The following is a 57,671-nucleotide window of genomic DNA, read 5'->3' on the forward strand; positions in this document are numbered from 1 at the left end:
AAGTTAATAACTTTATTAATAGGTAGTTACTGTTGAGTTGTTGAAAAATCGTATTGAATTGTATTTTTTTAATGGCAAGTAAAATCCGAGACAAACAAGTTGGAATGATTACTGATGTTCAGATTAAAACTTCAGCATTGTTCTAAATACAATAACAATCAATACTAAACTACTTTGACAATAGAAGTACAAATGCAGCTGCGGAATCTTTTAATGCAAAAATAAAAGCCTTTAGAAGTCAGTTTAGAGGGGTAAGAAAAATAGATTTCTTCTTATTCAGATTATCCAATATTTTTGCTTAATCCCCAACTTTTGAACTTGATCCAATAAAATGATATAAAAAGGTAGGCATAATAAAGTAGTATTGATTGGATTTCTACTACTAACTTTTGAATTTTTGAAAAACAGAGAAGAATGCTAAAATGAAAAAAGCACCTCGTTGAGGTGCTTTTCGCGGAGAAAGAGGGATTCGAACCCCCGGACCTGTTACAGTCAACAGTTTTCAAGACTGCCGCATTCGACCGCTCTGCCATTTCTCCAGTAAGTCGCTATCATTTCGTGATTGCGAGTGCAAATATAAGACTCTTTTTTGGTTGTGCAAATGAATTTTTATAAAAATTGCACCTTTTTTTTGAGCTTTTTTTTAATCATTTCATTTTCTATGTTTTAGGAGAAGAAAAAAAATAAAAAAAAATATATAAAAGCTTAATAGTTTACGTATTCTGTAATTTCAAGGCCGTAGCCTATCATTCCAACGCGTTTTTCGTGAGCAGAATTGGTTACTAGACGTATTTTTGAAATATCAAGGTCGTGAAGAATTTGTGCTCCAATACCAAAATCTTTGCTATCAATTTTTATTTTAGGCGCTTTGAGTTCACCGTTGGCTTGTAATTCTCTCAATTCAGCAATTCGGCTCAACAAGTTTATCGCTTGCATGTCTTGATTGATGAAAATTACCGCTCCTTTACCTTCTTTGTTGATGGTGGTAAACATGTCGTCCAACTGTTTGTCGGCGTTGTTGGTCAAGGTGCCTAGTAGATCATTATTTACTTGTGAAGAGTTGATTCTTGTTAAAATAGACTCTCCTAAATTCCATGTGCCTTTGGTCAAGGCAATATGGACTTGTTTGTTGGTGGTTTGTTGATACGCACGTAATCTAAAGGTGCCAAAACGGGTTTGAATGTCGAAATCTTCTTTCTTAACAATTAGACTGTCGTGTTGCATTCTATAAGCAACTAATGCTTCTATCGAAACCAATTTCAAATCGAATTTTTTAGCCACTTTGACTAATTGAGGCAAACGAGCCATGGTTCCGTCTTCGTTCATGATTTCTACAATGACTCCAGCAGATTTAAAGCCTGCTAAACGCGCAAAATCAATCGCAGCTTCTGTATGTCCTGTTCTTCTCAAAACACCGCCTTGTTTAGCGATAAGCGGGAAGATATGTCCTGGACGAGCTAGGTCGTGTGGTTTTGTATTAGCATCCACCAAAGAGAGAATGGTTTTTGCTCTATCAGCAGCAGAAATTCCTGTAGTAATTCCATTACCTCTCAAATCTACCGAAACAGTAAAAGCGGTTTCCATTGGATCAGTATTGTTACTTACCATTACATGCAATCCAAGTTCTTTGCAACGACTTTCGGTAAGTGGTGCGCATATTAGTCCTCTTCCGTGAGTTGCCATGAAGTTGATCATTTCGGGTGTTACTTTTTCGGCAGCAGCCAAAAAATCACCTTCATTTTCTCTGTCTTCATCGTCAACTACAATAATGACTTTGCCTTGACGAATGTCTTCAATTGCTTCCTCAATTGTATTGAGTTGTATTTTATCTGCTACCATGTGTAGTATTAATTTTTAGAAGGGAATAATTTTTTAACCAATTTTTGAAAGGGTTCTGTTAAACGATCCATATTGATGATACCAATGTCGTTGATGGCTCTATAGGTTAACAAAATAGCCAAAGGAGTTAGTATTATAGAAGCTATCCAAGCTCCCATGAAAGGGGTGAGGCCGTCTTCTTGCGAAACTCTTTTTCCGAAGGTGTTTATAAAATGGAAGGTGATAAATATCAAAACCGCAAATACTATAGGAAGTCCAATACCACCTTTTCGTATAATAGCTCCTAATGGAGCGCCAATGAAGAACATCAAGAAGCACGCATAGGCAATTACAAATTTCTCATGAATGACAAATTTATGGCTGTTGATGTTTTTTTGCTTTAAATTCAAATCAGAAAGAGTACCGTCAATACTTAGAATAGTACTTTGTGTATTGGCTAAAGCATTTTTGTAAACGGTTGCTTTTTCGTCATCTGTAAATATGGCTAGTGGATCATTGGGATTGATCTTTTTTGCTTTTTTTACCGTGTCATTCGTTGGGGTTGTGCTAGAGTTTAATGGGTTAGTGACTCTCTGATTGATGTTTTCAGAAAAAGATTTGACCTCTGTAGCTTTACTTTTTGACAAGGAATCGATGGTATAGCTTAGTTCCGATACGTCAAGCATTCCTTTGTTGTCATCATCGTCTTCTTCAACGGTTGTTGTGTTTAACTTTGACAAATCAATGTTGATGATATCTTTCTTAAATGAACTTTTTACAAAAGGCATTTTTTCTCGATCTTCATATTTGTTGGGTGTTACGTCTTCATAATAATAGCCATCTTTTAATACCAATTGCAATAAATTTGATTCTTCGTTGCTAATCAATTCGCCAGTTTTGGCTTTGATTACGGTTTTGTTACCGTCGCCCATTAATGATTTTTTATGAATGGTAACCCCGCTCAAAAAATTACCTTTCTCTCCGGTTTTCTTGTTCACTTTGATGTTGTAAATTCCAACCGTGTTGAATTGTCCTTCAGCTATAGCCAAAGCTGGCTTTACTTGAGCAATGTTTCTTCTGAAACTCATAAATTTATATTCGGCATAGGGAATTACGTTATTGGCAAACATAAACGCCACAACGCTCAAGAAACAGATAAAAATTACTAAAGAACGAAGGCAACGTTGTAATGATATTCCAGATGATTTCATGGCTGCCAATTCATAATTTTCGGAAAAACTTCCAAAAGTCATGATGGAGGCTAATAAAACGGAAAGTGGTAAAACCAAAGGAATAATCCTTGGCATGGCAAACAGTAAGAATTTGATTATCATTATAAAATCCAAATCTTTTCCAGCTAATTCTGTTATAAAAAGCCAAACCGTTTGGAGAATAAAGATGAAAAAAAGGATAACAAAAACCGTAGTAAATGTAATCAAAAAGGATTTTAATAAATATTTGTCAAGTATCTTCACCTATGTTTAATCTAATTTATTGATGTAGTAATTGGGGTATTTACTCGGCACAAAGGTAAATTGATTTTTTGATAATGGCTGATTAGTTTTAAAAGAATTAACGGTAAGTGTGGTTTTCGTTCCTTTTTTTCCAAATTCGATTAAGTTGTAAATATGCTTAGTTCGAATGTCAATTCCTAGTAGGATTTCCTTTCTTTGATCTTTTGCATTTGTTGGAACCAGTTTTACATATTGTATTTTTCGACCTCTAACATCTTGAACAATGTCCATGGTGTATTTGTAACCCGAGTTGAAAAAAGTCAACATTTTTGAAGGGGTAATAGCGTTATCGTCATTTTCATTCAATTTAGAAATCGTAATTTCTTCATCTTCAGGAACGATAGTATAGGTCTTTTTGCCATCAAAAAGTTTGGTAACGCCCATGAAATTGAGCACGTACATGTTTCCTTTTAAGGTAACATTTCCTTTGCTATCTTGATTGATGTTTTCTTTGGCATTTTGCAAACTATACTTAAAGTCAATGGTAATGTTGTTGTAGCTTTTTACTTTGCTAGTAACTTGTTCTAATAGGGCTTTTGCTTTTTTGTCTTGGGCTGATGATGAAAAAATAACAAAAAATAAGGCGATTGTAGTAAAGAACGACAAAATAGATTGAAACTTGTTATTTGAATGAACAAGGGAGTTTTGAATACTAGGGAACATGATTTAATTGTTTAGTTCGTTATTGAAAAATTGATCAAGAGAACTCATATCTTGTATATTAACGCTACGGGCTTTGCTTCCTTCAAACGCGCCTACAATTCCAGCAGCTTCTAATTGATCGATTAGTCGTCCGGCTCTATTGTATCCGAGTTTGAGTTTGCGTTGTAGTAAAGAAGCGGAACCTTGTTGTGCATTCACAATAATTTCGGCGGCTTCTCTAAATAAGGGGTCTCTTTCGGAAACATCTATATCAAGATTAATGCCACTTTCTTCCCCAATGAACTCTGGAAGTAAATAAGCAGTGGCATAGGCTTTTTGAGCACCTATAAATTCGGTTATTTTTTCTACTTCTGGAGTGTCGATAAAGGCGCATTGTACACGAACCACATCGTTACCATTGGTGTATAATAAATCCCCTCTACCAATCAATTGGTCAGCGCCTTGTGTATCTAAAATGGTTCTAGAGTCAATTTTTGAAGTTACTCTAAAAGCGATACGAGCTGGGAAGTTGGCTTTGATCAAACCCGTAATTACATTCACCGAAGGTCTTTGCGTAGCGATAATCAAATGGATTCCGATAGCACGAGCCAATTGAGCCAAACGCGCAATAGGAACTTCTACTTCTTTACCAGCCGTCATAATTAAGTCGGCAAACTCGTCGACTACCAATACGATGTAAGGTAAAAAACGGTGTCCCAATTCTGGATTTAACTTTCTAGACTTGAACTTTTCGTTGTATTCTTTGATGTTGCGCACCATAGCGTCTTTTAACAACGAATAACGATTGTCCATTTCAACGCAAAGTGAGTTTAAGGTAGCAACAACTTTCGCATTATCAGTAATAATGGCGTCTTCGGTATCGGGTAATTTGGCTAAATAATGTCTTTCTATTTTATTAAAAAGGGTAAGCTCTACTTTTTTAGGGTCTACCAAAACGAATTTCACTTCGGCTGGATGTTTTTTGTACAAAAGAGAGGTCAATACAGCATTTAATCCTACCGATTTTCCTTGTCCAGTAGCACCCGCCATCAATAAGTGAGGCATTTTTGCCAAATCGACTACAAAAGTTTCATTAGAAATGGTTTTTCCTAAAGCAATTGGTAATTCCATTTCGGCTTCTTGAAATTTAGCCGACCCAATAACACTTTTCATAGAAACCATAGTTGGATTCTTGTTCGGAACCTCGATACCAATAGTTCCTTTTCCAGGAATTGGCGCAATGATACGAATTCCAAGTGCGGATAAAGACAAGGCAATATCGTCCTCTAAACTTTTGATTTTTGAAATTCTGATCCCTGCTTCTGGAACAATCTCATATAAGGTAACCGATGGTCCAACCGTTGCTTTAATTTGAGCAATTTCAATTTTGTAATTGCGTAAAGTATCAACAATTCTATTTTTGTTTTCTTCTAATTCTTCCTGATTGATAGTGATTCCTCCAGTAGAATATTCTTTTAACAAATCAATCGTTGGGTATTTATAATGTGATAAATCCAACGTTGGGTCGAATAAACCAAAATCAGAAACCAAGCGTGAGGCAAGATTTTCTTCGATAATGTCTTCTTCGGCTGCTTTTTCAATTACAAAAGCGTCGTCGTTCGTCGTAATTACTTCATTTGGAATTGGACTAACTACGGGTTGCGGTTTCAATTGAGGTTCCAAATTAATCTCCGAAGCACTACTAATAGTAGGTTTTAAAGCTTCTTTGTTAATTTCGAATTGTGAACCTGATGTTTTAAGATGAATGGTGTCTTCTAAATCTTCTTCCTCTTCAATGGCAAATTCTTCTAAATTGTAAGCATTCGAAGTTTCTTTCGGAAAAGGATTATTGGCTATTTCATCTTTAATTTCTTCTTTGGTGGAATGAAATATGTTTTGAATTTTTTCTGGCGATATTTTTATTTTGAAAATTAAGTAAATCAAAATACCGAAAATCAACACCAATAAGGTACCTGTTTTTCCGATATAATCTTGAAAAAATAAATTAAGTTCATAGCCTACTGTTCCTGCTAATTCTGGTACAGAAGTCGCAAAGAAGCCAAATAAAACGGATAGAATTACAATCAAAAACAAGTCCCAAAACCAAATGTTTTTGAGTTTTTTTAATTTTAAATCTAAAAATAAAAATAGACCTGTCAAGAAAAACAAGCGAACCAATAAAAAGGAAGCGATTCCAAATCCTTTATAGATTAGGGCATCAGCAAGAAAAGCTCCAATTTTTCCTAACCAATTTTGCACCACTTCGTTCCTGTCGGCTATACTATTGATAGCACTTTGATCCTCTTGTCCATACAGGAAAAAGGAAACAAATGCAATTAGTAATCCAACAGAAAATAGCACTAGCAAACTACCTATGATGAGTTTGTTTTGCTTGGATAGCTCCCAAAATTTTACCTTGGGAGTTGCCGAATTAGAAGGGGTTTCTGGAGTATTTTTTTTACTTGTTTTTGCCATTCTTTTTTTGAAGTAAGCCTATGTAAATTTTGGAACGTAAATGATTAAACCTATAATTATAGCTGTAATTGCTGCAAAGAAAACAGACCCTGCAGCAATATCTTTGATAAATCCTATTCTTTGACTGTAATTTGGATGAATGAAGTCGGCTATTTTTTCTACAGCGGTGTTCAGTCCTTCTACGCTCATAACTAAGCCAATCGCAAAGGTTTGAAACAACCATTCTGTAGCAGAAATATTCATTATAAATCCTAAAATGCTAATGAGTATTCCGATAGAAAACTGAACCATTATGCTGTGTTCAGTACTGATTAATTTTATTGCTCCTTTAAGAGCATAGGTAACACTTTTTAATCTTCCGGTTACAAAAGAATTGTCTTTTTGAAATTCCATAAATGTATTATAGCGCTGCTAAAGCTGCTTCATAATTAGGTTCGTTAGCGATTTCAGCTACTTGTTCAGTATGCGTAATCACACCGTTTTCGTCTAAAACAATAATTACTCTAGAGTGCAATCCAGCTAAAGGACCGTCAGTGATTTCTAAACCATTGGTTTTACCAAAACTACCTTCTTGAAAATCGGATAAATTCACTACGTTTTCTAAACCTTCGGCACCACAAAAACGTTTTTGAGCAAATGGCAAATCTCTAGAGATACATAAAACTATTGTATTTTCTAATGTGCTAGCACTTTCGTTGAATTTTCTAACAGATGTAGCACAAGTTCCAGTATCGATACTTGGAAAAATATTTAAAACCAATTTTTTACCAGCAAAATCAGCCAATGTAGCTACTGATAAATCATTTTTGATTAGTTTGAAATCTACTAATTTGCTTCCTACTTGAGGAAGTTCGCCTGAAGTGTGAATTGGGTTTCCACCTAATGTTACTGTCGCCATATCGTTGTTTTTTTTGAGCTTCAAAAGTATGAATTTTTTTTAAGATTTGGTTTCCGTATTCAAGATTTTCCCCAAGATGAAATACCTTGTAGGTTCTTTTGTTTGCTAGCAAAATGAATTAGTAGGCTTTTTTTAGCACTAAAGTCACTCGTTTTGAAGCTGTTTTTAGATCCTTTTTTTAAAATAAAAATTAAAGAGTCTCGCCTTTCATTTTTTGGAGATATATGCTATATTGCATGAAAATCCAAAATTGGTTTATGGTTGAGCAAAATATTTATAATGAAGACAATATACGTTCTCTCGATTGGAAAGAACACATCCGGATGCGTCCCGGAATGTATATCGGAAAGCTTGGTGACGGTTCTTCGCCGGATGACGGTATTTATATTCTTTTAAAAGAAGTATTAGACAACTGTATTGATGAGTTCGTAATGGGCGCTGGAAAATCTATCGAAGTGACCATTAAAGACAAAACGGTTGCGGTTCGCGATTATGGTCGAGGGATTCCTTTAGGGAAGGTAATCGACGTAGTTTCCAAAATGAATACTGGTGGAAAGTACGATTCTTTGGCGTTTAAGAAATCTGTTGGATTGAATGGAGTAGGAACCAAGGCGGTGAATGCTTTATCGACTTATTTTAGAGTTGAATCGGTTCGTGATGAGAAGCAAAAAGCAGCTGAGTTTTCGGGAGGGAATTTGGTTTTAGAAGAAGATATCATCGAAACCACCAAGCGTAAAGGAACCAAGGTTACTTTTATTCCTGATGAAGCCATCTTCAAAAACTATAAATTCAGAAATGAGTATATAGTAAAAATGCTTAAAAACTATTGTTACCTAAATACGGGGTTAACAATTATCTATAACGGTGAAAAATATTTTTCTGAAAATGGATTGAAAGATTTATTAGATGAAAATATTGCAGAGGAAGATATGGTGTATCCAATTATTCATCTTAAAGGGGATGATATTGAGATTGCAATGACCCATAGTAAATCGCAATACAGCGAGGAATACCATTCTTTTGTAAACGGTCAAAATACGACGCAAGGTGGAACGCATCTTGTAGCTTTTAGAGAAGCCGTAGTCAAAACCATACGTGAATTTTACAATAAAACCTTCGACCCTTCGGATATTCGTAAATCCATTGTGAGTGCGGTTAGTATCAAGGTAATGGAACCTGTTTTTGAATCCCAAACCAAAACGAAATTAGGTTCTACGGATATGGGTTCTGAACCAGGAATGGCATCGGTGAGAACGTTTGTGAATGACTTTGTGAAAAATAAATTAGACAATTTTTTACACAAAAATCCAGAAACAGCCGATTTGTTGCTTCGAAAAATTCTACAAGCCGAGCGCGAGCGTAAAGAATTATCAGGCATTCGAAAATTAGCGAAAGACCGAGCTAAAAAAGCCAGTTTGCACAATAAGAAGTTGAGAGACTGTCGTGTGCATTTACCAGACATCAAAAATCCAAGATATTTAGAAAGTACGTTGTTTATCACCGAGGGAGATTCGGCTTCGGGGTCGATTACCAAATCGCGTGATGTGAATACACAAGCGGTTTTTAGTTTGCGAGGAAAGCCTTTGAATTCTTACGGAATGAGTAAGAAGATTGTGTATGAAAATGAAGAATTCAATTTGTTGCAAGCGGCTTTGAATATCGAAGAAGATATGGGTGACTTGCGCTACAACAATATTGTAATTGCAACCGATGCCGATGTCGATGGAATGCACATTCGCTTGTTGTTGATTACCTTTTTCTTGCAATTTTTCCCTGAATTAATTAAAGAAGGGCATTTGTATATTTTGCAAACGCCACTTTTTAGAGTTCGAAATAAAAAAGAAACGATTTATTGCTACTCTGATGAAGAGCGCAGGGATGCCATTGAAAAATTAAAACCCAAACCAGAAATTACGCGATTTAAAGGACTCGGGGAAATTTCGCCAGATGAGTTCAAAAATTTCATTGGAGAAACCATCCGATTGGATCCTATTATGATGGATAAAAACACATCAATTGAGCAATTATTGTCTTTTTATATGGGTAAAAATACCCCAGACCGTCAAGAGTTTATCATCAAAAACTTGAAGGTAGATTTGGATGTAATTGAGAAAGAGTAATATTTTAGAAATGAATAAAAAAACGTTAATACTCATTATTTTAGCTTTTGCCATAGGTTTTGGTGGGACATTTTTTGTTATCAAAAGCAATGATCACGTAGAGTGTGAGACTACTACCAAAAGAGTCAAAGATAAAAACGGAATTTGGGTAACCATAGAAGAACATATTTGCAAAGAAAAGTATTCTATTTAGTGAACTTCAATTTAACTTTTTTAGTTGTGACAAATGACTCCAACTAGATAAAGTTCCAATAGTAAAATTTTGTTTCTGTTTAATGGAAGACATTGAAAATATATCAATTCAAATAGAGAATATTCATTCTTATTTCAGCGATTACGCAAATCGTCAGGTCAATTATGCGTATACATTGCGTAATTGGTTGATTGGTATGTATTTGTTTCAAATTGAACAAAAGGGAAAAGAAAGGGCTGAATATGGTGAAAAAATATATAAGAATTTAGCAAAAAAATTAAAAGAGAAAAACATAAAGGGTATGTCCTTTATGATGTTGCATAGTTTTAAAAACTTCTTTTTGACCTATCCCTCAATTATTCAATTAGTCACCGAGCAGTTTCAAAATTTTGAAAATGAAAAGCTTGTAATTATCCAATCAATGATTGGAGAATTCAATTTAGAAAAAAAAGCCATTCGACATTCAGTAATTGAACAAACTAGAAGTAAAGAAGAGGTAAAATCTATTGCAGTCGAAAATCCGGGTCTATTCATTAGTAAAATAAGTTTTACACATATATTAGAGTTTATTAAAATAGAAAATGCTTTACAAAGAAGTTTTTATGAAATTCAGACTGTAAAAAACAATTGGACGGTTAGACAACTTCAACGAGAAGTAAATTCACTGCTCTACGAGCGAATTGGATTGAGTACCAATAAAGGAGTACTTTTAGATAAACTTAAAAATGATCATTTTAGTACTTTTTCTGACATAGTAAAAAATCCTTATATTCTAGAATTCTTGAATATTCCTGAGATATCCTCTTATTCAGAAAATGATTTAGAACAAAGTATTATCAATCATTTGCAACAATTTTTGATAGAATTGGGACGCGGATTTTGTTTTGAAGCGAGGCAAAAAAGAATTTCATTAATAACAAGCATTACAGAATAGATTTGGTTTTCTATCATCGAATTCTAAAATGCCATATATTAATTGATTTGAAAATCGGAGAGTTTGACCATTCAGATGCTGGACAAATGAATCTTTATTTGAATTATTTCAAAGAAAATGAAAGGACAGAAAACGATAATCCTCCTATAGGTATTATTTTATGCAGTCAAAGAGATGCTGCTTTGGTACATTATGCTACGGGTGGATTATCACAAGAAGTTTTTGTAAGCAAATATAAATTACAACTTCCAACAGAGGAAGAACTTAAAGAATTAATTAAGAGCGATGTGGAATCTTTTCAAAATAGCGATTAAATATACCATAAATGAAAGACGAAGAAGAAGATAACATCCTTTCCAACGAAGACGAAAACAACGACGCCAGTTTTGATGCCAATGATCAAGAAGGGTTCGATGACATTTCGACTTCAAGTGGGATGCACCATTTTTACGAAAATAATGCAGACGAGCACGATACCATTACCAAAGTTACAGGAATGTACAAAGATTGGTTTTTGGATTATGCTTCGTATGTAATCTTAGAACGTGCCGTACCCGCTATCGAAGACGGATTCAAGCCGGTACAACGCCGTATTATGCATTCGTTAAAAGAATTAGACGACGGTCGTTATAACAAAGTAGCGAATGTGGTGGGACACACTATGCAATACCATCCTCACGGGGATCAGAGTATTGCTGATGCTATGGTGCAAATTGGTCAAAAAGATTTATTGATTGACTGCCAAGGAAACTGGGGTAATATTTTAACAGGCGATGGCGCAGCTGCTTCTCGTTATATTGAGGCGCGTTTGTCCAAATTTGCGTTAGAGGTATTGTATTCGCCTAAAATTACAGATTGGGGTGTATCGTATGACGGTCGTCGTGCAGAACCGAATAATCTTCCCGTGAAGTTTCCGTTGCTTTTGGCACAAGGAGCAGAGGGAATCGCGGTGGGTCTTTCTACCAAAGTGTTGCCTCATAACTTCAATGAGTTAATTGATGCTTCTATAAAAATTCTGAAAGGAAAACCTTTTACTTTATATCCAGATTTTCAAACCGCTGGGATTGCGGATGTATCGAATTACAACGATGGTATGCGTGGCGGACGTGTGCGTGTGCGTGCCAAGATTAGTCAGTTGGACAAAAACACCTTGGTGATTACCCAAATTCCGTTTTCGACCAATACGTCTAGTTTGATTGATAGTATTTTGAAAGCTAACGAAAAAGGGAAAATCAAGATCAAAAAAATCGAAGATAACACTGCTGCCGAGGTTGAGATTTTAATCCATCTTTTCCCGGGTGTTTCTCCTGATAAAACCATCGATGCCTTGTTCGCTTTTACTGCTTGCGAAACGTCTGTGGCGCCATTAGGTTGTGTGATTGAAGACAACAAACCGCTTTTTATCGGGGTTTCGGATATGTTGAAAATTTCGACAGAGCGCACGGTAGATTTATTGCGTCAAGAACTCGAAATTCAATTAGAAGAATTAAAAAACAAATGGCATTTTGCTACACTTGAAAAGATTTTCATTCGTGAAGAAATGTACATTGATTTCAAATTGTATTCGGACAGAGAAGCGTTGTACAAATACATGTACGATCGTTTTGATCCTTTCAAAGCGTCCTTTGTGAGAGAAATTAACGATGATGATTTGCAAAAACTAACGCAAATCCCAATGATTCGAATCACGCGTTTTGACTCTGATAAAGCCGATGATTTCATTGCGAAATTAGAGGACGAAATGAAGGAAGTACAACATCATTTGGATCATATCATCGATTTTGCGATAGCTTATTTTGCCAAGCTTAAAGAAAAATACGGTAAAGGAAGAGAACGCCAAACCGAACTCCGCATTTTTGATGACATCGAAGCTACCAAAGTGGTTTTGCGTAATACCAAATTATACGTCAATCGCGAAGAAGGATTTGTGGGAACTAGCTTGAAAAAAGATGAATATGTGGTGGATTGTTCTGATATCGATGATGTAATTGTTTTTCTACGTAATGGAACGATGATGATTACCAAAGTCGATGCTAAGACATTTGTGGGTAAAGACATTATTCACGTTGCTATTTTTGATAAAGGCGATAAACGCACGATTTATAATTTGATTTATCGTGATGGAAAATCGGGTCCGTCTTACATTAAACGATTCAATGTTTCAGGCGTTACTAGAGATAAAGCCTACGATTTAACCAATGGAGCTGCAGGTTCTCAAATTCTTTATTTTTCTTGCAATCCAAATGGTGAAGCGGAGGTAATTAATATCATCCTACGTCAAGTTGGTAGTATCAAAAAACTCAAATTTGATATTGATTTCGCCAAATTAGCTATCAAAGGAAGAGCTTCCAAAGGAAATTTGGTCACCAAATATCCAATCAAGAAAATTGAATTAAAAGAGAAAGGGATATCTACTTTATTACCAAGAAAAGTTTGGTTTGACGATACGGTACAGCGCTTAAATGTGGATGGAAGAGGCGAGTTGTTGGGCGAATTTAGACCAAGCGACAAATTATTAGTCATTTCTCAAGCTGGAAAACTCAAGGTTATTATACCTGAATTGTCTACTCATTTTGATGAAGATATGATTGTTTTAGAGAAATGGAATCCTAAAAAACCGATTTCTGCGATTTATTTTGATGGCGAAAAAGAACGATATTTTATCAAGCGTTTCTTAGTGGAGGTTGAGCATAAAGAAGAATCGTTTATTACCGATCATCCGAATTCAAAATTAGAAATTGTTGCCACCGATTATCGCCCAGTAGCCGAATTGATTTTTGCTAAAGTGAAAGGTGTTCAAAAAGAAAATCAAGTGGTAGACATCGAAAGTTTTATTGCGGTAAAAGGCTTTAAGGCTTTAGGAAACCAATTGACAACCGATAAGTTAAAACAAGTGAATTTGCTCGATCCTTTGCCTTATGAAGAGCCAGAAGAAGAACAACCCGAACCGAATGAAAGTATAGAAGATACTATTGATGATTCTTCTATTCAGTTAGAAGATGATGGACAAGTCACCTTATCTTTAGAATAATTTAAAACCGTTTCCAACTTCAAAAGGAAACGGTTTTTTTATTATTTTATCCAAGGTATCGCACAATTTTAAGTGAGTCAAAAATACGTTTTTTGAATTCTGAAGGAGTCTTTGAAAAATGAAGTTTTTATTCCTCATCTTCCAATTTAAAAGGATAATCTCCGAATAGCTTAGCCAGTTTTCTAACGGCATAGGTGTTTTTTGTCATTTTATTTGATAAAGCGATAATCACCACTTTTTCCTTAGGTAAGGTAATATAAGATGAGGTATTCCCGTGCCACCAACCATTATGAAAATAAAAGTTTTGACCGGTTTCCCAATTGATCATTCTTATTCCAAGACCGTAGTTTTTAGTTCCTTTTCGTTCATTGCTATACGGTTTAAAAACTTGTTCCCATAATCCTGGTTCCAAGAAGTTTTTAGCATTTCTGGCCAAATCAAATTTTAACAAATCTCTAGGTGTGGAATAAATATTCTTATCGCCGTACACGCCATCCAAAAAATCGACACCAATTTCTACCTTATTTGCTTTATAGGAAGGAACGATTCTTTTTTTGTCTTTTTTAATGTCACAAACAAAGGAATGCGTCATGCCTAAAGGTTGAAACAACATTTTGTCCATGGCTTCTATATACGAAAGCTTGGTTACTTTCTCAATGATTAGTGCAAGCATGGCATAATTAGTATTGCAATAAGCAAAACGACTATCGGTTTTGAATTCCAGACCAATGTTTTTTGTCGCCATCAAATCCAAAAGGTCTTGATTGGTTAATGTTTTGTGACGGTCCCAAATATTGCTTTTTCTGTCTGTAAAATAAGAATAGTTACGCATTCCACTTCGGTGATTTAACAACGTTCTAACAGTAACTTCTGGATAAGGGAAACGATCCAAAATTGTAGTAACTTTTTGATCTAAATCGATGCGTTTGGCGTTGACTAATTTTAAAATGACCGTTGCAGTTAAGACCTTACTTACTGAAGCTATGTGCAATGGGGTTTCGCTTGTAATGGTGTCTTTATCTCTAAAATTGGCTAAGCCATGGTATTTTTCATAAATAATTTGACCATTTTGAGCCACCAAAAAACTTCCATTCATTGAATTGTTAGGCCAGTTTTTTTGATAAAAAGCATCAATTTTTACTTTTTTTGCGGCTATATAATCAGCAGTTAATTGAGTACTATCTTTGCTAGCAGGTTTTACGATTGGAAGTACATTTTTAGGTAATTGAGCGTCTGTTAATTCTACCTTTTTAATTTCTTTTGCACAAGAACTAATTGCCAAAGAAAGGACAAGTAATTGTGCTATATTTGCTTTTTTTATAAGAGTCATGGGGTGTAAATTGTGACAACAAATATATAGAATCAAATACTTTTTGTATCTAGTTTTTTTCAAAATATTGCTTCTTTTGAGTTATTGAAGACACGTGCTAAGTATAGTGTATTGGAGTTCAATAATTAATGTTTTTATGTTTTGATAATACTGTACAAAAATCAGGTGTTTTTGATTTAAATTGTTATATTTGTAACAATTTAATTGAATAAAGTTAAATAATAATGTAATTTAAATACTGTAAAAATGAAGTTTGGAATTATCAAAGAAAGGAAAAACCCACCAGACAGAAGAGTTGTTTTTTCTCCCAATGAAATCAAAACCATTCAAGAACAATTTCCAGCAGTCACGTTTAAGGTGGAGCCATCTGATATTCGAGTTTTCACTGATGAACAATATCGAGAACTCGGTATTGAAGTTACGGAAGATTTATCCGATTGTGAAGTTTTGTTTGGGGTTAAAGAGGTTCCTGTTGAAGCTTTGATTCCAAATAAAAAATACTTCTTTTTTTCGCATACTATCAAAAAACAGTCGTACAATAGAAAATTGTTGCAAGCCGTTTTAGAAAAGCATATCGATTTATATGATCACGAAACTATTGTTGACGCTGCAAATAAGCGATTAATTGGTTTTGGACGTTATGCAGGAATAGTGGGGGCCTACAACGCAATAAGAGCTTTTGGAATTAAGTTTGAATTATTCAAAATGCCCAAAGCAGAGGCTTTAAACGGTAAAGATGCTTTGGTACAACAACTAAAAAGACAAATTATTCCACCTATAAAAATTGTGGTTACAGGAACAGGAAAAGTGGGTAGCGGGGTGAAAGAAATTTTGATCGCTATGAAAATTAAAGAAGTTCCGATAGATCATTTTTTAACCAAAACATTTACGCAGCCAGTTTTTACTCAAATTGATGTTTTAGATTATAACAAAAGAATCGATGGTAAAAAGTTGGATACACTAGATTTTTATAAAAATCCTCAAGACTACGAATCGGATTTTGAACGTTTCAGCAAAGTAGCTGATATTTATATTTCAGGGCATTTTCATGCGAATGCAGCTCCCGAAATTTTATCACAAAAGATGCTTCAAGCAAGTGATTGTAAAATAAAAATTGTGGCTGATGTTTCTTGTGATGTCAATGGCCCCATAGCTTGTACTTTGAGAGCATCGACTATTGCAGAGCCGTTATATGGCTATTTACCTATCGAAAACAAGGAGGTTGATGTTTTTCATCCAGCGGCCATTGTAGTTATGGCTGTTGATAATTTGCCTTGCGAATTGCCTAAAGATGCGAGCGAAGGTTTTGGAGAAATGTTTACTAAACATGTAATTCCAGCTTTTTTTAATAATGATGCTGACGGTATTTTAGCTCGTGCCCAAATGACTCAAAAGGGCAAATTAACCGAAAGATTCCAGTATTTGCAAGAGTACATTGATGGAAAATAGAAAGAGGGTAACTGTAGTTGTTTTGAGAGTAAAAATATAAGAGACTTTTTATGGATTTAATTGGTTTAAAAAAATATTCCCACTATATTTGTCGCAACATTCAAAATTCCGGAAAACATGTTTGAATTTTCACAGTACTTAGGCTTCTTACTTTTCTTAACCATCCTTACAATGGGATTTTGGTTAATGTTTTTCTTAGTTGGTTTCATATCCTATTGGGTAGGTGGAGCTTCTTGGGAAGCATACAAAGAGAAAAAAGCAAAACAGAAGCAAGAAGAATTAGGATAATCTAATTATTTCAATAAAAAAGGGACTCCACAAGAGTCCTTTTTTTTATGCTTGTGTTTTTTTTATTGGATAAAAAAAAAGACCCGTTTGCACGAGTCTTATCTTTTTTAACCTTGAAATTCCATTTCGCCTTCGTTCATGTTTTTCTTTGGCTTTTCTCTTTCGTTTTTAGCTTTGTTGAAACGATAGGTAAAAGAAAGTGTAAATTGTCTTTCTCTCCATTGCATTTCTGAGTAAGAACTTACAATTCCGGGTAAATACGTTTCTGAAATCATTTTTCTTGAATTGAAAAGATCACTTATGTTGAATGCAACAGTTCCTTTGTCTTTTAAAACGTCTTTACTGAACGCTAAATTCATTCCAAATACTCCTAATCTTTTTCCTTGGGCATTGGCTTGTGGTCCGTTATAAGACATATTGGTTTGCCAATCAATTTTGGCAGGCAAGGTAATTTTCGATGTCAATCGTGTAGACCAAGAAGTGGCATCATTATCAAAATTCTGAACTACGTTGTTTCCGTTGAAGTCGGTATAAGAAAAATCGCCTCGTGTTTGTACCGCGAAGAAATTAAAATTGCTATTTAATTTCCACCATTTGTATGGAGAATAATTTAACGTAAACTCAAATCCTGTTCGGTATTCTTCTCCTATGTTTATTGGAGAGCTAATAATTAATGGAACGCCATTTACAAACTTTCCAGATTCTCTTCTGGCAAATTGAAAAACATCAGAAGTTTTATTCACATAAAGAGAGGTGTTGAGGGTAATTTTGTCCCATCTTTTGATGTAACCCCAATCAATGGCATCTGTAAAAGAGGGATCTAAATCCGGATTTCCAACAAAAATATTGATATTACTTGAAAGGTTACTAAAAGGATTCAACATTCTTCCTCTAGGCCTTTGAATTCTTCTGCTATAGCTAAGAGAAGTACTGCTCTTGTCTGATAATTCATAAGTAAAAAAGGCACTTGGAAAAAAATTGTTGTATTTTTTGGTATTGAAATCACTAGTTGCTAACTGATTGATGTCAATATTTGAATCTTCAAATCGTAAACCAAAAAGCATAGAAAGCTTCTTTGCTTTGATACCATATTGAGTGTAAAAAGCATTAATTTTTTCTTTGTATTCTAGAGTATTAGTGAAATTAGGGTTTACAACGCCACCGGTTTCAACTCGATAATCTGTAGTTAAATTGGTAAAATCTCCTCGGTAACCTGCTTCAAATTGTTGTCCTTTACCAAGAGGTAAAACATAATCGACTACGAATAAATTTCTTTTTTGATCTTGATTGTTGATGGTGTTGTCTAATCCTATATTAGAATTACCAGAATTGGTATCGGTAATAAAAGCCGTGTTTTTGTCATCATTACTAGAGATCGATACATCAAAACTCAATTTATGTCCTTCTTTTTTGAAATTTTTGATGAAATTTGAAGCAAATTCTAAATTTTCACTATCACTTTTTTCTTTGTTTATTCGATTGCGGGTGTAATCATAAACAAAGTTAGCGTCGTAATAATTTTGAAACACATTATCAGTGTTGTCTCCATTGCTATTTCTGTAGTTGATGCTATTGCTCCAAGAAGTAGATTTATCGATAAACCATTCTATTCCTGCCGTTCCATTATATGCATTGCTAAATCGATCGTTTTCACGATTTTCATAGACATAATTTTTGGCTGAACCATCCTTATTCAGGTATTTTGAATTATTCAAGGCATTTCCAGGATTATTTCGGTTGCTGTAACCTTGCGTAGTAAACAAGTTAAATTTTTCTGTTTTGTAATTCAAAGTTCCGCTTATACCATGGTTATCTGGGTAACCAGTATTGGCTATAAAAGTTCCGTTAAAACCTTGGTTTTTTCCTTTCTTTAAAATGATGTTCAATAAACCACCACCACCTTCAGCATCGTATCTAGCAGAAGGATTGGTTACAACTTCTACTTTTTCGATGGCATCAGCAGGAATTAGTCGTAATGCTTCCGTAATATTAATTGCATTGGAAGGTCTACCATCAATAAGGATTCTTACGTTTTCATTTCCTCTTAAACTTACGTTTCCTTCAGCATCTACTGCTACAGAAGGAATGTTGTCTAAAACATCGCTTACGGTTCCTCCTTTTACCATTAAATCAGAACCTACGTTGTATACTTTTTTATCTAATTTAATTTCTACGGTTGTTTTTTCTGCTCGAACCACCACTTCATTCAATTGTGCGGCATCATCAGTAAGTCCTATAACACCTAATGAAAGATTCTCTGTTATATTCTTTTCTTTAATGGTAGTTGATTTGAAAGAGATAAATTCAATAATGATATCGTATGTTCCTGAGCTTACTTCTATGGTAAACTCACCTTTGTTATTGGTTACACCACCTGCAATCATTTTTGGATTGGCGGTATTTTTTAGCGTAATTGTTGCGTATTCAAGAGGTTGCTTGGAGTTTTTCTCGATTACTTTTCCGGTAACTTTTAGTTTGGCTTTGCCTGGCTGTGCGTAGCCTAATAAACCAAAGCAAAGTAAGAATAGGGTAATGGTAAGGTTTTTCATTGTTTAATTTTTATTTACCCCCTTTAGACTTAAAAAGTAAGAATAGGTTTCATTGCGAAATGATAAAAAAATGTTAAAAAAAGACATACTCTTATTTAAGAAAGTCAATCACTTTGTCTTCCTCACGAGCAATAATTGCTTTTTCGTCAGTGATTAAAATAGGTCTCTCGATTAGTATGGGATGATTAATCATGATAGTAATAAGCTCTTCGTTAGTAAAATTTTGTCCCTTATAATTTTCAATCCAAATTTTTTCCTTCTGACGAATCAGTTCGATGGGCGACAAATTTAATTTTTGGAGTATGATTTTTAATACTTCTGCTGTTGGTGGAGTGGTTAAATAAGAAACGATCTCGAATTCTTTTCCTGTAGATTCAAGTAGTGCAAGACAGCTTCTAGATTTGCCGCAGCGATTGTTGTGAAAAATTTGTAACATGTTTTTGTTTTTTTTTAATTTATATTCTTCTATTTCCCCCTCTATTTTCACTTCTATTATTTGAAGGGTTTTCTCCTCTTGTACTCCTATTATTAGAATCAGTCCTTCTGTTTTCTGTGGCCTGTGGTGCTCTTTCCTCTGTTCTTTCAGGGGTGTATGTTTTCGAATTAGAATCGTTTGAATAATTTGAATTTCTATTTGACGCTGCACCGGAATTAGTACTACTGTTTCTATTTGCTCTATTGTTCTCGTAATAGTTTCTGGTTGCTTCTACACTTATTGGAGTGTTTGTTCTAGAGTAATTTTCTCTGTAGACATTACGGTTTGTTGAAGAATTAGTTAAACGATTATCGGCATATCTTCTGGAAGCTTCAACACTTGTTGCGGTATTGTTCCTGTTACTGCTTGGTTCGTAACGATTTATGTTTCTGTTGCCACTTTCAGCGTCTCTATTATCATTTCTTCGATCTAATTCATAACGATTGACCACTTCACTATTTCTTCTTGAAAACGAATAATTTGGATAATTTTTTTCATAAGCATTGTGACGTCTTGAGGCATAAATTTCAGAAGCTCTGTTGCTATTTCTGTACGAAACATAGTGATAGGAATTGTGTATATTGATACAGTTATTGATGTTGTATCTGTAGCGATACACTGGAAATGGATTCCATGCATAGTAATAGGAAGGATAGTAGTTCCAATTCCAACGGGAGTAATATGGTCGATAATTCCCTATCCAAAAAGAAGCATAAATAGCAGGGGTACGGTAATAAACAGGTTCGTAGATGTAATTTGGACCGTACATAAATACGTCGCCTACTACTTGAACGCTTATATTATTGTAGCGATCTCTTTCTACGTCAATTGTTGCTACGTCTTGAAATAAATCTCTCCCGAGTACAGCTTGAATCACAATAACATGCGTTCTGTTTTCTACAGATTCAATCACACGTAAATAGTCGACTTGGTTGTCATCATTTAAATCTAAGTTAGAAAGTTGGCGTCTAGGATCATTTAATCTTCTTTCAAAATCTTGTAAGTTCGAAGCTTCTCCAAAAACAGAAGCCACTGCTTTCAAGTCTAAATTATCGCTAATTTCTCCATTCTTTGCATAAATGGTGGTTCTATTTTGAGCATTTGAATAGCTAGTTGCTAGCGTAGTAAAAAATGCAAATAAAAGTAATTTAGTTTTCATGGCAGTTAGTTTTTAAGTTCTGAAACCAATAATTCAATTACTGTGCCAAGAAATGTTCTAATAATCTAATGATGTTTAAATATAATTGTATTTTAGCTTGTATAAAATACATCAAAATGGTTAATAAAATTACAATTATCTTGTTCTTTAGTGTGTTATGTGGCTACCTCGGTAATGCTCAGAAAAGTGCAAAAATAGATTCTTTTTTTCAAAAAATTGAAATTGATACTTTGTTTGAAGATAAAATTAGTATACGTTCCTTGACTATTGATAAAGACAAAATTTGGTTTGCAGCCGACCAAAATCGATATGGTTTTTATGATGTAAAAAAAAGAGAAAAGGTTATTCATAAATTGTCAAAGGACAGCTTGAAGTTTGAATGTAGAAGCAGTGCGATTACACCCAACCATTTTTTTGCTTTGACCATTGCTAGTCCAGCTTTGTTGTTTAGGGTTGATAAAAAAAATCTGAATACGGAGTTGGTCTATCAGAATGCAAACGAGAACGTTTTTTTTGATAGTTTACAGTTTTGGAACTCCAAAGAAGGAATTGCCTTAGGCGACCCGATTGATAATTATTTTAGTATTATTATCACTAGAGATGGCGGTAAAACCTGGCAACCCCTAGCCAATAGTGTTTTTTATAAAAACATTGAAGGAGAAGGTGCTTTTGCTGCAAGTAATACCAATATTGTGATTCAAGGAAATCATACTTGGGTTGTTTCTGGTGGTAAAAGTGCCAGAATTTTTCATTCTGCGGACAAAGGAAAATCATGGACAGTTGCTGAAACACCAATTATTCAAGGGCAACAAATGACTGGAATTTTTAGTGCAGCTTTTTATGACCAATCGATTGGTTGTATTGCTGGAGGAAATTACGAATTGCCTAATCAAAATTTTGGCAATAAAGCTATTACCAAAGACGGCGGGAAAACCTGGCAATTAATAGCCGAAAATAGTGGTCCCGGTTACATTTCTTGTGTACAATTTGTTCCCAATAGCAAAGGAAATGGCTTGGTAACCGTTGGTGCTACAGGGATTCATTATTCATCGGATGGAGGTGCTTCTTGGAAGTTAATCAGTTCAGATGCGTCTTTGTATACTTTGCGTTTTATAGATGATGCCACCGCCATTGCCGCGGGCAAAAATAAAATGATTCGCCTCTCTTTAAAAAAATAAGCCTTATAAATTCTATAGAAATGTATAAGGCTTACAACTAAAATCAAATTATTTTTAGTTTCTATTGCGATATTTTTGAAGTAATTTTCTGTCGAAATCTACCTCTGATTTTCTTAGTTTTAGAATTTTTGTTGGAGGTAATATATTTCTTAATGCGGAATTAAACTTTTTTCTAATGGAGTATAGCTCTTCATCCGTACTTTCCATTTGATTTAAAAAAGCCAAAGCTTCTTTATCACTCATATTATCTAAAGAACCTTCGTTTAGTTTCTTGGCATACGTTTTCATTTTTTGATGTCTCAATTCAAATTGTTTGTCATCATAAGTATTGTAAACGGGCCAAAATTTTTCTGCTTCATCAGAAGTTAAGTTGAGTTCGCTAGTTAAAAAGGCTACTTTCATAGCTTTTATTTGGTCTTTCTTTTCTTTTAATCGTTCATTTTGACCATAGATGGTTACTGATAGTAGTAAAAATAAATACGGAAAAAGTCTTTTAATTGTCATGAGTGTCTTGTTTTGTTGTGACGATGGTATTATTCTAAAATAAGTTGTTCTACATTACCTCCTTTGAGTAAATGTTCTTCAATTACCGTTTTGTCGGCTGATGAATCTTCATTTAGAGAAGCTAAATCATCGGCTTCGAGTTCACTTATCAAATCATATTGTGTAATATTGGGTTGATAGGCTAAGTAGTTTTCCATGCTAGTACTGTCTGGTTCCTGAGTGGTTGTAAAAAAACTATTGTATATAGGTAAACTCAACGCTAGAACTAGAACAGCGGCAGCAGCAAAAAGTATTTTTTTTCTCTTTTGATAGAATGAAACTACTCTCGATTCCTCTTTGGGGAGTTCCTGAAGTAGCTTTGCTGAAAAATGGTCAAAATAGTTTTCAGGTACACTAAAACCAGTACGTATTTTAGGTTCGTTATCTAACTTAAATTCTTTCATAATGTGTTTAGACTATTACTGTGTCAAAAGGTTTAATTTTCGGTTACAAAGGCTTCAATTTTTTTTGTAGCATGATGGTATGAGGCTTTTAATCCCCCGACTGAAGTTCCTAAAATTTCTGATATTTCTTCATATTTTAAGTCTTCAAAATATTTCATTTTAAAAATAAGTTGCTGTTTTTCTGGTAAAAGTGCTATGGCTTTATGCAATTTCAACTGGATTTCATCCCCTTCAAAATAAGTGTCTGCTTGAAGGTTTTCAATTGTCTTTTCTTGTAATTCTTGTGAAGACAGATTGTTTTTTTTTGCTTTTTGGCCCAAAAAAGTTAAGGCTTCATTAGTAGCTATGCGATACATCCATGAAAAAAGTTTGCTATCGCCTTTAAAATCTTTTAAATAACGAAAAACTTTAATAAATGTGTTTTGCAAAACATCGTCAGCATCGTCATGATTCAAAACAATGTTTCGAATATGATGATACAATGGCCTTTGGTATTCCTTCAATAATAGTTCGAACGCTTTATTTTGCGTTTTCGGATCTAGTAATTGCTGGATAAATGCTTGTTCTTCTTGCAAGTTTTACACTTTTTTAGGGTTAGAATAGCATTTTGCGAAAAGGTTTAATCTGAATGCTTTTTATTAGAATTCTGCTGGAATTTCCTCTTCAATTGGTTTTGTAATTGGTTCTTTCTTAGGAGTTATAGGACGAATAGTAGGAACAGGAATTACTTTAGGTTGCACAGGGCTGTAGATGTAAGTTATCCATTTAGAAGGTTGTCTTGATTCATTTCTACCTATGGTATATACTTCAAGGTGAGAAAATTTAGTTCCTCTAGGAATTATTTTAGTGTTAAAATAAGTATTCGTTTGATCTAATGCTTTTTGCAGGTGGGTGTAATCTCCTTTAAGTATTGTTTTGACAGCGGGAAATGAAGCGAGTTTACCTGCTTGAAATCCGCTTTCAGAGGTTGGCACAATTTCATTTTTTGTAGGAATGCAGAAAGAAAGTTTAGCTGTTTCTTTTTTGGCATCATAAAAATGATAAATAATAAAGGGCTTACCGTAGATTTCAATACCATTTTCAGTACAATAATCTGTTATATTGGAAAACACAATTTTACTGTTTTTATTGATGTTGGTTACTTTACTGCTAAAGGTTTGACTCAAGTATGGAGTGGCTGTTTTATTGACTTCACCAACCACTTTTACCGAGTAAGTATTTATTTCATAATCCAAAATTTTGTCTAGATTTTTTAGACTTTTTTCATAGATCGAACCTAAATTTCGTTCTACACCTCCTTGTAAAGCAGCCCACATTTTTAATTCAAAGCTTAAGTTTCCTTTGGTTTTCCAAGTTACTTTGGTACCGCCAACAGTATCTTTGAAATGCCAAAAAACCTCAGATTCTGTTCCGTTATTGTTTAGTTTTTGAGTAATACTTTCGTTGATTTTTGTATGTAAAGTTTGGATGTCTCCAGTACCTTCGGCTCCTGTCCAAGAACACGAAGAGCCATTGCCAGAGGTAATTGTTGGATAACTCATTATTAAGTTGTCATTCTCAAGCATCCAACTATTAAAATCAGGCCAGTTTTGATAATCATTTACGTAATTGAAAACGGCTGCTTTTGGGGAATTAATGACTTTACTTCGTTCTAATTGAAATTCACCCTTTTGAGTAGCTACAAAAATAGTAGTAGCCACTATACTTAACAGGAATAAAAGAAAAAGGTATTTTAGGATTTGCATGAGAATTCGTGTATAAACTTTCGTAAAGTTAGAAATTTTATTCAAAAAGTAAGACTACTTCTTAGAATTGAAGCCTACTTTATGATAATAAGTTTAGCGATCTTGAAAGAATAGGAGTTTTAATGCTTAAGATAAATCTTAATTAAGAATAAAAGCCCAATAAAAAGAAGGAATCCTAATAGAATCTTATAATTTCCCTTATAAAAAACACGATGCAAATTGGCATCTTTTCGGTAAGCAATTATCATTGCAAATATAAAGGCGATGGCAAAACATGCGCCAAAAATTAGTTGTCCTTGACTAAACATAGTGGTAATTTTTTTTACAAATTTAAGTAATTGATTAGGAATTATTGCTAATTTGCTCTTTCAATTAATTTATCGAAATTATGCAAAAACAAATCAAATCAGTAAAGGAGTTTCATACTGCTTTTGCTATTGGTCATAAAGAAGAACCCCACGCTAATCTTGGGGAAGCAAAACATTTACTTCGTTTTAATTTGATGAAAGAAGAAAATGAAGAATATCTAGAAGCTGCCAATAACAATGATATTGTTGAAATCGCAGATGCTTTGGGCGATATGATGTATATTTTATGCGGAACCATTATCGAACATGGATTGCAAGATCATATCGAAGCTGTTTTTGATGAAATACAAAGAAGCAATATGAGTAAATTGGGCGAAGATGGAAAGCCAATTTATCGTGAAGATGGAAAAGTCATGAAAGGCCCCAATTATTTTAAACCTGATTTTTCTAAAATCCTAAAGGTGGTAGGGGATTCAAAATAACATAAAAGGCGATTTTCATTGTGAAAATCGCCTTTTGAAATTTATATAAACACTAATTAGATTTTTACAGTCCAACCAAATGGATCCGCTTCTAATTTGTGTTGCATGTTTGTTAATTTGCTTTTTAGTTGTTCTGCGTAAGAATTCTCTATTTTAGGCAATTCATAATAATCTTCTTTGTATGAATAGCCAACAATTGGATTTACCACTGCAGCAGTTCCTGCACCAAAAATTTCTTTTAAAGTTCCGTTTTTAGAAGCTTCTACTAATTCGCTTACCAAAACGGGGCGCACTTCTACATTGATGCCTTGTTTTTGGGCTAATTCAATTAAGCTTTTTCTAGTAATTCCATCCAAAATTCGCTCGCTCACTGGAGCAGTTAACAAAGTATCGTTGATTCTGAAGAATACGTTCATAGTTCCAGCTTCTTCTAATTTGGTATGGGTAGCGTCATCGGTCCAAATTACTTGCTGGAAGCCTTCTTTGTTGGCCAAATTTGTTGGATAAAATTGCGCAGCGTAGTTACCAGCAGCTTTTGCAGCTCCAATTCCTCCATTAGCGGCTCTACTATAATGTTCGGCAATTAATACCTTTACTTCACCAGAATAGTAGGCTTTTGCAGGAGAAAGTATAATCATAAATTTATATTCGCTTGATGGATTGGCTACTACACCTTCTCCTGTGGCAATCATAAAAGGACGGATGTACATCGTATTTCCTAAACCTTTTTTTACCCATGCTTCATCGATTTTCAAAAGTTCGTTAAGTCCATTCATAAAAACTTCTTCCGGAACTTCGGGCATTGCCATTCTTACGGCCGATGCATTAAATCTTTTGTAATTTTCATCTGGTCTAAAAAGCCATAGATCATTATTGTCGTCTTTATATGCTTTCATTCCTTCAAAAATTGCTTGTCCGTAATGAAAAACTTTGGCCGATGGATCCAATAAAAAAGGTTGGTAAGGTTTAATGACCGGTTGTTGCCAAGCGCCATTTTTAAAATCGCACTCAAATAAATGATCCGTAAAAACGGCTCCAAAACTTAAATTATCAAAATCTACTTCGTTTATCTTAGAAGTAGCGGCCTTTGTGATGTCAATTGTGGTGGTTTGAGAAATACTCATGATTATTTATTAATAGTTTAGATTCAATAATCAAAATCAATAAAAAATTGATTTTTCTGATTTGATTTTATTTTTTTACAAAATTAAATAAAAAAGCCTAAAAACGATGCGAAAATTGTAGGATATATTTCGTTTGACTGAGATTTGTGTATTTTCTAAAAATCAGAATTATTTACTGTGATTTTATATGAAATATATAATAAATACTTGCGTTTTTGTCCGTTAAAGAACCTAACTATTGATAAATTTTGTGTAAAATAAAATTACAAATTCACAAATACACCTGAATTTGTTTTCAAATCAGCAATCGTACTATCTTTACACCGTTGAACACGCATCGCAACAGACGAAAATATAGTTCAAAAACAATTTTTATTAAAATGAAAAGAAGAATTATTCAAACTTCAGATGGCTCTACTACAATTCAAATTGAAGATTGGGATGAATGTTATCATTCAAAACACGGAGCTATTCAGGAAGCAAAACATGTTTTTATTAAAAACGGATTGGCTTTGTTTCCCAATCAGAAGGTTTCGATTCTAGAAATTGGTTTTGGTACAGGGCTTAATGCTTTTATTACTTTTTTGGAGGCTAAAAAGCAAAATCAAAGTATAAATTATGTTGGAGCAGAGGCGTATCCAATCTCTGTAGCTGAACTTCAAGGAATGAATTATGTAAAGGAATTGGATGCTTTGGAATATGAAGCTGTTTTTGAAAAAATGCATCGAGGTGAATGGGAACAATCTAATATAATCGATGAAGATTTTTGTTTAACAAAGCGACAACAATTTTTTGAAGCTATTGATGATGTTGAACAGTATGATTTGATTTATTTTGATGCTTTTGGTTATAGAGTTCAACCTGATTTATGGAGTACCGCAATTTTTCAAAAAATGTTTACCGCACTCAAAAACAAGGGTGTTTTAGTGACTTATGCCGCACGAGGTGTAGTCAAAAGAAGCATGATTGAAGTTGGTTTTAAAGTTGAAAAATTAGCAGGACCACCAGGGAAAAGGGAAATGTTTCGTGCAACTAAGCTCATCCCTTGAAAACACTACGAAAACGTTTTTTCGTTAGAAAAATCTGAACAAAAAAAGAATAAATCTAAGTTAATTATGTAAAAGGTAAAAAAAATAGATTAAATTTACTTCAAGATAATCCCAAAAATCTTATTGAATTATGTCAAAAATAATGTTTGATTATACTAAATCAGTGTTAGAAAGAGTAAGTTTTGATCCCGTTCTTTTTTGTAAAGAATTAGAAAAAGCCATACGAACCTTATTACCTTATGAATTGGAACAACTTAAAGAATGGTTATTTGATTTTACTTATGAAAAGCCAGAATTAAAACAATGTCTTGTTATAGTAAATAGATAAAAAAGAGAGGCTGTCCGAAAAGGATAGCCTTTTTTATGCAATAAATTTCAGAAATTGATTTTGCGTTGGTTGATTTATGAAAAAGTATTATGTTGCGGTTTTAAAAAGGTAAATTTCGACTTCTATTGGGTGTTTACCTCGATGATCGAGTCCTTTTTTACTACTAAGGAGCTCTTTTGCTTTGGCTCTTAATTGGTTCAGACGGTGGTTTACTTCTATTGTTTTGTTTCTTTTGGCTTGATGACACAAACTTCTAAGTGGATATCTATTGTTTCTTGTTGCTTAGTTGTAAGATACTTGCGATACGTATTCATTGGCCGGTGTCCGTTTTCCACGGCCAATGTTTTCCATTCTTTGTACTATTGGACACACATAAAAATCTTGCTGTATATTGTAGAACAAATTTTGGGTAAGAAACAGGTTGGTCTTCATTTTTTTCTTCTGCTTTAGATTAAAAATAGCAAAAAAAGAGGCTGTCCTTACTTTTTGGACAGCCTCTTTTTTACAACTGAATCAGAAATTATTTTCCATTCAATGACCAGTCATAAGCACGGGTCATTACTTTGTAGGTAGTTTCTATTCTTTTCTCTAAAAAGATATTGATGAAGTCAATTTCGTTAAAATAACCGGTTACAAAATCACCTTTGTAGGTTTCGAACATTTTAGGTAATTCAATAGAATTGGTGTTCTTGAAAATTCTGTAAAAATCTTTGTCGTTAATGTACAACTTAGCACGTTGTTTTATTTGGTCGTTCACTTGTTCTGGAGTATAGGCAGCATTCAAAAGGGGAGCATCTCCGTTCGTTCCTTTGCATAGCACAAAATGAATACCAGCATCTGCAATGATTTCTCTTAGAATAGTGTTCTCAATGTCGTCAAGAGTCAATTCTTGTTTGGCTACAATAAACGTTCTTTCGTTAAAAAAACCAGGGATGGTATTTACAGATACAATAGGAAGTTTTTCAACCACTGCTTTAATTACTAATAAGTTGTAAGCATTAATCCAAAAAGCTTTAGCTTCTTCTTTGGTTTTAAATTCTGTTTTTAACTTTGAAATATTGTCTAAAATATAAATTAATTCTCCGGGACTTTTCTTTAATTGAGCGTAGTTTACTTTTCCTTCTGATGAAACAATCTTCTTTAAAAATTCGTTGGTTTGTTCAAAGAAATCATTCAAAGTTTGAGCTTGAGAAAAAGAAGTAATGATAAAAAATGATACAAGGAGTAAAGTTTTCTTCATATAAAAAGTGTTTCTTGGGGTTAAGTTGTAATATCTTACGGGAATAAATGGGCAAATAAACTAATTTTTTTTGAACAAATTATGATTAATTTAAGGTTATATCTTTTATTAAAATACAAAGCCATTTTTCATCACAAGAAGATATGTTTGTGATTTCTTTTTTTTGTTGCGGTATTGCTTTTAATTTCTAAAAATCATTGTTTTTTGTGAGGTTTTTATGTTTTTTTAGTGTCAAATATTGAATTGGTTTTTTAGATTCTTTTGTTATTTTTTTTCTTTAACGAAATCGATTTCATTTATTTTGTATGCATGCATAATATGTCGTTTTCTTTTGCTATTTTTGATTCCAATAAAATCTATAGTATGGAAAAACAGTCTTTACAATCACTTTTGCAAATCACTCATCCAGTGATTATGGCTCCTATGTTTTTAGTTTCTAATACTAAAATGGTAATAGAAGGAATGAAGAGTGGAATTGCAGCTTGCATTCCAGCATTGAATTATCGTACGCTCGAGGAGTTGCGAACTTCTATTGTTGAATTGAAGCAAGCTAAAGTTTCAGGTGGAAGTTTTGGATACAATTTGATTGTCAATAAATCGAATGTAAAGTACAAAGAACAACTGCGTGTTTTGTGTGAAGAAGGTGTAGATTTTATCATAACTTCCTTGGGTTCACCTGAGGAAACAATTGCTGAAGCTCACAAAGTTGGCATCAAGGTTTTTTGTGATGTTACGGATTTGGCTTTTGCAAAAAAAGTTGAAAGTTTGGGTGCCGATGCCATTATTGCTGTAAACAATCAAGCGGGCGGACACCGTGGAAATATAGACCCAGAAACCTTAATAAAATTATTGAATGAACAAACAAGCTTACCTGTAATTTCTGCTGGTGGAGTAGGAAGCAAAACCGATTTGGATAAAATGCTTGGCTATGGTGCAGTTGGTGTTTCGGTCGGAAGTCCTTTTATCGCTTCGGATGAAGCAGGGGTTTCTAAGGAATACAAACAAGCTTGCGTGGACTATGGTGCCAAAGATATCATTATGACAGAACGCATTTCAGGTACTCCGTGCACAGTAATCAATACACCTTATGTACAAAAAGTAGGTACAAAACAAACTTGGCTGGAAACACTTTTGAATAAAAATAAGAGTTTGAAAAAATGGGTCAAAATGATTCGTTTTTATATTGGAATGAAAGCTACTGAAAAAGCAGCGACTCAAGTAACTTACAAAACCGTTTGGGTTGCTGGGCCTAGTATAGAAGATACTACCGCTATTTTACCAGTGCAACAGATTGTTCAAAAGTTGGTTGGTTAGTATGTACGAAAAGATTTATTTGGTGTTAAACCGATTTGTTGAGAAATCGACCTTGTTTAAGGTATTGTTCAATTGGTCTCCGATGTACAGAAGAAGTTGTGGAAAAATCACTTATGTTTCAAAAGATTTGCATACGGTTCGCATCAAGATTCCTTTGAGTTATAAAAACAAGAATTATGTAGGTTCCATTTTTGGCGGAAGCTTGTTCGCTGCAACCGATCCAATTTATATGATTCAACTCATGCAAATTTTAGGAAAAGACTATGTGGTTTGGGACAAAGCCTCTGTAATCCGATTTCGAAAACCAGCTTTTAGTGTGGCTTATGCTGATTTTCATTTTACTAGCGATGAAATCGCCGAAATTCAACAAAGAGTTGCCGAAGAAAATGAGGTAAACTACGTCAAACAACTGATGATTACCAATGCCAATCAAGAGGTATTGACAGAATTAGAGAAAACTATTTTTATCACCAGCAAAGCGCATTACAAGCAAAAACTACAAAAAAAGAAATCCGCAGCCGCTTAATAGTAAAGCTTAAAATCCAAAAGCTGACACAAAGCGTATTGTTTTTTAAATAATCTTTCGACGACATCGGTGATGTCGTCTTCTTTTTGGCACAATTCAAAAAAAGTTTTGTCGAGCAAATGACTACTTATTTGCGTCGAGGCTAAACCGTAGCCCGAAACCGCTCTGGCTCCTGTAATATCCAAAAAGTATTGGGCTTCTTCTTCCTCTAAGTCTAGTACTTTTGCATTGGCAAAGTGAATGATTTTACCTTTCATTTTGCCTTCAAATACTTCCGCAATTTCTTCCAAACTATAAAAATAATCGTTTAAGCAAATGGTATTGGCTTCTCCAGGCATTACCAAATAAATAATTTCATAGGCTTGAAAATTATTATCGTCATAAAGCAAGGTACTCAGACTTTCTTCAAGACCTTCAATCGTGTCACAAGTTTTGTAAATACTCGTTAAACCTTGTTCGAAAGCCATTTTTTCAAGATTTTTAATCACTGGTGTTTGTTGCTCAATTGCTGTATCAGGAACTCCTTCGAGGCAGAAAATAAACTTTTTTTGGTGCATAACAGATCATCTAAATGTCATGCAAAAATATTATTTCTTTTTTTTAGATTCAGATTTTCGTGGACAATTTTTCTTATGTGCAAAGGGTGTTTTTTACCGAAAAAATCCGTCAGGATCAAGTAACGGATTGGTTTAAAGGTATCAAGCGGATTTATAAAACATTCAATTCTTGCATGCATTCCTTCATGCTTTGGTAAGTTCTCTCGATGTTGTTGTCAAGTCCGATAGAAAAACGAATCAAGCCATCGGTTAGTCCCATTTCGGCTTGCTCTTCTAATGGAATTTCGCTTGATGTTGAGGTGCCTGGCGCACTAAATAAAGTTTTATAAAAACCTAAACTCACTGCCAAATAGCCAAGATTACGTTCTTGCATCAACTCCATCAAAGCATTAGCAGCCGCTAAATTTCCAAGATCAATGGTCATCATTCCGCCAAAACCATATTCAGGATTAATCATATTTTTGTACAGTTGATGACTCGGGTGACTCGCTAAACCAGGGTAAACCGTTTTTAAACCATCTTTTTCAAATCGTTCAGCCAAATATTGTGCGTTATAGCTGTGTTGCTTCATTCTGATATGAAGCGTACGCAGGTTTTTCATCACGCTAGCCGAGCGAAGACTGTCCATTGTAGGTCCCAAAAGCATACTTGCGCCTGTGTTTACATTTTTCAAACTATTGATAAATTCGCGACTAGCACAAGTTACACCACCAACCGTATCGCTACTTCCATTAATGTATTTGGTCAAACTATGAATCACAATATCTGCTCCCAAACGGGCAGGAGAAACTGAAAGTGGCGAAAAAGTATTGTCCACCACCAATGTTAAGTTGTGTTTTTTGGCGATTGCAGACAATCCAGCAATATCGGCTACTTCTAGCAACGGGTTACTTACCGTTTCGCAATACAACACTTTGGTTTTTGGCGTAATCGCTGCTTCAACTACCTCCAATTTTGTGATGTCCACAAAGGTCGTTTCAATGCCTAAACGCGGCGTAAAGTTTTTGAGAAAAGCATACGTACCGCCATAAATCGTGCGGCTGGATACAATATGGTCGCCTGCGCCACATAATTGTAGAAGAGTAGGCGTAATCGCTCCCATTCCCGAAGCCGAAACATTGGCAGCTTCCGTACCTTCCATTGCAGCTAGTGCTTGGTCCAAATACAAGTTACTAGGCGAGGAGTGACGCGAATACAAATAACAACCTTCCATATTTCCTTCAAAGGTGTCAAACATGGTTTTGGCTGACAAAAAGGTATAAGTAGAGGAGTCAGAAATCGAAGGATTTACGCCCCCAAATTCCCCAAAATACTGTAAATCCTGAATATTATCGGCTGGATTAAAATCGTTATTTTTCATAGTCTATATTTTGATTAGTTATTATTTTCATTAGGAGCTCATCCCGCTATGCGCTATATCTTTGCCTTTTTAAAGGAAAAAGGCAAAGGATGCCGCTACTATTCTACCGTCTGGACACATCTTTTGATAGGCCACAGATGACACGGATTGAACGGATTTAAACCAATAAATTTGTTGTCTTTTAAAAAAAATGTGTAGAAAAAACATAAGTTTTATAAATAATATTTTAAAATACAACCAAAAATCAGTGATAATCTGCCTAATCTGCGTGCCATTTTAACATAAAAATATTTGTGTCCAGACGGTAGGCTACTATCGGGGCTAGGTTTTTTGTTAAGAACCACACCAAAATAAAGAATAGGTAGATTATTAATCAATAGTGAGTGTAAATTATAGTTTTTTAATCTAAATAATAGTTTATATAAAGATTATATTTCTATTTTTGTGTTTCAAATCCTGCGTTAATAGATTTTTTTTCACATCAAAAACAACCCAAAAAAACCTAAAATCTAAATCGAAAATTCCAAATTCCAAATTCCAAAACCTTAAACTTTTAAACCCACAACCCATACCCTAAAACTTTTAAACCTTAAACCTTTAAACTCTTAAACAACAACCCCTCAACCCTTAAAAAAGCTATGACCTTAGACACAATTGATAAAAAACTTTTGGTTTTACTCCAAACCGATAGTAAAAAAACTACCAAAGAATTGTCATTAAAACTTAATCTTTCGGTAACGGCGGTTTATGAGCGCATCAAGAAATTAGAGAGGGAAGGCATCATTAGTAAGTATGTTGCCCTAGTAGATAAATCCAAAATAGAAAAAGGCTTTGTTGTTTTTTGTCATTTGAAATTGGTACAGCACACCAAGGAATTCCTCACCCGATTCGAAAACGAAGTGGTGCAATTGCAAGAGGTCCTAGAATGCCATCACGTGAGTGGCGATTATGATTACATCCTCAAAGTTTTAGTAAAAGATATGGAAGCTTATCGCGAGTTTTTGGTAACCAAACTCACCACGCTTCAACACATTGGTAGTACACAAAGCACCTTTATGATTAGCGAAGTAAAAAACACCACGGTTATTGGTTTTTGATTCGCTTTTGTATTTGAAAAAAAATTATATTTGAGGGTAAAATTAATGCAATGAAAACTAAAGAGCTGCGATACAAACTCATCGAAGATTTTGGTAAAATTATTCAAGATGACACTAAATTAGAGGTTTTAGACCTTTTCTTTGTAGCCCTGTCTAATGAGGAGTCGGATTCAATTGTACCAGATGACCATTATAATTTGATCGCAGAGGAAAGTGAAAAGTATGTTTTAGGTTCAATTTCTTCTGACTCTTGGGAGGATATTGAAAAAAGATTGAAACTTAAATATGGTTTTTAAAGTTCTCCTTCTTCCTCTGGCTGAAAAAGAAATTAATGAGTCTATTGATTTTTATGAGAGTAAACGTAAGGGATTATGAAAGGAATTTTTAATTCATTTGACAAGTTACATCAAAATATTAAAAGTATATCCTCATAGCTGTGCCATCAAGAAGCTATCGCACTATAGAGAATTACCATTAAAAAAGTTTCCATTTGTAATTATATTTGAAATAAGTCAAAATGAAGTTATTGTTCATTCTGTATTTCATACCTCAAGAAATTCACACAAAAAACCTTAAAAATTAACGTTTAAACAAAACTTTATTCCTTAATTTTGACGCACAAAAAAATAAATCAACACACTATGAGTTCATTTGACGTAGTCATTATAGGTTCTGGTCCTGGAGGATATGTGTCAGCAATTCGTTGCGCACAATTAGGTTTCAAAACCGCAATTATCGAGAAATACTCCACGCTTGGAGGAACCTGTTTAAATGTAGGATGTATTCCATCCAAAGCACTTTTAGCTTCTTCACATCATTATGATGAAATTAAACATTTTGCCGATCACGGAATTGAACTTTCTGGTGAGGTTAAAGTGAATTTAGAGAAAATGATTGCTCGCAAACAAGCAGTTGTGGATCAAACTTCTGGAGGTGTTCAGTTTTTGATGGATAAAAATAAAATCACAGTTTTTAATGGTTTGGGTTCATTTGTAGACGCGACTCACGTTGCTGTTGCCAAAGCAGACGGAACTTCTGAAACTATTGAAGCCAAAAATATCATCATCGCAACAGGTTCTAAACCTTCTTCTTTGCCTTTTATCTCAATCGATAAAGAAAGAATTATTACTTCAACCGAAGCTTTAAAATTAAAAGAAGTTCCTAAGCACCTTGTAATTATTGGTGGAGGTGTAATTGGAATTGAATTAGGGCAAGTGTATTTACGTCTTGGTGCGCAAGTATCTGTTGTTGAATTTATGGACAGAATCATTCCAGGAATGGATGCTTCATTGTCTAAAGAATTGACAAAAGTCCTTAAAAAACAAGGAATGAAGTTCTATACTTCTCACAAAGTACAATCGGTAGAAAGAGCTGGTGATGTAGTAACCGTGAAAGCTGAAAATGCTAAAGGTGAAATCATCACTTTAGAAGGAGATTACTCTTTGGTTTCTGTTGGTCGTCGTCCTTATACTGACGGATTGAATGCAGATAAAGCGGGTGTAAAAATCTCTGACAGAGGTCAAATCGAAGTGAATGACCATTTGCAAACATCGACTCCAAACATCTACGCTATTGGTGATGTGGTGCGTGGCGCGATGTTGGCTCACAAAGCTGAGGAAGAAGGTACAATGGTAGCGGAAATCTTAGCAGGTCAAAAACCACATATCGATTATAATTTAATTCCTGGTGTTGTCTACACTTGGCCAGAAGTTGCTGCTGTTGGACAAACAGAAGAACAATTAAAAGCAGCAGGAGTAGCCTACAAAGTAGGTAATTTCCCTTTCAAAGCTTTGGGTCGTGCACGTGCTAGTGCAGATTTAGATGGTTTTGTAAAAATCCTTGCTGATTCGAAAACGGACGAAGTTCTTGGTGTTCATATGATTGGAGCTAGAACAGCCGATTTGATTGCAGAAGCAGTGACTGCTATGGAATTTAAAGCTTCAGCCGAAGATATTTCTAGAATGTCACACGCGCATCCTACTTTTGCGGAAGCGATTAAGGAAGCGGCTTTGGCTGCCACTGATAATAGAGCGTTGCACGTATAAGAATGTAATTTTCAAAAATAAGAAACCCGTCTCGTGAAAATGAGACGGGTTTTGTTTTTTAAATCAAGGAGTAAATACACTTTTGTAATTGTCCCAATAGCGATAAATCAAAAATAAATTCCCCAAGAATAAAGCGCCAGCAATCGGGATGCCCTCGGGAGCTAAAAAGATATTGATGAACAAAATGTTTATCGTGATAGGAAGAATCAAAATATTGGCTAACGTCACAAAACGATTGCTCACAAAAGCTAATCCGCAAAGGAGTTCAATTCCCTTGGCTAGAGGCATAAGATAGGTTGCAGCTACCAATCCTACATTGAACGCTTTAAAATTTCCTGTAGTTTCAGGCTCTGGCATTAAGTGAAAAAAATAACTGATGGAGGCGAACAATAATAGCAGTCCAATCAAAATCCGAATAATAGTAGTGGCTATTTTCATATATGTAAAATTTATTTGTTAGCGGTCATATATGGTATCGCTTTTTCTTATCGGTGTTTGTTTGCAACAAACCTTTTGTTACTGGCGATTTCATATTTACAATACATTTTAGGGGTTACTTTTTTTGAAATCAACAACGAATCATTTCTTGGTTGGGTACTACTTTTAAAACTATATTTTTAGGAAATGTTTAATTGTCTATCAAATTTAAGTAAAATATTGATAAATAGTGAATTGCAAGTCTTGTTTTTCGGATTTTGATTTTTAAGCTAATGAATATACAGACTTTATTTTATGTTTTTTATGAAAGGTACTTTCTTGAATATCCAGTATATTACTAAACCAATTAGCGCTAACCACCATAATTTCAAAAGGAAAATTACCAACGACAGCAAATGAAACCAACCAGATTGCAACGCATCCAAGATTTGAATTCCAATAGCTGGCTCAAAGTAATACCCTTGTTTTTCATTGGCTACCAATTCCTGTTTTACAACTTCTCTTTGGTACAACTGAAGGGTAATGGTGCTGTAATTGATTTGGTCTTGAAGAGATAAATTATCTATAAGACTAGTATCACTTGCAGCTTTTTGACTCTCAAGTTGCGTTTCGGCATTTATAATATCATTGATTTTTTTACCTTTTGTATCAATGGCATTGGCTACTCTTTTTTCACTGGTAGCACTTCTTTTTTGCAACAATTCATTGGATAGTAATCGTAGTGCTACATCATCTGCTTTGATTAATCGGTAGTCTAAATAATCAATTTCTTTGGCAATTTCTTTTACCACAGTATCCATATTTTGTTGAGGTACACGCAGGGTGATGGTGTTTTCAACTTGGTATTTAGTGGTTTCTAGCGTGCTGTCTTGACTAATTTTAGTACTTATTTTGTCATTTATGGTACTTTGAAGGTTGGAGTAAGTAACCAAACCGCCCCATTTTTTAGTGGTATTCTCAATCAAGTTGGTCGATTGTACGACACTTTTTACTTTGAATTTGATATCTGCTGTTCGAATGAGCTTCCTTTTTTCTACAGTTTTTGGAGTTGCAGTGGTTTTTTCTGAGGTGTTGGCCACGGTTGCGCTATCGGCAACAGCTGTGGCATAATCGGCGGTTTCTTCTGCCGAAACATCAGCTTTTTTACACGAAAATAGTACTACTGCGATGATTACGGCTAGGATGCCTGCTTTTGCAATTGTTTTCATAAATAAAATAGTTTAATAGATTAAAAAAGGGTTAAAATTCAAATAAAAGTTCCAAAATGGAGTAAGTGTAGTTTTTTAATCAATACCTAATTTTGTTTAGTGAAGTAGTACTTTTTTTACCTATTAAAAAGTGTGCCAATTTTTTTGAGGAAGAAGACAGAAGGCATTTTTTTGTCGTAATTTTGGAGCTTAAAATAATTATTATTGAGAGTCTCTGAATTTTATACTATAGACAATCCTTCACTTTTTAAGGAACAACTGTTGCATTGGGCACAGCAGTTTCGTGAAGTTGCTTTTTTGGATAGCAATAATTACCCACAAGCGTATTCCAGTTATGATTGTTTGTTGGCTGTAGACGCTTTCACGCTGCTACAAACTGATTATGATAATGCTTTTGAGGATTTAAAACAGTACCAGCAAACGACCAAGGATTGGCTGTTTGGCTATTTATCTTATGATTTAAAAAACGATAGCGAACGCTTGCAATCCAATAATTTCGATGGCTTGGATTTTCCAGATTTATTCTTCTTTCAGCCCAAAAAGATTTTTTTGCTAAAAGGCAATCAGCTCGAGACTCGATATTTGCATTTATGTGATGACGAGTTGCAAGAAGATTATCAAGATATCACGACTATTGTTCCTCAACAAAGTACCACTTCCGAGTCTGTTGAGGTACAAGCTAGAATAGACCAAAAAAAATACATCGAGCAAGTACAAAAAATGCAGGAATACATTCATAAAGGCGATATTTATGAAGCCAATTTTTGTATGGAATTTTATGCAGAAAATGCAACCATTCAACCGCTCGATAAGTTTCAAAAGTTAAACGCTATTTCGCAACCACCCTTTGCAGTTTTCTTAAAAAATAACCAACACTATTTGTTGTCTGCCACGCCAGAACGCTATTTGAGAAAAGAAGGAGAAGATTTGATTTCGCAACCCATAAAAGGAACCGCAAAACGCTACGAAGACTCAGCGGCTGATGAAAAAGCAAAAGATGATTTGGCTTCAAATCCAAAGGAACGCGCTGAAAATATTATGATTACAGATTTGGTTCGCAATGATTTATCACGAACCGCCCAAAAAGGTTCGGTGCAAGTAGAAGAACTTTGTGGCATTTATTCTTTTATGCAAGTCCATCAAATGATTTCAACCATCACCTCAAAAATGGACGAAAAATATTCAGTTATTGATGTATTGCGCCTTACTTTTCCAATGGGAAGTATGACGGGAGCTCCCAAAATTTCGGCTATGAAAATCATCGAAGAATTAGAAGCGACCAAAAGAGGTTTGTACAGCGGGGCAGTAGGTTATTTCACTCCCGAAGGCGATTTTGATTTCAATGTCGTGATTCGCAGTATTTTGTACAATCAAAAGAAGCAATACCTTTCTTTTTCGGTCGGAAGTGCTATCACAGCGCTATCGGTGCCAGAGCAAGAATACGAGGAATGTTTGCTCAAAGCCAAAGCAATGAAAACCGTATTAGAATAAAATTTTTAAAACAGAAACTATTTTTAGGAGCGCTAACAGTAGGCTTTTTTGTTAATAGGGTTTCCAGCTATTCGCTATATTTTTTTTTTATTTTACCCTGTCAGGGTTCAAAACCCTGTCAGGGTAAAATAAAAAAAGGATGCCGCTTCTATCTGGGCTAAAGACCAACAATTGTCTATTTTTGGAAACAAAATCTCGAAATTAAAATAAATTAAAAACGTAACGACATAGAACCATAGTTTAATAGCTAATGAACTTGGAAGCAATATGAAGCAACACTATTCTACACAATAGATGAGCTATGTGAATAGTAAAACGTCTATTGGCTTCTCTTAAAAACAATAAACGCTATGATTCTATGTGGTAAAAAACCATTTGACCCAACGGTTATCTAATAAAAAATGTAAATTTGAGCATGCAAAACCTCTTTTACCAACATCTACAAACGCAATTTCCGTTTCTCGAAAACAAAAAATTATTGTTAGCCGTAAGTGGTGGTATAGACAGTATGGTACTTTTGCATTTATTGCAACAATTGCCTTATACCATTGCCATCGCGCATTGTAATTTTCAACTCCGTGGTATTGAAAGTTTTGAAGACCAAAGTTTTGTTCAAGAGTATGCTCTTCAACATCAAATTCCCTTTTATTGCACTCAATTCGATACTCAGGCATTTGCCAATGATTATAAACTTTCCACACAAGTTGCCGCAAGGGAACTGCGTTACGATTGGTTTTACGAGCAATTAGAAACGCATCATTATGATTTTATTGTAACAGCACATCACGCCGATGATAATTTGGAAACTTTTTTGATTAATCTCTCCAGAGGTACAGGTTTGGATGGTTTGTGCGGGATTCCCGCCCAGAATGAAGCGGTAATTCGACCTTTGTTGCCTTTTTCTAGAGCAGCAATTGAAGCGTATGCAAAAGAGAATCACTTGCAATGGCGCGAAGATAGTAGCAACGCTTCGGATAAATACTTGCGTAACCAAATTCGGCATCATCTAGTTCCCATGCTCAAAGAACTGAATCCAGATTTTTTAACGGCTTTTGGAACCACTCAGGAGTATTTGCAACAAGCACAAGAATTGGTTTCAGATGCGGCTAGTATGGTGTATCAGCAAGTAGCAAGAGAAGAAGGGGACACCATTTATTTTGATTTAAAACAAGTATTGCGCTTGCCAAATTATGCCTCTTATTTGTACCAATGGCTTAAGGAATATGGCTTTTCGGCTTGGGATGATATTTACAATTTGGTGTATAGCCAATCAGGAAAACAAGTATTTTCGTCAGAATACAGATTACTCAAAGACCGCGATTTTTTTATTTTGAGTCCAATGCAAGAACCTGAAAAGGAAATGTATTTCATCGAAAAAAATCAAGATAAAGTTAAGATTCCCTTAAAACTCCAGTTTTGTGAAGTAACAGACATTTACAAAGCAGATTCAAGTATTATCTTTGTCGATGAATCAAAGTTAGCCTATCCTTTGGTGCTCAGAAAATGGCAAGAAGGCGACTTCTTTTTTCCTTTGGGAATGAAAGGCAAAAGCAAGAAAGTAAGTAAGTTTTTTAAAGATGAAAAAATGGCACTTTTAGACAAAGAAAATACTTGGCTTTTGTGTTCCAATGATGCCATTGTTTGGGTAATAGGAAAGCGAGCTGACGAACGATTTAAAGTAGAGGACACCACCAACACAATTTTAAAAATAGAATTAATATAAGTTATAGTAATGAAAAAACACCTTCTTTTAGGACTTTTAGTTTTCTTTTGTAGTTTGGGTAACGCCCAAATTTTGGACCCAGTAAAATGGACCACCAAAATCGAGCAAAAATCAGCAACCAATTTTATAATAACATTCAATGCGACCATCGAAAACGAATGGCACGTATATTCACAGTTTACTCCAGATGGTGGTCCACTGCCTTTAGAAGTTAACTTCAAAAATCAAAAAGGGAATTATACTTTGGTAGGAAAAGCCAAAGAGAGTAAAACAAGAACTGCTTATAATGATATTTTTGAAGTAAATGAAACTTTTTTTGAGAAAAAAGTACAAATAACTCAAGAAATAAGTCTAGTAAATAAAGGCGTTAAGACCATAGAAGTAGAGCTGAATTTTCAAGCTTGCAAAGAAGTTTGTATCAATCTCGAAAAGAAGTTTAGCATTGCCATTCCTGAGTTGAAAAACGCTACTACAACAGCATCTCCAACTACTCCGATTAATGATTTAGTAAAAGATACGACTGAGCAGACAATAGATTCTGCAACAACAGTTGTCGCTGACACTGTAAAAGATTCGGTTGCTACTGAGACTTCTCAAATAGCTCCAGCAAAAAGCGCAACAACAGAACACGGGTTGTGGGCGATTTTCTTTATTGCTTTTTTATCAGGTTTTGCAGCATTGTTAACGCCTTGTGTTTTTCCAATGATTCCAATGACCGTAAGTTTCTTTACCAAGCAAAGCAAAAACAAAGCGGCAGGTATCAGAAACGCCATTATCTACGGAATTTCAATTATCGTTATTTATGTAGGTTTGGGCTTATTGGTCACTTGGATTTTTGGTGCCGATGCGCTGAATGCTTTATCGACAAATGTTTGGTTTAACCTTATTTTTTTCATTTTGTTGGTAGTGTTTGCAACCTCTTTTTTAGGGGCTTTCGAAATTATGTTACCGAATTCGTGGGCAAACAAAGTAGACAGTCAAGCCGACCGTGGTGGAATTATAGGCATTTTGTTTATGGCATTGGCATTAGCCATTGTGTCTTTTTCTTGTACAGGTCCTATTGTTGGAACTTTATTAGTAGAAGCTGCTTCTAAAGGCGGAATTGCACCAGTAGTTGGGATGTTAGGTTTTTCATTGGCATTAGCCTTACCTTTTATGTTGTTCGCAATGTTCCCAGGTTGGTTGAATTCTTTACCTAAATCTGGAGGTTGGTTGAATACCGTAAAAGTAGTTCTTGGATTTTTAGAATTGGCTTTGGCTTTCAAATTTTTATCCAATGCAGATTTGGTATTGCAATTGCATTTGCTAGAGCGCGAAGTGTTTATCGCGATTTGGATTGCTATTTTTGGAGCGTTATCGTTGTATCTTTTTGGAAAAATCACACTACCACACGATAGTCCAGTAGGACACATTTCTGTGGGTAGATTGTATATGGGATTACTTTCATTGGTATTTACCTTTTATTTAATTCCTGGATTATGGGGTGCTCCATTGAAATTTATCAATGCTTTTCCTCCACCAATGGAATATAGCGAAAGCCCAATGGGATTTGGAGGCTCATCTACTAGTGTAGCTACAAAAGAGTTACCTGATGGAGGCAAAATTGGTCCTCACGGGATTGTTGTTTTTGATGATTATGAAGAAGGTTTGGCTTATGCCAAAAAAGTAAATAAACCCATTATGCTCGATTTTACAGGTTTTGCTTGTGTAAATTGCCGTAAAATGGAAAACAATGTTTGGTCCAATCCTAATGTGTTGTCTATTTTAAAAGAGAAAGTAGTTGTGATTTCATTGTATGTAGACGATAAAAGAGAATTGCCGAAAAATGAACAGTTTTTCTCTAAAGCTACCGAATCAGAGATAGAAACAATAGGGGATAAGTGGACTGATTTTATGATTACAAGATACAAAACCAATACGCAGCCTTTGTATGTCTTGACGGATTTAGAAGGGAAAAGCTTGAATACAAAACAACCTACTATAAGTTTTGTTGATGTAGAAGAATACGAGGCTTGGCTAAAAGCGGGTATTGCTAAATTTTAAAGTTCAATATATTTTTTTAATCCCATCTGTGAAAACGGATGGGATTTCTTATTTTTACGAATTATCAATAAACCAACCAATATGAAAAAAGTATTACTGCTCCCTTTTTTGTTTTTGTGTCTTTCGGCATTAGGACAAGAAAAGAAACCCAACTATGTAGCTGAAAATTATACCAAGCAAGAAGTGCGAATTAAAATGCGCGATGGCTTAGAATTATTTACAGCTATTTATTCCCCAAAAGACACTTCCAAAAAGTATCCTATCGTAATGCAACGTACTCCCTATAATTGCGCACCTTACGGACCAGACCAGTTTAAAAGAAGCATTGCTCCCAACGAGACGATGATGAAAGAAGGATACATTGTGGTGTATCAAGATGTGAGAGGGCGCTATATGAGCGATGGTTTATACGACAATATGAGAGGCTATATTCCAAATAAAAAAGGAAAAACGGAGGTTGATGAGGCTTCAGATACTTATGATACTATTGATTGGTTGGTGAAAAATGTAGCCAATAACAATGGAAATGTGGGGACTTGGGGAATTTCATATCCAGGTTATTATGCTTCTTATTCTTTGTTGAGTGGGCATCCTGCACTAAAAGCGGTTTCTCCTCAGGCTTGTATTAGTGATTTCTTCTTTGATGACTTTCATCATAATGGGGCTTATTTATTAAGCTATTGGAAGGTGACACCACTTTTTGGTCCTCAAAAAACAAAGCCAACTACAGAAGCTTGGTTTAAATTCCCAAATGTAGGTACTAATGATGACTATCAGTTCTTTTTAAATGCCGGTCCGTTAGTGAATTTGGACAAATATTACGATTCGTCTAATGAATTTTGGCAACAATTAAAAGAACATTCAAGCTATGATGAATTTTGGCAAAAAAGAGGCTTGTTACAGCATTTAAAAAATATCAAACCAGCTGTTATGATTGTTGGAGGTTGGTTCGATGCTGAGGATTTGTATGGTCCATTGAATACGTATTCTATCATAGAAAAAAGCAGTAAAAATTACAATACTATTGTTATGGGGCCTTGGAGCCACGGCGATTGGGCTAGAAATTCAGAAAAGCAAATCATTGGAAATATTAATTTTGGTGACAGTATTTCTGGTTTTTATCAAAAGAATATTGAGGCTAATTTTTTCCGTCATTTCTTGAAAAATAATGGAAAAGGGGAGAACAAATTACCCGAAGCTTATGTTTTTGATACAGGAAGAAAAGAATGGAAAACCTACAATACTTGGCCTCCAATAAACACAGAGAAACAACAATTCTATTTGCAACCGCAACAAAAATTGACTAAAAATGCTGGAGCAGTCTCTTTTGAGGAATTTGTCAGTGACCCAAAGAAACCAGTGCCACATTCTGAAGATATCAAGCAACAAGGTTTGACTCCAAGAAAATATATGACCGATGACCAGCGATTTGCGGCTAGGAGACCTGATGTTTTGGTTTTTGAAACCGATGTTTTAGCGGAAGATGTTACCTTGGCGGGAGATATTTTAGCCAAATTGCAAGTAGCTACCACTGGAACCGATGCGGATTGGATAGTTAAGGTTGTGGATGTTTTTCCAAATGACGAACCAGAAACAAAAGAAGTGCAGCCGTATTTAAAAATGAGCAATTATCATATGATGGTGCGCAGTGAGGTAATGAGAGGTCGTTTTCGTAATAGTTTTGTAAATCCAGAACCTTTTGTTGCCAACGAGAAAACTCCGGTAAATGTAAAATTGCAAGATGTTTTTCATACCTTCAAAAAAGGACATAAAATTCAAATTCAAGTGCAAAGTACTTGGTTTCCTTTGATTGATTTGAATCCTCAAACTTTTGTGCCGAACATTTTTTATGCCAAGCCAGAGGATTTCAAAAAACAAACCCATCGGGTATATTCAGACTCAGCTATTGAATTCACTGTTTTAAAATAATTTCAAAGTAAATTCAAAATACTTAAAAAAGAGATTAATCGTAAACAAAAACCGCAAGAGTTTCTAAATGGTAGCTCTTGTGGTTTTTTATTTTTATATCCAATTTTAGCTCAGCTTGAAACTATGCAGGTTTAGAAAACGAATTGGATATTGTAGTCCTGATTTGTTTTAGATTGTTGATGCACAGTGTGGGCACGGATTGCAAATTCGAGCTATCAGGGTTTGAATAAAGAGGTTTTTTTAATAAACTAATATAGAACTTTTTTTAAAAAAATGCAATTTGTCGTGCACCCTATAAGAAGGTAAATTTTATTTTATTTTATTTTTTATTTATGGAGTTATTTATCTCCATTATTTGTTAATCCAATATTTTGAAGAAGATTTCTAATTTTGTCTTCGTTTTTAATTGAAAATGACTTAATCGTCCCATTAACATTTAATATTAATATTATTTCAGTGTCTGTAATTAAACCTTTACCATATATTCTTGAAGTTCTTAAACCCCATCCTTGAAAATCAGACAAAGCATCTATTTTTTTTATTTCATAGAAAGTAATATCATTATATTTAATTTTTTGGGTTCTTATTACAAATGGTTTAAAATCATAGGTTAAATATTCATTGTAAAAACTTAGTTTTAAATTCGAAAAAACACATACCATAATGACCATTAATGAGAACATTACAATGATTGAAAATATAAAGATTTTTGGCGTGTCATTATTTTTAATCCCAGAAAATACTTCTGCAACGCAGTAAATTATTGGAAAAATTAACGGTATCGCAATAAAGCGATTAAAATTTGTTCTCTCTATATAAATCATTTTTTAAAGTTTTAAAATTAATTAAGGTTTTTATGTTTTCAATATTCTCTTTAAATGATATTGTATTGTTAAAATAAACTAAAATTAAACCGGCCGTCATGGAGATAAAAAAAGTTCCTAATCCGTGAATTAAAAAAATAAGAAAATGAAATAAAAATGAAATACAAAAAAATATATATCTATTTTTTTGTTTCATAAAAATTGATAGAGACAAAAAGAATTCTAAAAATATCACAGACCAAGTAATTATAAATAAGGAAAAATTATTTTCAAATAAAAAACCAAATATTGTTTTAAAAAAAATATTTGCGCCAAACAAACTATCATTAAACCAATAATACATAGCTGTACCATTGTTCCACTCTTTTTGGTAAATTTTTTCAATACATGCTTGCAAATAAATAATAGACATTTGAATTTTAATAAATAATAAATTGAGTTTTAAAAATAAATTGTTACTAATAAAACTTAACTTGTATCCATTTAATTTGATGTTGTTTAGGCAAAATGGAATAATAAGCAGGGTCAAAATCATATTTATTTGATCTCCACCTTCACTTACTAACATTGTATTGTACATAGAAAATGTAATTACAAAATGAAGTATTGAAGTTATTGCAGGTAAAATTCCAAATATCACAATAATTAATACAGTTGTACATATGTAAAATGGTATTTGAACATTGTCAAAGTATAAGAAAATATTAATTTTTTCAATACCAAACGCACTATTTTTTAATCTTGAAATATGGTAATCAGGAAATAAGGCATGCGTATTTGAAAACAAAATTGTAATTAACATACTGATTGCTAAAATACTTCTTGAAATCATTAAATTATTTATGGATATCTTATTCATTAATTAAATTTATATTGATTAAACTGTTCTTGATAAATTTCTCTTGACCACTATTTATCCATGTGTAGGGGATTTTTTTTCGAATCATTATTATGTATTTTCCATTTTCCATTAATTTAATTCTATTATTTTTTATTATTTTTATTGATTTAGAATCATCAAAATTATTCAATTGTAGATTTTGGGTGGAAACTGTTTCCCAATGGGCATCTTTTGGAATTAATTCAATAATATTTGATAAGTCATATGATAATAATCTTGAATTTCTAGAGAAACCAAATAAATTTTCTACTGATTGATTTAATAATTTAATTGGAATTATTTTGTTGTTATTATCGTATTTATAGATATAAACTTCATCTTCCAGGGGGTTTCTCGTGAAGAAACCCCAACCCTCTGGAAAAAGAGCATTTATATTTCTTTTGATACTGATTTCATTACTTACAATATTTTCTTTGATGGAAGATATGAAAATAATAAAAATCAACAAAAACCAAAAAAATGTAACTAAAATTCTTTTCATTTGTTAATAAAACTAGTTAACTCCACAATTATATTTTGGTTTTTGATACTTTTTTCAGAAATAGTATCCTCGGATAAACCCCAAACCCAGTATTTATTATATGCAACTACTTGTACAGCACCAACTGCAGTATATGCCGCAACTGCTACGGATACTGCTGCTGCTGCTGCATAAACTACACAAACACCTGCAAAGACGGAACACATTGCAACATTATTACGATTGGTACTATTTTGCTTTTGTAAAAGTTTGTTAAATGCCTCTTTACCTTCATCTGTTCTTAAGTCAATTGAATTAAGTTCTTTTCTAAACTTGTCTGAATTTAATAGGTTATTAAATTTAGTATAATTAATACCATACTCCTTTGAAGATATTATTGATTGTTCAATTAAATTCCCTGAATAATTTAAGTATTCACTAATTTTCTGAAAATCATTAGAGTTTATTACTTTTTTTAGGTTTTCAAAATAACTAGGATCTTTTATTTTAATGTACCTTATGACATAATTTGATAATGTATTTAAATCAGAAATTATTTGGTTGTAATTATTTAAGTTTTCTAATTCTTTCAAATTATTATTTAAAGCGGTAATGTTTTTTGGTATTTCACCTTGATAGAAAAAATTCCTTTGAAAATTTCTTCACCTGAAATTTGTTTCTTTTCCGAGTGTTCATCATTGTTTGTGCTGCAACTTACAAACAAAAAGTTTGCGATTAAAAGGAAAATAAATATTGGATTATGTGCAATTCTTCTAATTTTTTTCATATTAAATGATTTTTATTTTTAAATTTTTTTTTTTTGTTGTCCTGATTATGATTGATAGTCTAAAACATTCAGGTCTATAATTTACAAACTGGAGTACAAATTGTTAATCAGTTTTTTTTAACAATCGCATAAATATGAGGTGGTAAGCCTCTTGTATTTTACCCTAAACCGTTATTTCAATTTTTCCTATTAGCGTTTCGTATAGATCAAAGGTATCTGACAACTAACTTATAGGTGCTAAGCTCCTTCTCATATCACCCTAAAAAAAGGTAGCTTTGAGAATGTTTGTTCCCTTTTTTTCTCGACTTTCAAAATTTATGCGATTTTATTACAATATTTTCTCAACGCCAAAAATATTTATTAAAATTCTTAAAATCAATACCCCCTTTTGGTGATTTTTCATTTTTTTTTTTAACATCAGTAATTTTTTTTTTTTGATTGTCCGTTTTCTGTCATAATCCTGTAATACCAGCAATTACTAGCCTGTCAAATAGTTTTTGTCTCGTCCTAAAATAAGTTTACATATTTATAGTTAACCCGATGGCTCATTGTCAGCAATTAACAAGCGATGCCCTCTCTTTGATCAATTTCAATTACAGGAAAAACAATTATCATTGGTTTCAAAAATGAAAATTAAATTTACTTACAAAAGTGATAAAGGTGATTTTGATGAATATTTTAACGATGAACCTTTGTGGTCAGAAGGTTATAAATAGATGCAATCAATGATTTATTTTATGTAGAGAGTAGAGCTGCTATGTATTTTGCTTCTAGTCGATTTCATTCATTTGAATTGAAGTTTTTTGGGATAGTGTCTTTGAAATTTATACATTTAATGTTTGATTATTCTAAAGTCATTTTTAAATAGAATAACCACGGAACCCATTTTTAAGATAACTAACACTCCAACAATAAAAAACAACCAAACGAAAGCCTTATTCATAATGAACCTAACAATTTCCGTAAAACAATTAGGAAAAAAACATCCTATTCTTCAAGAAAAAAGTATTGAAATAGCTGCTTCAAAGGCTGTTATATCCGTTAATTTGCTATTGCACTTAGTTGTAGAACAACAGGTAAATCAATTTATGGCTTCTTCATTTGAGATAGACGATGAAGACAAAACGCATCTTCCAAAAGAGAATTACCTTCCAATTCTTATCGACACTGGAAAAGTGAGTTTTGGAGCTTTATACAACCAAAGCAAACCCGATTTAGCTAGAGCCCAAGAAACCGCAATTCAAGCATTTGAAGACGGAATGTATGCTATTTTTTATGGCGATGATGAACTTCTAAAACTAAATCAAGAAATCGACTTGTCTGAAAACAAAACGGTTACTTTTATACGATTGACTTTTCTGGCTGGAAGTTATTGGTAAAAATGTGTTAAGAATCATGAAAAAAAGTAGTTATAGTCGTTTAATAGACGTTGTTTTTTATTGTCTTTTATCGAAACTGCTTAAACTTGTATAATAATAATAAATCGAACTATATGTCTTTAGAAACTACGCTTGAGCACAAGAAAATAAATAATCCAATTAAGGAATTCAAAAAGCAATTAAAAGAAATTGCTGAAAGTGGGCTGTTATCCAATTTATTCTCCAAAACCAAACTCAAAAAAGAAGTTGCCACTTTTGGACTGGAATTATTGAAGTTAGAAGACAACTACAATAATAATTACGTTTCTTTAGGTTCTAAACCGCTCACTGTTTTTGAAAAATATGTTACAGAAAATCTTTGGGACGATACGAATTATTATGAACTTTTGATTTATTTTTTTGGTGCAGAAAATGCCCAATATGTAAAGGAAGCTTGGAACAGATTGCCTTATAAAATGTATCAAAACGGTTATGCAAGAAGATCTTTTAGAGCACCAAATAACAAAAAATATTTACTGGTAAATCAGATTAACTTCTTGCGCTCCATAATTGCTGCACCTTCTATTTATAATTATCAAGATAGCAAATATTATGATTTAACTCTTGAAGAACAAGTTCGCTATGATAATGAAATAAGCAACAACCAAAATCAGTTTATGATTTGGTCAGCAGCTTTGGATATGGGAAATACCCAATTGTATCAATTGATGGAAGACATTATCTTCAATAAAGATGCTGTTGGAAAAGTATCTCGGGGTATTATAAAAGCATTATTGAATAGTGAGAAAAAAGAATGTTGGGAATTAGTCGAAAAACTACTTTTATCTGCCCAACGTCAAGAAGGATTGCGTCAAACGGTTTTAGAAGCATTAGACGAAACCAGTGTAGGCGCATTGGAATACATGATAAATGTAATTATCGAAAATAAATTAAGTCGTTTTTCATCGGTTGTAAGAGCTATCGATACTTGGACAGGTTTAGGTTGGGATGCTGAAAAAGAAACCACTATTAGAGGAATTATTCAATTAGCACAAGGTTATTTTTCCAAACCAGAAACCATTGAAACAGGAATTCAAAGCAAAAACAATAATGAAGTTTATATGGCACTTTGGGTGCAAGGTGTTTTGGATGTTGAAAAAACAGTGCCACATTTGCATAAATTATTAGAAAAAGGTTCGATTGAGAAGCAATGTTTGGCACTCAAATTTGCTGGAGAAACCAATGATCCTTATATCGAAATGCCTTTGTATTATAAAGCATTGAACGATGATAATTTGCAAGTATTAGCATTCTCATTGCATAGAATGGAATCCTTGTTGAATGCAAATTCTAAATCAAAATTTTATATTGATAATGCTGATTATCCAAACTTCTTTGAGAAAGTTTATGATTTATCACAAAAAATTACTGTTAAAGATAAAACCTTTGAAAGCAAAGTTTTCTCTTGGTTGACAGTCAAATTTGAAAAAGACACTTTGTACTCTTGTGCCATTCATTTGATAGGCGATAAAAATGAAAAATTAGATAGCATCTTACATCATTTTGAAGAATTCTCGCTATCCATAAGAGAGAAACTTGCTCGAGAGATTTTAGAGGATTTCTATTGCTATTCTTTTCATTATCTAAATCAAAATACCTGTAAAAAAGAACCAACCGATTTTCAAAGAAATTTTGCGGTTCGAATTCTAAAAGATAGAGGAGAAGCATTGGTTGCCACTGCAATTTGCGCACTTAAAAAAGTTGATTTATCGGCATCAGAATTAGGAACTTTTCAAGGTTTATTCAAAAGAAAGAATTCAAATTTGAAAAAGCATCTTACTACTATGTTGTTGCAACAAAAGGATTCTAAAATTGAACAGTTTGTAAATCAATTAATTGATAACGGTGATTTAGAGCAGCGTTTATCTGCATTGGATATCATGATGCAATTGCAAAAAGCAAATAAAATGACTGATAAAGTTGGTGACTGGGTAAAAGTTTATGCTGAAAAACCAAAAATCACTGAGAAAGAAACGAAGTTTTTGGAACAACTAAATCCGAATGAAAACAAGCAGTTGCTTTCTGTTGAAAATGGATATGGTTTTTATAATCCAAAAGCAATTGCTCCTTATGCTTTACCAAAAATGGAAGCGGATTCAGTATATTCTAAATTGACTCAAAAAGATAAATATGGTTTTACACAACCTTTGTCTAAAATAAAAATCGAATTAGAAAAACTACTAAAGCTGTATCAAGAAAATGCAAATTATGAATACGAAACAGAAAATTGGAATAACAGCAAAGAGACAGTTTTGCTGGGAAATGACTTTTCTCCAATTGTTCGTAATACCGAAAATTTTACCAACGAACAATTGTTTCAAAATTATCCCTTGCACAACGTTTGGCAACAATGGATGGAAGATTCTGGTTTAGTTGCAAGTGATTTGTTTTTGTTGACTTTTGTTGAAAACTGTGATAGAAAGGTTTTTAGAGAAGTACTTCAAGATTATGTTTTTTATCACAAAGACACAATTCCAAATCCTACTAAAAATGGCTATTCTTGGAACAATCCAATTAAAAATATTTTATATTGTTTAAGTCTTAAATATTCTTTTGAGGATAAGGATTCCTTTTTGATTGATGCCTGTACTAAACTGTATTCCAATCTTCCAAAATCGGTTATCGAATACAAATACGTTCCCAAAAAAGACGATTATTATTACAACAGAAAAGGAGACGGATGGCAATCGGAAAATTTCTTTGATGTATTTTTAAATGCTATCAACGATTTTGATGAATTGACTGAAAATGAAAAAATAAAGTTGTGGCAGCTTTACCGATGGAGACAGTTTACAGGTTTGAAAGAAAATATTGAACACTCTATACCACCATTGCATTTATATTGTGAAGCTTATCATCAAAAAGTAATTGCTAAAGATGAAATTTATGAGGGTATTTTGGATTCTGAACGTCTTCGATTTTTAACGGATAGTAAAAACAGATTTCAACATTATCATAATTGCACCACAGAAATTTTATTACAAAAATATGATTTCTTGCAACCCATGATTGACAATATAAGAGATACGTTCTTGGATATTGAAGTTAAACGAGGCGACTCCAATACTGCTGTAACTAAGTTTGTTCAAAGTTTTCAAAAGATTTATGGCATTAATCGATTTGTAGAATTGTTGCAAGGTTTAGGAAAAGGAAGTTTGTACAAAGGCTATATTTATTATTGGAATAATGAAGAAATGTCTAAACAAAAGCTGTTTAGTTCATTATTGAAAAATTGTTATCCAAAAGAAACCGACACTTTTGAAAGTTTTAGTGAAATTATCAAAAAAGAAAAATTCACAGAAGAACGTCTGATTCAGGCAGCGATTTATGCGCCACAATGGCAAAAGTTTATTAGCAATTATTTAGATTGGAATGGGCTAGATGAAGGAATTTGGTGGTTACACGCTCACACGAAAACCGCAAGTTATAGCTCGGTTAATTCCGAATTGGAAAGTGAAATGGCTAAATATTCTGCCGTAGATTTACAAGATTTTAAAGATGGAGCAGTCGATAAAGATTGGTTTTTATCAGCCTATAAAAAGTTAGGAAAAGCCAAATGGGAAATGCTATATGAATCTGCCAAATATATTTCTGACGGAAATGGTCACAGAAGAGCAAGATTATATTCGGACACACTTACTGGTGATTTGAAAATTCGTGAAGTTACCGCCAAGGTAAAAGACAAACGCGATCAGGATTATTTGCGTGTTTACGGATTGGTTCCGTTAAGTAAAACCAATCCCGAAAAAGATGTTTTGGCTCGTTATGAATATTTACAGCAATTTAAAAAAGAAAGCAAGGAATTTGGTTCCATGAAGCAAACTAGCGAAGCACTCGCCATTCGGGTTGCTATGGAAAACCTAGCTCGAAATGCAGGTTATCCAGACCCAATTCGATTGACTTGGGCTATGGAAACTAAGCAAGTACAAAATATTTTATCTAAAGAGACTCAACTTACAATTGACGGAATTACTATTGGTTTAACAATAGATAAAGAAGGAAAAGCAGAATTAATTACTTATAAAGAGAACAAAGAATTAAAAGCGATTCCTGCCAAATTGAAAAAGGAACCCGCTGTATTAGAACTTGGAAACCATCGAAAAGTGATGCGTGAGCAATGGACACGTTCCAGAAAAGGATTGGAAGAGGCGATGATTCGAGGCGATGAGTTTTTGTATGCTGAAATGCAGAACTTATTTGAGCATCCAGTAATTTCAAAGCATTTGGAGAAATTGGTTTTTGTAACAAATGATAATCAAGTTGGTTTCTTTGTTGATGGAAATTTAGTTTCTTCTCAAGGTGAAGTTATTTCGTTGATTGAAAATGCGACTTTCAGAATTGCACATTGTTTTGATTTACATAAAAATAAAGTTTGGACAGATTTTCAAAGCTATTGTTTCGATAACAAATTAAAGCAACCGTTCAAACAAATTTTTAGAGAATTATATGTTCCCACGCCAGATGAATTAAAAGAAAAATCCATTTCTCGACGTTATGCTGGTCATCAAGTACAACCAAAACAAACCTTAGCCTTATTAAAAGCAAGGGGTTGGAAAGTAGATTATGAAGAAGGATTGCAAAAAGTGTTTCATAAAGAAGGCTATCAAGTCAAATTATACGCAATGGCAGATTGGTTCTCGCCAGCCGATGTTGAAAGTCCTACTTTAGAAACCATAGAATTTCATTCTTTAAAAGATTATAAAAATATTGCTTTTGAAGATATTAACCCAAGAATATTCTCTGAAATAATGCGAGATATTGACTTGGTAGTCAGTGTAGCTCACGTTGGCGGAGTTGATCCAGAAGCAAGTCATTCGTCAATAGAAATGAGAGCGGTATTGCTGCGTGAAACATTACGTTTATTTAAGTTGTCTAATGTTGAAGTCAAAGAAAATCATGCCATTATCAAAGGAACTTTGGCAGATTATAGCATTCATTTAGGAAGTGCCGTTGTGCATCAAATGCCTGGGAAATATTTATCTATTTTACCAATCCATTCGCAACACAGAGGTAGATTATTTTTGCCATTTGCTGATGAAGATCCAAAAGCGGCAGAAGTTATGTCAAAAGTTTTATTATTTTCCAAAGATAATGAAATTCAAGATCCAACTGTTTTGAGTCAGATTGATAGAAAAATTAGTACTACTTAAAAATAAATCATTAAAAATCAAATATAGCCGTACCTTTTATGAAATAGTCGAAGCCACTACAGATTACCCAAATTTGATGAGGTAGAAATTTGCCGATGAGGACATAAAAATAAAAAACAATGCCCAACGGACTATTCGTAAATGCCTTGATAAGGCAGATTTGAAAGTCGTGCGAACAGTTCATTGATTAAAAAAAATATTTTTGCACATGCAAACTATCAGGTTCCTGTGAAAAATTAGTATGATTTAATTCAAGAAAAATACAATTTTGATGCAATTTTGGATTGCATAATTCACTCAACAATTCGGTTCGAAGACAAGGGCGAATCATTGCGTAAAAAAAATGAGAAAATAACTAAAAATTTTATTTAATTTTAACAACATTAAACATCATAAAAAAAGTGGTGCGCTTTGCGCCGGAATGGTTGGAATAGTTTTACCGGAATGCTTATAACGAAAAAATGGGTAGAATAATTGCAATTGCAAATGTAAAAGGTGGAGTAGGAAAGACAACTACTTCAATAAACCTTGCCGCAAGTTTCGCAGTTTTGGAAAAGAGAACTTTAATTATTGATGCAGATCCTCAGGGCAATACAACAAGTTCCTTTGGTAATTTACAAAATCCAAATGCAACCTCTACATTAGGATTATTTAATTTTTATAAAGAGAATAAAATAGAGCCTTTGGCTACAAACTCCTCCAACTTATATTTAGTTCCAACAACTATAAAATTGGCCAGTTTAGAAATTAAAGGCAAAAACCTGTACGGCACCAATCATGATCTCAAATTGTCTTTAGAATATCTAAAACCCAAATATGATTATATAATAATTGATTGTGGTCCCTCGCTAAATTTTATTACTACGAGTTTTTTATGTTTTGCCGATTCTGTTATAATTCCTATTCAATGCGAGTATTATGCACTTCATGGTTTAGCAAATTTGTTTAGCGTAATTAAGACTATTAATAAAAACTATAATCATTTGTTAAGCATAGAAGGAGTTTTAATCACCATGTATGATAAACGTTTAAATTTCTCCTCTTTAATAGTCAATGAAATTATTAAAAATTTTCAATCATTAGTATTTTCAACTATGATTCCGAGAAACGTAAAGTTGTCTGAATCTCAAAGTCTTGAAAAAACAATCATTGAGTATGATGCCACTTGTATTGGAGCAAAAAAGTATTTATCTTTAGCATCTGAGATAATCGAAAACAACAAAAATGTGAATAAATTTAATTTAGGTAAGAATCTGAATCAAATTATAGAAGAATCTAATAAAAATAGTGATTTAAGTGCTATTTTTGAAGAATTGCCCATCAATAAATCAAGGGAAAGCTTTAATCTATATTCAGATAATTTTAACAAACTAAAAGGATTGAACAAAACGGATATTAATAATATCTTTGGTGAGTCCTTTAATGACAAACACAGTAATGTGTGGATGTATCGACTTACAGACAATGGTAATTTATTTCAAAAGAAATATTTGTATTTGTATTTTGAAAACAATAAAGTAGAAAATGTTTCGGCTACCTATTTTAAAAAAACAGATGTATAAGGGCATTTCGCAGAAGAAGAAAAAAAATGGCTGTCTCAAAAGAAACAGCCATTTTCTATTTTTGGAAGTTGATTTACTATAAATATTCTCCGTGTTGAGTAATATCTAATCCTAATTCTTCTTTGTCTTCGCTTACACGCAAAGGAGTGATTTTGTTTACAATAAAGAATAAAGCATAAGAAGCAGCAAAAGCAAAGATAGATACTAATACTAAAGCTTTCAATTGGATTAAAAATAGGGTAGCGTCACCGTAGATTAATCCTTGGTTGTCACCAACAATGGAGTTCACAGATTTTGAAGCAAAAACACCGGTTAAAAGCATTCCTACCATACCACCTACACCATGACAGGCAAATACATCTAGAGCATCGTCAATTTTTCCTTTAGGGAATTTGCCGCATACAAAATTACTCACCATACTAGCAATAATACCAATAGCGATAGCATGTGGTATAGTTACAAATCCAGCCGCTGGCGTGATAGCAACTAGTCCCACAACGGCTCCAATACAAGCACCCATTGCTGATAATTTATGACCTAATATTTTGTCTAAGAAAACCCAAGCCATTGCAGCAGCAGCAGCAGCTACCGTTGTGGTTCCTAAAGCTTGAGCAGCTAAACCGCTAGCGCCAACCGCAGAGCCGGCATTGAAACCAAACCATCCAAACCATAACAAACCAGTTCCTAATAAAACATATGTAATACGAGCTGGGTTTACTTTCTGTACTTTTCTTTTGCCTAAGAACATTGCTCCAGCTAAAGCAGCCCATCCTGCACTCATGTGAACTACGGTTCCTCCAGCAAAGTCTAATACGCCCCATCCGAAGAATAAACCATCAGGATGCCAAGTCATGTGGCATAAGGGGGTATAGATGAATATGATGAATAACACCATGAATAATAAGTAGGCCCAGAAACGAACGCGCTCTGCAAATGCACCTGTGATTAATGCAGGGGTGATAATGGCGAATTTTGCTTGGAAAAAGGCAAACAATATGAATGGAATGGTGGGGGCTAGTTCCCAAGCAGTGGTCGCATTTACGCCTTGAAACATAAAATTACTCGTAGGATCTCCGATAATTCCTCCAATAGAAGGGCCAAAACATAATCCGAATCCAACCAATACCCATAAAACCGTTACGATGACCATAGCCATAAAACTTTGTAGCATGGTACTAATTACATTCTTTTTCCCAACCATACCTCCATAGAAAAAACCAAGACCTGGCGTCATCAGTAATACTAAGGCAGAAGCTACAATCATCCAAGCGGTGTCGCCTGTATCTAGTTTTAAAGCGACAACATGAGCGCCTAGCGTTGTAGCTTCGCTTTGGAAATAAATTGAAAAAACGGATAATACCAAAATTGTGATCAGTATCACACTCAAAATAATCTTTCGCATAGTTTTTTGTTTTAGTTAAATATGGGTTAAAAATATAAAATCATTTTATACCCCTTTAAAAAACTACAATTAAAAATTAATTTTTATTAATTTGATATTTTACCCCCTATAATTTTGAGGGTGTGTGTAAATTTATTGCTAAATTTTGAATTTTGACAAA

General features: G+C 33.8%; 50 protein-coding genes, 1 tRNA gene and 1 pseudogene. 23 read left to right on the forward strand and 29 right to left on the reverse strand.

Annotated features, from left to right (window positions below):
- The first annotated feature begins 161 nt into the window (after positions 1 to 161).
- Positions 162 to 302 (forward strand): transposase, encoded by a 141-nt coding sequence (locus tag O9307_RS05365; protein WP_298296183.1) that lies wholly within the window; start codon positions 162 to 164, stop codon positions 300 to 302.
- Positions 303 to 454: 152 nt separating this feature from the next.
- Here the strand turns inward: O9307_RS05365 and O9307_RS05370 are convergent.
- From O9307_RS05370 to tpx, 7 genes are all read right to left on the reverse strand, one after another.
- Positions 455 to 539 (reverse strand) — tRNA-Ser (locus O9307_RS05370).
- Positions 540 to 705: 166 nt separating this feature from the next.
- Positions 706 to 1,839 (reverse strand): 3,4-dihydroxy-2-butanone-4-phosphate synthase, encoded by a 1,134-nt coding sequence (gene ribB / locus O9307_RS05375; protein WP_298296085.1) that lies wholly within the window; start codon positions 1,837 to 1,839, stop codon positions 706 to 708.
- Between the two features lie 8 nt (positions 1,840 to 1,847).
- Positions 1,848 to 3,293 (reverse strand): LptF/LptG family permease, encoded by a 1,446-nt coding sequence (locus O9307_RS05380; protein WP_298296087.1) that lies wholly within the window; start codon positions 3,291 to 3,293, stop codon positions 1,848 to 1,850.
- A 6-nt stretch (positions 3,294 to 3,299) separates the two neighbouring features.
- Positions 3,300 to 3,995: an outer membrane lipoprotein carrier protein LolA gene (locus O9307_RS05385; protein WP_298296089.1), complete on the reverse strand. Its 696-nt coding sequence runs from the start codon at positions 3,993 to 3,995 to the stop codon at positions 3,300 to 3,302.
- A 3-nt stretch (positions 3,996 to 3,998) separates the two neighbouring features.
- Positions 3,999 to 6,449: a DNA translocase FtsK gene (locus tag O9307_RS05390; protein ID WP_298296091.1), complete on the reverse strand. Its 2,451-nt coding sequence runs from the start codon at positions 6,447 to 6,449 to the stop codon at positions 3,999 to 4,001.
- Positions 6,450 to 6,467: 18 nt separating this feature from the next.
- Complete coding sequence (locus O9307_RS05395) at positions 6,468 to 6,842, reverse strand: diacylglycerol kinase family protein (protein WP_298296093.1); 375 nt, start codon at positions 6,840 to 6,842, stop codon at positions 6,468 to 6,470.
- 7 nt (positions 6,843 to 6,849) lie between these two features.
- Positions 6,850 to 7,347: a thiol peroxidase gene (tpx, locus tag O9307_RS05400; protein ID WP_298296095.1), complete on the reverse strand. Its 498-nt coding sequence runs from the start codon at positions 7,345 to 7,347 to the stop codon at positions 6,850 to 6,852.
- A 257-nt stretch (positions 7,348 to 7,604) separates the two neighbouring features.
- On the opposite strand from tpx, the gene O9307_RS05405 reads away from it, so the two are divergent.
- From O9307_RS05405 to O9307_RS05420, 4 genes and pseudogenes are all read left to right on the forward strand, one after another.
- The gene (locus tag O9307_RS05405) at positions 7,605 to 9,467 is read left to right on the forward strand and encodes a DNA topoisomerase IV subunit B (RefSeq protein WP_298296185.1); all 1,863 of its coding nucleotides are present in this window, start codon (positions 7,605 to 7,607) and stop codon (positions 9,465 to 9,467) included.
- A gap of 10 nt (positions 9,468 to 9,477) precedes the next feature.
- Entirely contained in the window at positions 9,478 to 9,660 is a 183-nt protein-coding gene (locus tag O9307_RS05410; RefSeq protein WP_298296097.1) for a hypothetical protein, read from the forward strand.
- A gap of 82 nt (positions 9,661 to 9,742) precedes the next feature.
- Positions 9,743 to 10,908: pseudogene (locus O9307_RS05415) on the forward strand (PDDEXK nuclease domain-containing protein).
- Positions 10,909 to 10,919: 11 nt separating this feature from the next.
- Complete coding sequence (locus O9307_RS05420; protein ID WP_298296099.1) at positions 10,920 to 13,625, forward strand: DNA gyrase/topoisomerase IV subunit A; 2,706 nt, start codon at positions 10,920 to 10,922, stop codon at positions 13,623 to 13,625.
- 127 nt (positions 13,626 to 13,752) lie between these two features.
- Here O9307_RS05420 and O9307_RS05425 read toward each other — a convergent pair whose 3' ends face one another.
- On the reverse strand, positions 13,753 to 14,955 hold the full coding sequence (locus O9307_RS05425) for a serine hydrolase domain-containing protein (protein WP_298296101.1): 1,203 nt from the start codon (positions 14,953 to 14,955) through the stop codon (positions 13,753 to 13,755).
- Between the two features lie 246 nt (positions 14,956 to 15,201).
- Between O9307_RS05425 and O9307_RS05430 the strand changes: the two genes are divergently transcribed.
- Both O9307_RS05430 and O9307_RS05435 read left to right on the forward strand, forming a co-directional pair.
- Complete coding sequence (locus tag O9307_RS05430) at positions 15,202 to 16,404, forward strand: NAD(P)-dependent oxidoreductase (RefSeq protein WP_298296103.1); 1,203 nt, start codon at positions 15,202 to 15,204, stop codon at positions 16,402 to 16,404.
- A 117-nt stretch (positions 16,405 to 16,521) separates the two neighbouring features.
- Positions 16,522 to 16,692, forward strand: a complete 171-nt coding sequence (locus tag O9307_RS05435; protein ID WP_197488940.1) for a hypothetical protein — start codon at positions 16,522 to 16,524, stop codon at positions 16,690 to 16,692.
- Between the two features lie 107 nt (positions 16,693 to 16,799).
- Here O9307_RS05435 and O9307_RS05440 read toward each other — a convergent pair whose 3' ends face one another.
- The 3 genes from O9307_RS05440 to O9307_RS05450 form a co-directional block, all read right to left on the reverse strand.
- Entirely contained in the window at positions 16,800 to 19,241 is a 2,442-nt protein-coding gene (locus O9307_RS05440; protein ID WP_298296106.1) for a TonB-dependent receptor, read from the reverse strand.
- A gap of 91 nt (positions 19,242 to 19,332) precedes the next feature.
- Positions 19,333 to 19,677 (reverse strand): arsenate reductase (glutaredoxin), encoded by a 345-nt coding sequence (gene arsC / locus O9307_RS05445; RefSeq protein WP_298296108.1) that lies wholly within the window; start codon positions 19,675 to 19,677, stop codon positions 19,333 to 19,335.
- 19 nt (positions 19,678 to 19,696) lie between these two features.
- Positions 19,697 to 20,875, reverse strand: coding sequence for a hypothetical protein (locus tag O9307_RS05450; protein WP_298296110.1), 1,179 nt, complete (start codon positions 20,873 to 20,875; stop codon positions 19,697 to 19,699).
- A gap of 116 nt (positions 20,876 to 20,991) precedes the next feature.
- On the opposite strand from O9307_RS05450, the gene O9307_RS05455 reads away from it, so the two are divergent.
- Positions 20,992 to 22,053: an oxidoreductase gene (locus O9307_RS05455; RefSeq protein WP_298296112.1), complete on the forward strand. Its 1,062-nt coding sequence runs from the start codon at positions 20,992 to 20,994 to the stop codon at positions 22,051 to 22,053.
- Between the two features lie 54 nt (positions 22,054 to 22,107).
- On the opposite strand, the gene O9307_RS05460 is transcribed toward O9307_RS05455, so the two are convergent.
- The 5 genes from O9307_RS05460 to O9307_RS05480 form a co-directional block, all read right to left on the reverse strand.
- Positions 22,108 to 22,557, reverse strand: a complete 450-nt coding sequence (locus O9307_RS05460; protein WP_298296114.1) for a sensor of ECF-type sigma factor — start codon at positions 22,555 to 22,557, stop codon at positions 22,108 to 22,110.
- A gap of 29 nt (positions 22,558 to 22,586) precedes the next feature.
- Entirely contained in the window at positions 22,587 to 23,000 is a 414-nt protein-coding gene (locus tag O9307_RS05465; RefSeq protein WP_298296116.1) for a hypothetical protein, read from the reverse strand.
- 32 nt (positions 23,001 to 23,032) lie between these two features.
- Complete coding sequence (locus O9307_RS05470) at positions 23,033 to 23,575, reverse strand: sigma-70 family RNA polymerase sigma factor (RefSeq protein ID WP_298296118.1); 543 nt, start codon at positions 23,573 to 23,575, stop codon at positions 23,033 to 23,035.
- Between the two features lie 63 nt (positions 23,576 to 23,638).
- Positions 23,639 to 24,745 carry an SRPBCC family protein gene (locus O9307_RS05475; protein WP_298296120.1) on the reverse strand — a complete coding sequence of 369 codons (1,107 nt, stop codon included), beginning with the start codon at positions 24,743 to 24,745 and terminating at the stop codon, positions 23,639 to 23,641.
- 119 nt (positions 24,746 to 24,864) lie between these two features.
- The gene (locus O9307_RS05480) at positions 24,865 to 25,053 is read right to left on the reverse strand and encodes a hypothetical protein (RefSeq protein WP_064715012.1); all 189 of its coding nucleotides are present in this window, start codon (positions 25,051 to 25,053) and stop codon (positions 24,865 to 24,867) included.
- Between the two features lie 80 nt (positions 25,054 to 25,133).
- Between O9307_RS05480 and O9307_RS05485 the strand changes: the two genes are divergently transcribed.
- Positions 25,134 to 25,535, forward strand: a complete 402-nt coding sequence (locus O9307_RS05485; RefSeq protein WP_298296123.1) for a nucleoside triphosphate pyrophosphohydrolase family protein — start codon at positions 25,134 to 25,136, stop codon at positions 25,533 to 25,535.
- A 56-nt stretch (positions 25,536 to 25,591) separates the two neighbouring features.
- Here the strand turns inward: O9307_RS05485 and O9307_RS05490 are convergent, their stop codons facing one another.
- A complete protein-coding gene (locus O9307_RS05490; protein WP_298296125.1) occupies positions 25,592 to 26,659 on the reverse strand; it encodes a branched-chain amino acid aminotransferase in 1,068 nt (355 codons plus the stop codon).
- Positions 26,660 to 27,039: 380 nt separating this feature from the next.
- Here O9307_RS05490 and mnmD point away from each other — a divergent pair, with 380 nt between their 5' ends.
- Together mnmD and O9307_RS05500 are read left to right on the forward strand one after the other, a co-directional pair.
- Positions 27,040 to 27,708 (forward strand): tRNA (5-methylaminomethyl-2-thiouridine)(34)-methyltransferase MnmD, encoded by a 669-nt coding sequence (gene mnmD, locus O9307_RS05495; RefSeq protein WP_298296127.1) that lies wholly within the window; start codon positions 27,040 to 27,042, stop codon positions 27,706 to 27,708.
- 130 nt (positions 27,709 to 27,838) lie between these two features.
- Positions 27,839 to 28,036: a hypothetical protein gene (locus O9307_RS05500; RefSeq protein WP_298296129.1), complete on the forward strand. Its 198-nt coding sequence runs from the start codon at positions 27,839 to 27,841 to the stop codon at positions 28,034 to 28,036.
- An 87-nt stretch (positions 28,037 to 28,123) separates the two neighbouring features.
- Here the strand turns inward: O9307_RS05500 and O9307_RS14715 are convergent, their stop codons facing one another.
- Complete coding sequence (locus O9307_RS14715; protein ID WP_366100092.1) at positions 28,124 to 28,285, reverse strand: hypothetical protein; 162 nt, start codon at positions 28,283 to 28,285, stop codon at positions 28,124 to 28,126.
- Positions 28,286 to 28,556: 271 nt separating this feature from the next.
- Positions 28,557 to 29,276: a DUF547 domain-containing protein gene (locus O9307_RS05505; RefSeq protein WP_298296131.1), complete on the reverse strand. Its 720-nt coding sequence runs from the start codon at positions 29,274 to 29,276 to the stop codon at positions 28,557 to 28,559.
- Positions 29,277 to 29,639: 363 nt separating this feature from the next.
- On the opposite strand from O9307_RS05505, the gene O9307_RS05510 reads away from it, so the two are divergent.
- Together O9307_RS05510 and O9307_RS05515 are read left to right on the forward strand one after the other, a co-directional pair.
- On the forward strand, positions 29,640 to 30,590 hold the full coding sequence (locus O9307_RS05510; RefSeq protein WP_298296132.1) for a nitronate monooxygenase: 951 nt from the start codon (positions 29,640 to 29,642) through the stop codon (positions 30,588 to 30,590).
- Position 30,591: 1 nt separating this feature from the next.
- A complete protein-coding gene (locus O9307_RS05515) occupies positions 30,592 to 31,116 on the forward strand; it encodes a DUF4442 domain-containing protein (protein ID WP_298296134.1) in 525 nt (174 codons plus the stop codon).
- Here O9307_RS05515 and O9307_RS05520 read toward each other — a convergent pair.
- Positions 31,113 to 31,673 (reverse strand): DUF6642 family protein, encoded by a 561-nt coding sequence (locus O9307_RS05520; RefSeq protein ID WP_298296136.1) that lies wholly within the window; start codon positions 31,671 to 31,673, stop codon positions 31,113 to 31,115. The two genes, O9307_RS05515 and O9307_RS05520, sit on opposite strands and share 4 nt — an antisense overlap.
- A 151-nt stretch (positions 31,674 to 31,824) precedes the next feature.
- Positions 31,825 to 33,033 (reverse strand): aminotransferase class I/II-fold pyridoxal phosphate-dependent enzyme, encoded by a 1,209-nt coding sequence (locus O9307_RS05525; RefSeq protein ID WP_298296138.1) that lies wholly within the window; start codon positions 33,031 to 33,033, stop codon positions 31,825 to 31,827.
- 638 nt (positions 33,034 to 33,671) lie between these two features.
- On the opposite strand from O9307_RS05525, the gene O9307_RS05530 reads away from it, so the two are divergent.
- From O9307_RS05530 to lpdA, 3 genes are all read left to right on the forward strand, one after another.
- The gene (locus O9307_RS05530; protein WP_298296140.1) at positions 33,672 to 34,130 is read left to right on the forward strand and encodes an Lrp/AsnC family transcriptional regulator; all 459 of its coding nucleotides are present in this window, start codon (positions 33,672 to 33,674) and stop codon (positions 34,128 to 34,130) included.
- A gap of 50 nt (positions 34,131 to 34,180) precedes the next feature.
- On the forward strand, positions 34,181 to 34,426 hold the full coding sequence (locus tag O9307_RS05535; RefSeq protein ID WP_298296142.1) for a hypothetical protein: 246 nt from the start codon (positions 34,181 to 34,183) through the stop codon (positions 34,424 to 34,426).
- A gap of 345 nt (positions 34,427 to 34,771) precedes the next feature.
- Complete coding sequence (lpdA, locus tag O9307_RS05540; protein WP_298296144.1) at positions 34,772 to 36,175, forward strand: dihydrolipoyl dehydrogenase; 1,404 nt, start codon at positions 34,772 to 34,774, stop codon at positions 36,173 to 36,175.
- Between the two features lie 63 nt (positions 36,176 to 36,238).
- On the opposite strand, the gene O9307_RS05545 is transcribed toward lpdA, so the two are convergent.
- The gene (locus O9307_RS05545) at positions 36,239 to 36,613 is read right to left on the reverse strand and encodes a DoxX family membrane protein (protein ID WP_298296146.1); all 375 of its coding nucleotides are present in this window, start codon (positions 36,611 to 36,613) and stop codon (positions 36,239 to 36,241) included.
- Positions 36,614 to 36,900: 287 nt separating this feature from the next.
- Positions 36,901 to 37,821 (reverse strand): DUF4349 domain-containing protein, encoded by a 921-nt coding sequence (locus O9307_RS05550; protein WP_298296148.1) that lies wholly within the window; start codon positions 37,819 to 37,821, stop codon positions 36,901 to 36,903.
- 204 nt (positions 37,822 to 38,025) lie between these two features.
- Between O9307_RS05550 and O9307_RS05555 the strand changes: the two genes are divergently transcribed.
- The 4 genes from O9307_RS05555 (at position 38,026) to O9307_RS05570 (ending at position 45,007) form a co-directional block, all read left to right on the forward strand.
- Positions 38,026 to 39,312 carry an anthranilate synthase component I family protein gene (locus O9307_RS05555; RefSeq protein WP_298296151.1) on the forward strand — a complete coding sequence of 429 codons (1,287 nt, stop codon included), beginning with the start codon at positions 38,026 to 38,028 and terminating at the stop codon, positions 39,310 to 39,312.
- Between the two features lie 415 nt (positions 39,313 to 39,727).
- On the forward strand, positions 39,728 to 41,035 hold the full coding sequence (tilS, locus tag O9307_RS05560; protein WP_298296153.1) for a tRNA lysidine(34) synthetase TilS: 1,308 nt from the start codon (positions 39,728 to 39,730) through the stop codon (positions 41,033 to 41,035).
- A 9-nt stretch (positions 41,036 to 41,044) separates the two neighbouring features.
- The gene (locus O9307_RS05565; protein ID WP_298296155.1) at positions 41,045 to 43,078 is read left to right on the forward strand and encodes a thioredoxin family protein; all 2,034 of its coding nucleotides are present in this window, start codon (positions 41,045 to 41,047) and stop codon (positions 43,076 to 43,078) included.
- Positions 43,079 to 43,159: 81 nt separating this feature from the next.
- Positions 43,160 to 45,007 (forward strand): CocE/NonD family hydrolase, encoded by a 1,848-nt coding sequence (locus tag O9307_RS05570; protein ID WP_298296157.1) that lies wholly within the window; start codon positions 43,160 to 43,162, stop codon positions 45,005 to 45,007.
- Between the two features lie 338 nt (positions 45,008 to 45,345).
- On the opposite strand, the gene O9307_RS05575 is transcribed toward O9307_RS05570, so the two are convergent.
- Genes O9307_RS05575 through O9307_RS05595 form a run of 5 tightly spaced genes read right to left on the reverse strand, consistent with a single transcriptional unit; the run spans position 45,346 to position 47,979 of the window.
- On the reverse strand, positions 45,346 to 45,831 hold the full coding sequence (locus O9307_RS05575; RefSeq protein ID WP_298296159.1) for a hypothetical protein: 486 nt from the start codon (positions 45,829 to 45,831) through the stop codon (positions 45,346 to 45,348).
- Complete coding sequence (locus O9307_RS05580; RefSeq protein ID WP_298296161.1) at positions 45,803 to 46,690, reverse strand: hypothetical protein; 888 nt, start codon at positions 46,688 to 46,690, stop codon at positions 45,803 to 45,805. The genes O9307_RS05575 and O9307_RS05580 overlap by 29 nt, the downstream gene beginning before the upstream one ends.
- A complete protein-coding gene (locus tag O9307_RS05585) occupies positions 46,683 to 47,213 on the reverse strand; it encodes an SdpA family antimicrobial peptide system protein (protein ID WP_298296163.1) in 531 nt (176 codons plus the stop codon). The genes O9307_RS05580 and O9307_RS05585 overlap by 8 nt, the downstream gene beginning before the upstream one ends.
- On the reverse strand, positions 47,210 to 47,785 hold the full coding sequence (locus O9307_RS05590; protein ID WP_298296165.1) for a hypothetical protein: 576 nt from the start codon (positions 47,783 to 47,785) through the stop codon (positions 47,210 to 47,212). Before O9307_RS05590 ends, O9307_RS05585 begins: the two co-directional genes overlap by 4 nt.
- Before the next feature lie 8 nt (positions 47,786 to 47,793).
- Positions 47,794 to 47,979: a hypothetical protein gene (locus tag O9307_RS05595; RefSeq protein WP_298296167.1), complete on the reverse strand. Its 186-nt coding sequence runs from the start codon at positions 47,977 to 47,979 to the stop codon at positions 47,794 to 47,796.
- Between the two features lie 944 nt (positions 47,980 to 48,923).
- On the opposite strand from O9307_RS05595, the gene O9307_RS05600 reads away from it, so the two are divergent.
- The 3 genes from O9307_RS05600 (at position 48,924) to O9307_RS05610 (ending at position 56,109) form a co-directional block, all read left to right on the forward strand.
- Positions 48,924 to 49,358: a hypothetical protein gene (locus O9307_RS05600; RefSeq protein ID WP_298296169.1), complete on the forward strand. Its 435-nt coding sequence runs from the start codon at positions 48,924 to 48,926 to the stop codon at positions 49,356 to 49,358.
- Between the two features lie 113 nt (positions 49,359 to 49,471).
- A complete protein-coding gene (locus O9307_RS05605; RefSeq protein ID WP_298296170.1) occupies positions 49,472 to 54,547 on the forward strand; it encodes a DUF4132 domain-containing protein in 5,076 nt (1,691 codons plus the stop codon).
- Positions 54,548 to 55,008: 461 nt separating this feature from the next.
- Positions 55,009 to 56,109: a ParA family protein gene (locus tag O9307_RS05610; RefSeq protein ID WP_366100100.1), complete on the forward strand. Its 1,101-nt coding sequence runs from the start codon at positions 55,009 to 55,011 to the stop codon at positions 56,107 to 56,109.
- A gap of 76 nt (positions 56,110 to 56,185) precedes the next feature.
- On the opposite strand, the gene O9307_RS05615 is transcribed toward O9307_RS05610, so the two are convergent.
- Complete coding sequence (locus O9307_RS05615; RefSeq protein WP_298296172.1) at positions 56,186 to 57,511, reverse strand: ammonium transporter; 1,326 nt, start codon at positions 57,509 to 57,511, stop codon at positions 56,186 to 56,188.
- Between the last annotated feature and the right edge of the window lie 160 nt (positions 57,512 to 57,671).

Origin of the sequence: Flavobacterium sp. (assembly GCF_027531905.1) — a bacterium.
Lineage (GTDB): Bacteria > Bacteroidota > Bacteroidia > Flavobacteriales > Flavobacteriaceae > Flavobacterium.

What these genes read in the sequence shown, in the direction of transcription:
- ribB (WP_298296085.1), bottom strand. Translation starts at nt 1,839, where the DNA reads ATGGTAGCAGATAAAATACAACTCAATACAATTGAGGAAGCAATTGAA.
- O9307_RS05385 (WP_298296089.1), bottom strand. Translation starts at nt 3,995, where the DNA reads ATGTTCCCTAGTATTCAAAACTCCCTTGTTCATTCAAATAACAAGTTT.
- O9307_RS05390 (WP_298296091.1), bottom strand. Translation starts at nt 6,449, where the DNA reads ATGGCAAAAACAAGTAAAAAAAATACTCCAGAAACCCCTTCTAATTCG.
- O9307_RS05395 (WP_298296093.1), bottom strand. Translation starts at nt 6,842, where the DNA reads ATGGAATTTCAAAAAGACAATTCTTTTGTAACCGGAAGATTAAAAAGT.
- tpx (WP_298296095.1), bottom strand. Translation starts at nt 7,347, where the DNA reads ATGGCGACAGTAACATTAGGTGGAAACCCAATTCACACTTCAGGCGAA.
- O9307_RS05405 (WP_298296185.1), top strand. Translation starts at nt 7,605, where the DNA reads ATGGTTGAGCAAAATATTTATAATGAAGACAATATACGTTCTCTCGAT.
- O9307_RS05410 (WP_298296097.1), top strand. Translation starts at nt 9,478, where the DNA reads ATGAATAAAAAAACGTTAATACTCATTATTTTAGCTTTTGCCATAGGT.
- O9307_RS05420 (WP_298296099.1), top strand. Translation starts at nt 10,920, where the DNA reads ATGAAAGACGAAGAAGAAGATAACATCCTTTCCAACGAAGACGAAAAC.
- O9307_RS05425 (WP_298296101.1), bottom strand. Translation starts at nt 14,955, where the DNA reads ATGACTCTTATAAAAAAAGCAAATATAGCACAATTACTTGTCCTTTCT.
- O9307_RS05430 (WP_298296103.1), top strand. Translation starts at nt 15,202, where the DNA reads ATGAAGTTTGGAATTATCAAAGAAAGGAAAAACCCACCAGACAGAAGA.
- O9307_RS05435 (WP_197488940.1), top strand. Translation starts at nt 16,522, where the DNA reads ATGTTTGAATTTTCACAGTACTTAGGCTTCTTACTTTTCTTAACCATC.
- O9307_RS05440 (WP_298296106.1), bottom strand. Translation starts at nt 19,241, where the DNA reads ATGAAAAACCTTACCATTACCCTATTCTTACTTTGCTTTGGTTTATTA.
- arsC (WP_298296108.1), bottom strand. Translation starts at nt 19,677, where the DNA reads ATGTTACAAATTTTTCACAACAATCGCTGCGGCAAATCTAGAAGCTGT.
- O9307_RS05450 (WP_298296110.1), bottom strand. Translation starts at nt 20,875, where the DNA reads ATGAAAACTAAATTACTTTTATTTGCATTTTTTACTACGCTAGCAACT.
- O9307_RS05455 (WP_298296112.1), top strand. Translation starts at nt 20,992, where the DNA reads ATGGTTAATAAAATTACAATTATCTTGTTCTTTAGTGTGTTATGTGGC.
- O9307_RS05460 (WP_298296114.1), bottom strand. Translation starts at nt 22,557, where the DNA reads ATGACAATTAAAAGACTTTTTCCGTATTTATTTTTACTACTATCAGTA.
- O9307_RS05465 (WP_298296116.1), bottom strand. Translation starts at nt 23,000, where the DNA reads ATGAAAGAATTTAAGTTAGATAACGAACCTAAAATACGTACTGGTTTT.
- O9307_RS05475 (WP_298296120.1), bottom strand. Translation starts at nt 24,745, where the DNA reads ATGCAAATCCTAAAATACCTTTTTCTTTTATTCCTGTTAAGTATAGTG.
- O9307_RS05480 (WP_064715012.1), bottom strand. Translation starts at nt 25,053, where the DNA reads ATGTTTAGTCAAGGACAACTAATTTTTGGCGCATGTTTTGCCATCGCC.
- O9307_RS05485 (WP_298296123.1), top strand. Translation starts at nt 25,134, where the DNA reads ATGCAAAAACAAATCAAATCAGTAAAGGAGTTTCATACTGCTTTTGCT.
- O9307_RS05490 (WP_298296125.1), bottom strand. Translation starts at nt 26,659, where the DNA reads ATGAGTATTTCTCAAACCACCACAATTGACATCACAAAGGCCGCTACT.
- mnmD (WP_298296127.1), top strand. Translation starts at nt 27,040, where the DNA reads ATGAAAAGAAGAATTATTCAAACTTCAGATGGCTCTACTACAATTCAA.
- O9307_RS05500 (WP_298296129.1), top strand. Translation starts at nt 27,839, where the DNA reads ATGTCAAAAATAATGTTTGATTATACTAAATCAGTGTTAGAAAGAGTA.
- O9307_RS05505 (WP_298296131.1), bottom strand. Translation starts at nt 29,276, where the DNA reads ATGAAGAAAACTTTACTCCTTGTATCATTTTTTATCATTACTTCTTTT.
- O9307_RS05510 (WP_298296132.1), top strand. Translation starts at nt 29,640, where the DNA reads ATGGAAAAACAGTCTTTACAATCACTTTTGCAAATCACTCATCCAGTG.
- O9307_RS05515 (WP_298296134.1), top strand. Translation starts at nt 30,592, where the DNA reads ATGTACGAAAAGATTTATTTGGTGTTAAACCGATTTGTTGAGAAATCG.
- O9307_RS05520 (WP_298296136.1), bottom strand. Translation starts at nt 31,673, where the DNA reads ATGCACCAAAAAAAGTTTATTTTCTGCCTCGAAGGAGTTCCTGATACA.
- O9307_RS05525 (WP_298296138.1), bottom strand. Translation starts at nt 33,033, where the DNA reads ATGAAAAATAACGATTTTAATCCAGCCGATAATATTCAGGATTTACAG.
- O9307_RS05530 (WP_298296140.1), top strand. Translation starts at nt 33,672, where the DNA reads ATGACCTTAGACACAATTGATAAAAAACTTTTGGTTTTACTCCAAACC.
- O9307_RS05535 (WP_298296142.1), top strand. Translation starts at nt 34,181, where the DNA reads ATGAAAACTAAAGAGCTGCGATACAAACTCATCGAAGATTTTGGTAAA.
- lpdA (WP_298296144.1), top strand. Translation starts at nt 34,772, where the DNA reads ATGAGTTCATTTGACGTAGTCATTATAGGTTCTGGTCCTGGAGGATAT.
- O9307_RS05545 (WP_298296146.1), bottom strand. Translation starts at nt 36,613, where the DNA reads ATGAAAATAGCCACTACTATTATTCGGATTTTGATTGGACTGCTATTA.
- O9307_RS05550 (WP_298296148.1), bottom strand. Translation starts at nt 37,821, where the DNA reads ATGAAAACAATTGCAAAAGCAGGCATCCTAGCCGTAATCATCGCAGTA.
- tilS (WP_298296153.1), top strand. Translation starts at nt 39,728, where the DNA reads ATGCAAAACCTCTTTTACCAACATCTACAAACGCAATTTCCGTTTCTC.
- O9307_RS05565 (WP_298296155.1), top strand. Translation starts at nt 41,045, where the DNA reads ATGAAAAAACACCTTCTTTTAGGACTTTTAGTTTTCTTTTGTAGTTTG.
- O9307_RS05570 (WP_298296157.1), top strand. Translation starts at nt 43,160, where the DNA reads ATGAAAAAAGTATTACTGCTCCCTTTTTTGTTTTTGTGTCTTTCGGCA.
- O9307_RS05575 (WP_298296159.1), bottom strand. Translation starts at nt 45,831, where the DNA reads ATGATTTATATAGAGAGAACAAATTTTAATCGCTTTATTGCGATACCG.
- O9307_RS05580 (WP_298296161.1), bottom strand. Translation starts at nt 46,690, where the DNA reads ATGAATAAGATATCCATAAATAATTTAATGATTTCAAGAAGTATTTTA.
- O9307_RS05585 (WP_298296163.1), bottom strand. Translation starts at nt 47,213, where the DNA reads ATGAAAAGAATTTTAGTTACATTTTTTTGGTTTTTGTTGATTTTTATT.
- O9307_RS05595 (WP_298296167.1), bottom strand. Translation starts at nt 47,979, where the DNA reads ATGAAAAAAATTAGAAGAATTGCACATAATCCAATATTTATTTTCCTT.
- O9307_RS05600 (WP_298296169.1), top strand. Translation starts at nt 48,924, where the DNA reads ATGAACCTAACAATTTCCGTAAAACAATTAGGAAAAAAACATCCTATT.
- O9307_RS05605 (WP_298296170.1), top strand. Translation starts at nt 49,472, where the DNA reads ATGTCTTTAGAAACTACGCTTGAGCACAAGAAAATAAATAATCCAATT.
- O9307_RS05610 (WP_366100100.1), top strand. Translation starts at nt 55,009, where the DNA reads ATGGGTAGAATAATTGCAATTGCAAATGTAAAAGGTGGAGTAGGAAAG.
- O9307_RS05615 (WP_298296172.1), bottom strand. Translation starts at nt 57,511, where the DNA reads ATGCGAAAGATTATTTTGAGTGTGATACTGATCACAATTTTGGTATTA.